Below are 56,080 nucleotides of genomic sequence, written 5' to 3'. Positions count from 1 at the left end.
CGCAAGTGGCCCACGGCCTGTCTGGCCGTCATCGCGGGCGCGTTCGCCGTGCACCAGGCGCTGGGCTTCGCGACAACGTTCGCGAGCATGGGGCTGTATCTGGCCCTGTACTCCGCCGGGGCCCACCAGGTCCGCTTCCGCCACGGCCTGGTCGTCGTGGCGAGTGCGGGTTACGCCGTGCTGGCTGTCGTCCTGAACCGTCTCGGCTCACCGAATTCGCTACCGGACTACCTCGCGTTCTGGCTGGCTCTGGCCGCGGCCTGGCTGGTGGGGAGCACGGTGCGCACGCGGCGGACGGAAGAGGAGAAGCGGCGGCGGCTGGCCGCCGAGGTGGCCACGGCCGCCGAGCGGGCGCGGATCGCCCGCGAACTGCACGACGTGGTCACCCACCACGTGACGGCCATGGTGGTCCAAGCCGACGCGGCGCAGTTCCTGCTCACGTCCGCGCCGGAACGCGCCGGCGAGGGACTGACGGCCGTGAGCGACACCGGCCGTCGGGCGCTGACGGAACTGCGGTACCTGCTCGGTGCCCTGGAGGCGACCGGCGAGGCGGCGTCCGCGGACCCGGCGGGTGCGGGCCGGGCACCCGCCCTGGGGCGGGTGGGGGACCTGGTCGAGCAGGCCCGCAGGTCGGGTCAGCCGGTCGAGTTCGGCGAGCAGGGTGAACGGCGGCCGCAGAGCGTGGACGTGGAGCTGGCCGCGTACCGGGTGGTACAGGAGGCGCTCACCAACGCCTTGAAGTACGCGGCCGGGAAGCCGACACGGATCCTGCTCCGGCACGGCGACGAGCACATCGAGATCGTGGTGACCACCGACGGACCCGCCGCCGCACTGATCGAGCGGAAGCCCGGGTCCGCGGGCGGACGGGGGCTGGCCGGGCTGCGTGCACGGGTGCGGATGCTCAATGGTGAACTGGACGCCGGTCCCCGGCCCGGAGGCGGGTTCGAGGTCCGTGCCACGATTCCGTCCAAGCCCCTTCAGGAGTGACCTCGTGAGCGATACGCCGTCACCGATCCGTGTGCTCGTCTGCGACGACCAGGCACTGGTGCGGACCGGCTACGTCACCATCTTCTCCGCGCAGCCCGACATGCAGGTCGTCGGGGAGGCCGAGAACGGCCACGAGGCGGTCCAGACCGCGCGGCGGCTGCGCCCCGACGTGGTCGTGATGGACATCCGGATGCCCCTGCTCGACGGCATCCAGGCGACGCGACAACTGGCCGGTCCCGATACCGAAGACGCGCCGAGGATACTGGTCGTCACCACGTTCAACGTCGACGCCTACGTCTACGACGCGTTGCGCGCCGGAGCGAGCGGGTTCCTCCTCAAGGACGCGCCCCCGGCGGAGCTGGTCAACGGTATCCGGACCGTCGCCCGGGGCGAGGCCCTGCTGGCGCCCGCCGTCACCCGCCACCTCATCGGCCACTTCGCCCAGCATCTGCGACCGGCCGACACCTCCCGGCCGGCCAGACAGGACGTCGTGCGTGCGCTGACCCCCCGCGAGCTGGAAGTGCTCCAACTGATCGCCGAAGGGCTGTCGAACGCGGAGATCGCCGCGTCGATGTTCATCACGCCCGAGACCGTCAAGACCTACGTGTCGCGCATCCTGGCGAAACTCGGCCTGCGCGACCGCGTCCAGGCCGTCGTCCTCGCCTACCGGGTCGGACTGGTGCCCGGCACACCGTGACCGGCATGCGCGTGTGCCCCGTACAGCGCCGCCTGCCATCGGCTTCGGACGTCGTAGGCGTGGTTAGCCGGACAGTTGCCCAGCGCCCCCGGTACGACCTGCCGGGGTCAGGGCACCGGTGCCGATACCACTGTGCCGTCCTCGAAGGTCAGGAAGAACGCGCCGTCCGACACCAGTGCCGTGATGTCTTCCCGCCCGCCGCGAACCTCTGACCGGCCTGAAGCCGGATCCCCTCAGGAAACGCCCGACGCTCAGGGGTCAGACCCCCGCCCTCTGGATACCTCACCTCATCGGCATACCGCGGGGATCATGAACCGTCACCACCCGACAACAACCCGAAAACCTCAGTAATCGTTCGCTGGACTCAATGCCGTTGCGTGCGATGCGCACGCCGATGCGCTTCCACCGGAGTCATCTACGCAGGTCAGCACGGTCATGCCTTGTCCGCGTGCAGGCGCTTGGGTTTGAAGTACCGGCCGCGGTGGGGGTCGTGTCCCGTTTGGTGAGCCTCCACCACCGGCTTCAGTCCTTCGCTGTCGTGGGTCTTGCCGGCCAAGACGCCGACGAGGAGGGGCAATCCGTTCGCGTCCGACAGGACGTGCATCTTGGAACCCGGCTTGCCCCGGTCCACGGGGCTCGGACCTGTGTGTTCGCCCCCGTTACCGTTCTCGTGGCCCCGCAATGGGGTTCCCGGTCTCCGGGTCCGGTACGACTTGTGCCCCTTGTCGATCATGATCGAAAAGTGGTGTCGCCTGGTCGGGAGGCACCGTCCTCCTGGCTGGCCGGGTATGTCCAGGACGAGCTTGCGGGCCTTGTCGGGGATCATCAGGCCCATGCGTTGAAGAGCACTCCGCCCAACGTGGTGATGCCGTAGGAGCGAACCCGGCGCCATTCGTCCTGTGCGAGAACGGAAGTGTCCACATCGGAGAGGGGGATGGTGAGTTGTTCGTCGCTCAGGACCACGAAGCCCGCTTCAGCGAAGGTGGAGGCCCACGGCGGAGGGGGGAGGAACTCCTCTCTGTACCAATTCCGGCGTTCGCGGGCGAAGGCGATCCAGGGGTGGTGGGCGTGACACAGAATGACGCTCTCGCCAGTGCGGTCGACGACCGACGCAGTGTGGAAGGTCAGGGGGTACTCCTGGCCCTCGAACTCGCCCACCCGGCCTTCGATTACTCGGGCAGCGGCATACAGAGCGGTTCGGAACGCCCGCACATCGGTATCCGGAAGCGGACCGTCCTTCGGCATGAAGAAGCCTGTCGCACCCCGTGGCAGCGTGAAGCGTGTGTTCCCCCCGTTGGTCATGTCGTTCATCTTGCCCGGTGCGAGACCCGCGTGGTTGTCGTGGGCGCCGGCGATCGTGGGTCCATACAGTGCGGCGCGGTTCCGTTCCGCCCCCTGGACGACGGCGCACTGTCCACGGGCGGTCCCCCTCCACCATGACCAACCCGAAGACCATCCCACCCGGACAGCCAACGTGACAGCGCCGTGACGGCCGCCCGCCGTGGCGGCCGGCCTCGGGACCGGCGCCGGTCATACGGGCGGCCCGGTGACGAAGTCACCGTTCTCCTCGTAGGGCCAGGCGTTGGCGACGCAGCCGTGCAGTCCCTTGATCTGCTGCATCATCACGGGGGCCAGTCGCCCGGCGCCCCCGCAGGTCACGTGCGAGTGACCGAGGAAGTGCCCCACCTCGTGGTTGATGATCAGCGCCCGGTAGTCATGGATCGGCCCGTCGAAGTTGGGCGAGCCCTTGACCCAGCGCTTGAGGTTCACCACCACCCCTCCGGGAACCTCGCAGTTGTACTCGCCCCCGGTGTCCTGCTGGATGCCCGCCCAGCACAGGGCGTCCGCCGTCGCCGGTGTCGCGATCTTTACCGCGATGTCGTGCGGCGATCCCGCGCCCACCAGCTGGAACGCGTTGTCCGGGTCGTGGGTCCAGCCCCGCGGGGCGGCGAGTATCTCGGCGATCTCGTTCGCCGCCTGGGACGGCGAGATGCCGAGGCCGGTCTCGACCTCCACGACGTAGCGCACCGGGCGGGAACCGCTGCCCACCCTCTCCCCACTGGCCTGCGCGGTGACGAACGTACCGCTGCCCGTCGGGGGGACGTCGATCTCGGTCCGGCTCGCGGAGGGAGAGGGAGAGGAGGAGGAAGGGGAGGCGGAGGGAGACGGTGCGGGAGTGGGGGTGACGTGCGTGCTCCGTGGTTGCGGCGCACCGCTCGACGCGTCGCCCCGCCCGCCTCCCAGGAGGTACGCCACCGAACTCAGCAGGCCGGCGGCCACCAGCAGGCCGATCAGCAGGCTCCGACCCCGGCGGCGCGGCCGTCCCCGGCGATGGGCGGACCGGCGTCGGCGGCCGGCGCGGTGACCGGCCGCGGTGCTGCCGGTGGCGGGTGCGGACTGCCGCTCTCGTACCGAATACATGGCAGCTCAATCTGGTGATTCCAGATGATCACCATGAGCCGGCGCTGTCACGGAAAGATAACGGCGCCCGCGTTCCCCGGCCCGTGTGATCGTTGTGTAACGGCGGTCGGAGAGGGGTCTTCCTCGGGACGGTCATCTCGTCCGGTCTGCTTACACTGCCGGAATGCCACGGGTCCTGATCGTCGAAGACGACCTAGATGTCCGCAGAGCCGTCCAACTGGGTCTGCGGCATCAGGGGCATGAGGTCTTCGCCGTGGAAACGGGGGAGGAAGGGCTGGAACAGCTCCTCCCCTTCCGGCCGGACGTCGTCGTGCTCGATCTCATGCTGCCCGGCATGTCCGGCCTGGACGTGTGCCGCCGGATCAGGGACCGCGACCAGGTGCCGATCATCATGGTGACGGCTCGGGGAGACGACGTCGACGTGGTCGTGGGACTGGAGACCGGTGCGGACGACTACGTGGTGAAGCCCGTGCAGGCCCGGGTGCTCGACGCACGGATACGGGCCGTACTGCGCAGACAGGACGCGTCACTGCCGGACGGCACCCGTCCCCGGGCGGAGACGCACGGCGAGCTGGTCGTCGACCGCGCCGGGCTCGTGGTGACGCACCGCGGCGAACCCGTCACCCTCGCCCCCTCCGAACTGCGGCTGCTGCTGACCCTGTCGGCCTCGCCCGGCCAGGTGTTCAGCCGCCAGCAGCTGCTGGAAGCGGTCTGGGAACACAGCTACCACGGCGACATACGGCTCGTGGACGCCTGTGTGAAGCGACTGCGCAACAAGCTCGGCGAAGGCAGGAATCCCCGTTACGTGCAGACCGTACGCGGATTCGGTTACCGCTTCGGCACCTCATGAGCGACCGGACGTCCGCGCGGACACGGAAGACCGCCGGGGAGCGGGGGACCGCACCCGAGGTCCCCACGGCTGAAGAGCCCCCCGCCGCCGTACCGGGTGCCGGCCCCCGGCGGTTCCTCCGGGCGGCCCTGGCACGCATCCCCCTCCCCCTGCGCGGTCTGCGCCCCCGCCTGCTGACGTCCTTCGTCCTGGTGGCCATGGCCAGCTCCCTGGGCACCGGGGCCCTCGCCTTCCGCGAGGCGCGCACGGGGGTGCTCCAGCAGAGCCAGGACTCCGTCATCAACCAGTTCCGTACGAGCGTCGACGCCGTCGCGCCCAACATCCCCATTGCCCCGAACCAGGAGGACCTCCAGTCCGCGGTGGACCAGGTGCTGTACGCGAACCGTTCGTCGGGCTGGCGGATCATGGCCACGTACGGTGGCCACCGCGCCTACGCGCCGAGCGCCGGTTTCGTCGAGCTGAGCCCCGAAATGCTCCGGTCCGTCCGGGACCGACGTGTCGCGGTGTTCCAGCGGATGAACGTCGGCGGGCGTCCTCGTCTCGTCGTGGGCATGCCCGTCACGTACACCTGGGGGGAGGGCCTGGAGACCAGGCTCTCCGGGCTCGTGATGTACCTGGAGGTCCCGCAGACCACCGAAGAGGGGTACGTCGAGGCCATGGTCCACGGCATCGAGCGGGCCACCCTGGTGGCCCTGTGCCTCGCCGTCGTCCTGGCGCTGCTCGCCGCGAGCGGCGTACTGCGTCCCGTACGGGCGCTGCGCCGGGCGACGCGCCAGATGGCCGCGGGGCATCTCGACGTCCGGCTGGACGTCACCGGCTCCGACGAACTGGCCGATCTCTCCCAGTCCTTCAACGAGACGGCGGCCGAACTGGAGCGGACCGTACGGGAGCTGCGCCGCCTGGAGGCCCAAGGGCGCCGCTTCGTGGCGGACGTCTCCCACGAGCTGCGCACGCCGCTGGCGGCGATGTCGGCGGTCACCGACGTGCTGGACCTGGAGGGAGAAGGGGAGACCGGTGAGGCGCTGCGGCTCATCAGCGAGGGGACGAACCGGCTGAGCGGATTGGTGAACGACCTGATGGAGATCTCCCGTTTCGACGCGGGGGCGGCCGAACTCAACCGGGACGAGATCGACCTGGCCGAGTCCGTACGGCGCACCGTCGCCTCCCGGTGGCGGCAGGGGCAGGTGGAGACCCGGCTGCCCGGACCGGGCGAGCTCCGCGCGCGCGTCGATCCGCGCAGACTCGACGTGGTGACGGCCAATCTGATCGGCAACGCGCTGCGGCACGGAGAGCCGCCCGTGCGGCTGACCATGGGGGTACGGGTGGACGGGGCGGGCACGGCGTGGGCCGTCATCGAGGTGACCGACAACGGACCGGGGATCGCCGAGGAGGCCATGCCGCACATCTTCGAGCGGTTCTACAAGGCGAGCACCTCACGGGCCAGGAGCGAGAGCAGTGGGCTGGGTCTGGCCATCACGGCGGAGAACGTGCGCCTGCACGGGGGGCGCATCCGGGCGGCGAACCTGCCCCGGGGCGGCGCGGTGTTCACGGTCGAACTCCCGCTGCACCGCGACGACACCGACACCGAGGCCGACGGGGGCACCCGGTGAGGGGCTCGCGGACTGCAGCGCTGCTGTCCGGGCTCACGGCCTTGGCCGCGGTCGCGCTCACGGCGTGCGGAGTCCCCCCGTCCGGTGTCATCGAGACCGGTGCGCCGGCGAGCGGCATGTTCTCTCCCAGTGCGACACCACCCTCGACGCCCGCCACCATCTCCCTCTTCTTCCTGCGCGACGGGGAGTTGATGCCCTATCCCCGCCGGATCGACGACGCCGGGGACCTCGAGGCCGTCGTACGCCTGCTGTTCGAGGGGCCGGCCGCGAACGAGGCCGCGATGGCCACCACGGAGCTGCCCCGCCTGACGGACGCGCCGCGGGCGGCGATCGACAGCGGCATCCTCTTCGTCAAACTCCCCGGTGAGACGGCTCCGCTGAGCCGTCGGGCCATGCTCCAGCTGACGTGCACGGTGAACCACGCGGCTTCGCCGGTCCTCACCGCCGTCCCCCGCGCCGACGCGGAAGCCGACGGCGACACCGCGCGCCGTTTTGCCGCGCCCAGCAGCCTCCATGTGTTCGGGGACGGATGGGCGATGACGCAGTCGGACCACGCGTGCCCCGTCGCGTCCCCTTCGCAGGAGCAGCCGGAAGCACCGACCCCGTGGGAGCCCTCCGGCTGACCACCGGACGGCCCCCGCCCAGGACCGGAACAGCAGTACGTCCGGCAGGTCGACCCTCAGCGGGTCGCGACCGCCACCTTCACCGGGCCTGTGGACCAGGACAAGGCATGGGCCCAGTGGGCCAAGCAGACGGCAGTCGAACGGCAGATCGACGCGGCGCGGCCGAACATCTCACTCTCGCTTCTCGAACAGGAGGGAAGAACCCAAGCCCGTTGGAACCTGCTCAACGCCCAGGCCACCACACGCCCGCCACTGACGGCCCGTGCCGGCCGCACGCACGGCGGCCGGCCACGGACCGGCGGCCGTCGCCTCCCCCGACGCCTGCGGTGCCGGCTTCCGGAACGCTCTTCCGCGAAGGCTCCACCGCCACCCGCTCGGGACGGGGCACGGGAGGCGGCCGTCGGTCAGCGCACGATGCGCCACCGGTTGTCGACCGTGCCGTCGTCGGCGTCCTGGACGGCGAAGGCACCGACCGCGGTGGAGCCGCCGGCGATGGCGAGGAGCTTCCCACTGTGCGCGTTGCGGATCTTGTAGGTGCCGTCGCCCTGGTCGAGCAGGGCCCAGCGATGGTCGGCGGTGCCGTTGTCCGCCCACTGCAGGACGGCGGCGCCGTCGGCCGTGGACATGTTGAGCACGCCGAGCACCTTGCCGCTGTGGACGTTGCGGAAGCGGTAGGCGTCGCCGTCGGGGATCATCTCCCAGTCGTGGTCGGCGGTCCCCGAGTCGGGCCACTGCAGGGCACGGCCGCCGTCGGCGGTGGACATGTCCTGGACGCCCAGCACCAGGCCGCTGGCCGCGTTGGCGAGGCGGACGGAGATGAGGCCGCCGGTGTTCCAGTAGACGGTGTAGTTGTGTCCGTGCGCGTCGTGGAACGGACCCAGGTTCACGGTGGTGCCGTTCGCGGTGGCGGTGAAGGCGAGCGAGGTGGACCCGGTCCGCCGGATCGACGTGGTGTCGAGGGAGGGGAGCGAGGTGAGGGCCGCGTTCCCGTAGTTCCCGGACAGGACGACCGGGCCGTAGGTGACGGCGGAGATGTTCGGGTTGTCGTTGGCCGGCCGTACGACGGTCCGCATGGGCAGGCGGACGGTGACGGTGTCGCCCGAGGTCCAGGCGCGGTTCAGGGTCGCGTAGCTGCCGGCGGTCGTCGCGATGTCCTGCGCGACGCCGTTGACACTGATGACGGCTCCGGTGGTCCAGCCGGGGACGCGGATGCGCATCGCCCACGTCCCGCCGGCGTTGCCGGTGACGCGCAGGGTCGTGGTGTCGCCCGCCGGGTACGTGGTCGTCTGGGTGACGGTGATGCCGCGCTGGGTCCAGGTGAGGACGGAGGGCACGAACAGGTTGACGGTCAGGGTGGTGTCGGAGTGGAAGTAGACGGAGTCCGCCAGCCGGGTGTGCATCTCCAGACCGGTGCCCTGGCAGCACCAGAAGGTGGTGTAGTCGGTGCTCCAGGTGCCGCCGCCCCACGCCGGGCCGACACCGCGCCGGCCTCCGGGCCTCAGCGGGGTGAAGTAGGTGACGTGGCCGTGCGGGTCGGCCGGGTTCTGCTGGCCGATCATGTGGTTCAGCCATGCCTGCTCGTAGTAGTCGAACAGCGCGGCCCGGTCCGGCGTCAGCGCGAACAGCTCCCGCGTCAGACGGAGCATGTTGACGGTGTTGCAGCTCTCGCACGTGTCGTTCATCAGGTACCCGGCGATGGCGTTCGGGGCGCGGAAGTGTTCGGCCTGGCTGTTGCCGCCGATGGCGTAGGTGTGTGCGCCGACGCACATGGTCCAGGCGTTGGTGGCGATGTCCCGGTACCGGGCGGTGCCCGTGGCCTTGTACTCGCGTACGGCGCCGATCCACTTCGGCACCTGTGTGTTGGCGTGCAGCCCGGCCAGGCGGTCCTGGTTCGCGGCCAACGGGTCGAAGACCGCGGTGTGGTCGAAGCGCTGGGCGACGGTGAGCCAGCGCGTGTCCCCGGTCTGCTGGCAGAGGTCGGCCAGTACGGCGTTCATGCCGCCGAACTCGGTGCCCAGCATGGCCTGCATCTGCGCGGGGGTCAGCCGGCCGGTGCGCGTGTCGACCCAGCCGGCCAGCGCGAGCAGCACGTCCCGGGCTTGGATGCTGCCGAGGTGCCGCCATACGTCCAGCAGACCGGCCATGGTCTTGTGGACGGTGTAGTACGGCACATTGCCGTTGCTCAGCGTGCGGGCCTCCAGCGCCGTGAAGTCGGACTCCGGGTACCCGGACAGATAGCCGGAGGTGAAGCCGGCAGCGCGGTTGTTGGCCTGGCACTTGGCCAGCTCCGCGACCATGTACAGGGCCTTGTCGCGGCAGACGGTGTCCCCGGTCACGGCGTACAGCTGCGCCCAGGCGGTGAGGAAGTGGCCCTGGACGTGGCTGCGGAAGGGGAAGTCGGGCGCCTCCCAGCCCCCGGTGGCGGCGGCGCCCTTCGTGGACAGCCCGTGGTTGGCGCGGAAGTTGTACAGCAGCCGGTCGACGTCGACGAACCGCAGGTAGCTCTGGGTCCGGTTCTGGTTGTCCAGCCACCTGCTCGCGGTCAGCCTGACCTGACCGAGGTCGAAGGGGAAGGCCAGGGCTCCGATGTCGGCACGGGCCGGGGAGGCCGCCGCTCGGGCGGGGGACGTGCCGGCCAGCGGACCGACGGCGCTCGCGGCGGCGGTCGCCCCGGCGAGCTGGAGGAGACGGCGTCTGCTGACGGAGGAAGAGGACATGCGGGCACCCTTCTGGGAGACTCGGCGGCTCGGGCGAGAGAGGAAGGGCCGGTCGGGGCGTGCGGTTCACCGGCCTGGTTCATGTCCGGCCAGAGGTGGCGGTGGCGTAGGTGGCGGCCCGGGCGGCTGCAGGCCGCCCGCGAAGGTGAGCGAGGTCGTCCCGTAGCGCGATCGGACCTGGTGGCGGGCGGGGAGCCGCCTGCGCGGGCGTGGCCGTCAGGGGAGTGAGCGGTGCGGCGTCAGCGCGGTCGTGGCGGCCGGGTCGCCCGTGAGTCGTGTTCCGCGACGAGGGCGCGCGGACGCCTCCATGAAGGCGGCTCCGGGACGAGGAGGAGGCGGCACGGCAGCGGTGGGGACGACCGCGTCGAGGCGGCCCCGCCGCCGTGGCGGCCCGAGGGGCAGTCCAGGTCCGCGACCTCCAGGAGGCCGCACCGGTGCCGCGGGTGCGCTGAGCGCCGCGCCGTCGGCCATGGACGCGCCCGCACGGTCAGTTGCGTGCCGCCGTGCCGGCTCTCGACGCAGTACCGGTCACCGCCCGCGTCAGCGAACCGCCGCTCCTGCCGGGCGGCGCCGCTGACGGTGCCCTGACCGACCAGGGTTCGGTCCTCCGTATGCGGCATGCGAATGCCCTCCGTGAACAGCGCTCCACGCGTCGGGGCGCGGGACACCGTGGCGGGCCGGCTGGTGGTCGACCGGCGAACCGCGGGGCCGCCGGGCGGTGTGCGGACACGCATGAAAGCCTCCTCGTGCGGGGGAGGGAAGCCGAGCGCATGGGTGGTGTACCGGAAGCCGTCTTGCGGACGGTTCACTGCCGGCGGTCTGCCGGGGGACACCAGGGGCGGATGGAGACCGTCTGTTCGTCATATCGAACGTTGTTCGTGGAAGTGACGAGACCATAAAGGGGGGAGTGACGGGCCGTCAATGCGGGCGACGTCGGCAAGCGGCACCGGCGATGCGGGCGTGAGCTCCGTGCGCCGAAGCCATTGACGCGTCCGTGGCACGGGCTTACGGTCTGACCGGTCTCCCGAACCTGGTTCCGTATACCGAACACGGGGGAGTCCTGAGCCGCTCCGCGTCCGCGCTTGCCCGCCCGCTCCCGTCCGCCCCCGCACGAGTCCGGAGAGCCGATGAGCCACGCCAAGCCTTCCCTGCCCTGCCCTCACACAGACTCGTCCTCGGTGCCGGCGCGGCCACCTCCCTGGCCCTCGCCACCGGGCTGACCCTGGGCGCCCACTCCGCCCACGCCGTCGACTCCGCCTACGTGATGGGCTACTTCACCGAGTCACCGAACGGCGTCGGCACCGACTACGGCCTGCACCTGGCCGTCAGCACGGACTCCCTGAACTGGACGCCCTTGAACAGAACAACCCCGCCGTCACCCCCACCGAAGGGGCCGGCGGCCTGCGCGACCCGTTCATCATGCGCAAGAGGGACGGCACGTTCGTCGTGCCGGCCACCGACCTCCAACGGCACCGACTGGGGCTACAACGGCCAGACCATCCACGTCTGGGCCTCCACCGGCCTGCGCACTTTCACCAACTACCGCCGCCCCCGGCTCGGCGAGCAGGACCTCGTGCAGACGCGGCCACACGCCCGCTTCGGTCCAGTCCCGCAGGCGGCGCCAGGCGGTGATCCCGCTGCGGCCGGTCTGCTCCGTGGGCACGTCCCGCCAGCTCACGCTCTTGCACAGTACGTACACGATGCCGCGCAATGCGGCACGGTCATCGGCCGGCAACCGACCGGGATGGCGATGCCGTCGCGGCGGACATGGCGGCAACAGCGGAGCCGTCCGCTCCCACAGGTCATCAGGCACAAGATCATCCGACGCGTGCAGCACTCTGCCGCCCGAACACCTCAACTGCCAAGCCCCTGAGGTGAACTCATTTTGAAGTGATCAGTTGCAGTCCGGCGTGTGCAGTACACCGCGGGCCGGGCCCCGCCCCTCGCGGACACCATGACCAACCACGGCCAGGTCGCGGCTGCCGTCGCCTATCGGGTAGTCACGCCTGCGATGCACACCAGAGCTCTTGCCTGCCGTCAGGCAGCGGTGGCTTCGTCCGCAGCTTCCGGATCTCGCTCAACTTTCCTGCTGCCGCCCTCTTGCCAGCAGTTCGGCAAGCCTCGCACCGGGGTCACCCTCCGTCCGGTGCTCGGACCGTCCGGACGGCCAGGTCGAGATCCCGTCGTCCACCCACCGCGGGACGACATGGAAGTGAAGGTGCGGCACCGACTGTTCCGAGCCCGGACCGCTGGCGTTCAAAATGTTCACGCCCGAGGCGTCCAAGGCGGTCCTCATCGCCCCGGCCACGCGCTTCACCAGTGCCATGGTCGCGGAGAGGACGTCGTGCGGAGTGTCGAAGACATCCGCGTAGTGCCGTGTGGGAACCACCAGTGTGTGGCCGGGCGCCAAAGGGTCCAAGGGGGAGAATGCGCACGCCTGGGAAGCATGAGCCACCCACCGCGCAGCGTCTTCTTGGATGAGCCGACAGAAAGTGCAATCCATGCGGCCCGAGCTTGCCACAGACATAGCGGTGCCCGACCGATCTCGCGCTTGAAGCCGGCCTCGGCACGCCGCTGTCGTGGGGCTGCAATCTACCGCCGGCAGAAGACTCGCTATGTCCCCGACCCGCCCCTTCCCTTCTTGGCGCTACGGCTTCGCCAGATGCCGATCCCTCCCGTGATGGCGGTGATCATCACGGCACCGGTGGGCCAGAAGCCGGGTCTCCCCGGGCGGCGAGACGGAGGAGTCCCACGATCTCTTCCTTGATGTCCGCGGGTGATCAGACCTCACCCCAACCGCCGATCGCGGCCCTTCCCACGTATCCGCCGATCCCGTAGCCCAACCGACGGCCACCGCGGCCTCAAGCTCTCCTGGAGTTTCACGGCCGATGAGACGGAAGTCGCGGCCCTCCACGACGTGACGGCCGACTGTCCGGACCAGACCGTGACGTACGAACGAGTCGTTTAACAGGCCGTTGGCCCCATCGCCCGGCCCGGCCCGGCACTCGCTCTGCGCCGCATGCCCCTCGCTCTGGTCGCAGACTGTCGGGCAAACCCTGGGAGCTGAATCGACTGGCTCCCGAGGTGTGGCCGGCACTCCTGTGCGCCGCGTTCTACGCGCCGGTCGGGGCGGGCGGGGTGAGGGGCAGGTGGTAGAGGGCGGTGTCCATGTCCCGCGCGGTCCAGGCACGGGCTGGTTCGGGGGCGTGGGCCAGGAGGTGGTCGATGATCTCGAGGTAGCGGCTGTAGCGGCCTCGGGAGTGGGTGAGTCTGATGCCGAGGGAGTGCAGGGCGGTGTGGGCGCGGCGGTCGTAGACGGCCATGCGGTCGGGCGCGGCGGCGGTCAGGACGGCGGAGGCCAAGGCATCGCCGGAGGTGAAACCGGGCAGCTCGCTCAGGGCGGCTCGGCCGGCCCGGGCTGCCTGGCTGCGGCTGAGGGAGGTGTCGCGCACGGCGAGCGTGGCGGCTCCGGTCGCCTTGCGTACGTCGGCGTCCGCAACGGCCATGAGCGCACCGGCCCAAGGGGTGTCGGCGCGCAGGCGCTTCCACAGCAGCAGCGCCCCGATGTCGGCTTTCCCGAGGCTTCCTTCCGTGCGGGCGCGGTGGGCAACCTGGTGGAGGACCTCGTCGTAGTGCGGGCTGACCGCGAGTGTGTAGGCGTCGCGTGCGGCGATGAGCCGCTGCCAGCCGCGGTGGTCGAGCACCGCGTCCTGGGCCGTCACGGCTTCCTCTTTCCTTCGATCCGCTGGGGCTGCCTGGCATGCGCGGGGGCCGGCCGCCGGTCACATCCCGGTGGCCGGCTCCTCGTCCGGGGCGACGGGTGGTCAGCCGTGGTAGGTGATGTAGCCGTCGCGGTCGTCGGTCTTCTTCGTATAGGAGTGGACGTCGGCGCGGGAGCCACCGGGCTTGTACAGGTAGATGGTGTCCTTGTCGTTGTTCCACAGGAAGTTGCAGTTCTGCCGGTAGGCGACGTTCTTGGCGTCGCTGTCGGTGCCGCGGCCGCCGCGCAGGCGCCGGTGGTGATTGCGGACCGGCGGCACGCCGTCAGGCCTGCGGGTCACGCGGCAGTCGCGGTTGCTGCCGGGGTCTTCGTGAGGTGCCGGGCGAGGAAACTGTTCCAGCTGTGGCGAAAGCTCTCCGCGAGCTGGGACTGCGGGGCGAACAGGTCGAAGGCATGGTATGCGCCGGGGTAGAGGTGCAGCTCGACGGGGACGCCGTGGGCGCGCAGGCGCGCGGCGTAGTCGAGGTTCTCGTCGCGGAAGACGTCGAGTTCACCGACGCCGATGAAGGTCGGGGGCAGGCCGGCGAGGTCGGTCGCCCGGGAGGCGGCGGCGTAGGGCGTGACGTCCTGGGCGCCGGCGCGGTCGCCGAGGATCGCCTGCCAGGCCAGGAGGTTGGTCGCGCGGTCCCAGATGCCGATGTCGGTGATCCCCTGGCTCGAGTCGGTCGTGTTGCGGTCGTCGAGCATCGGGTACTGCAGCATCTGGAACAGGGGGGTCACGGCGCCGCGGTCACGTATCAGAAGGGCGGTGGCGGCGGCGATGCCTCCGCCGCCGCTCTGGCCGGCCAGGCCGATGCGGGTGGGGTCGAGGCCGAGATCGGCAGCGTTGTCGCCGATCCACCGATAGGCGGCGTATCCGTCCTCGGCGGCGCCGGGCGCGGGGGTTTCCGGGGCCAGGCGGTAGTCGACGGCGGCGACGGCGCAGCCGAGTGCCGCAGCCAGCGGCTTGAGCCAGGGTGCGTCCTGGGCGGCGTAGCCGAGCACCTGCCCTCCGCCGTGGAACCAGACGATGACCGGCAGCGGTCCGGGCGCGTTCTGCGGACGCAGCAGGAGGATGGGGACATGGGCAGCGTCGGCGCGCGGCACGTGGATCTCGTCGGCGGCGACGGTGGGCTCGTCGGGGATGGTGGCGGCGATGGTTTCGGCAAGCGCGCGGACGGCCTCGCGGGTGGCGGGGATGTCGGTCAGGTCGAAGACGCCGTTCGGACCGATCGGCATGGCCTGGAGTGCTGCGGCGAGTTCGCTGTCGATCGCGAGACGGGAGCGGGGCATGGTTCTGCTCTTCCTGGGGTGGGGTCTGCGTCGAGACCCGGGAGGGTGATCAGACCGTCGGTGCGGCGAGGCGGTCGCCGCACACCAGGCCTTCGAGAAGGCCCAGGTGGCTGGGCGAACAGCCGAGCAGGGCCTGAACGTGGCACGGGGCCGGGTGGGACGGAGAGGGAGCAGGCTCAGCTTGCGGGCGTCGCCGGGACGTCGAAGTAGTGGCCTTGGCGGAGGTCGTCGAGGAGGCCGGGCTGGACGGGCTTCCATCCCAGGAGATCCCGGGTCAGCGCGCTTGAGGACGGGTTGTCGGCCGTGGCATGACCGCTGAGGAAGCCGAAGTGGGCGTCGGCCTGCGTCGACGGGATGCTGACCACGGGCAGGTTCAGCCCATGGCCGATGACCTCGGCGATCTCCCGAAATGCGACGCCCTCGTCGTCGGCGGCGTGCAGCCGGGAGCCCGCCGGCGCGGACTCCAGCGCCTGCCGGTACAGGCGTGCCGCGTCAAGGGTGTGCACGGCGGGCCAGCGGTTGGCCCCGTCGCCGACGTAGGCGGCGACGCCCTTGGACCGGGCGATGGAGATCAGGGTCGGGATGAAGCCGTTGCGGTCGAGCGTGCTGTGGACGGTCGGAGCGAGCCGGACGACGGACGAGCGGATGCCGCGCTGTGCGAGTGCGACCACCGCGTTCTCGGCGTCGATCCGTGGCCCTGCGTCGAGCGCGTCGGCTTCGGTGGCGACGTGGTCCAGCCCCGCGGAGGCGAGGAGCATGGTTCCCGACGTGGCCACCAGAGGCTTGCCGGTGCCGGCGAGCGCGCTTCCGAGCGTATCGATGGCGCGCAGATCCGCCACGACCGCGCTGTCGAAGTCACCGGCGAACATCGCGTCGTGCTTGAAGGCCAGGTGGATGACGCCGTCGGCCGCGGCGGCGGCTGCGGCGAGGCCGTCGAGATCGTCGAGGTCGCCGCGGTGCACCTCGGCTCCGGCGGCCGTCAACGCGGTGGCGGCCCTGTCGGAGCGGGCCAGGCCGACGACCTGGTGTCCCACTTGAAGGAGTTCGGGAACGACGGCGGAGCCGACGTGTCCGGACGCTCCCGTGACGAATACGCGCATGACGTGCGCCTTCCTTCTGCGGGCTCCCCAACGGGGCGGGGAGCCCTGATGTCAGTTCGTGACATCACCGTAGCACCGATGTCAGGCTCTGCCATGACTCTGATGTCAGATTCTGTCATCGCGTGTAGGATCGGAGCATGAGCCGATGGAAACCCGACGCACGCGGCCGCCTGGAGAAGGCGGCGCTGGAGCTCTTCGACCACCAGGGCTTCGACGCCACCACCGTCGCGGAGATCGCCGGCCGCGCCGGAGTCACCGAACGGACCTTCTATCGGCACTTCGCCGATAAACGGGAAGTTCTCTTCCCCGGCGACAATCCCCTCCCCGCCGTCCTCGCGGACGCCACGGCCACCGCCCCCGTCCCGCTCCCGCCACTCGAGGTGGTCACCCGCGCCCTGACCGAAGCCGCTCCCGTCTTCGAAGAGCGCGCAGACCTGGCACCGCAACGCCAGGCCGTCATCGCCGCCAACCCTGAACTCCAGGAACGGGAACTGGCCAAACTCGCCGCATTCGCCGCCGCGCTCGCCCACGCGCTGCGCGAACGCGGTCTGGAGACCACCACCGCAGCACTCGCCGCGGAAATCGGGATTGCCGCGTTCAAGGTCGCCTACGAACGCTGGGTCAACGACCCCGACCGACGCTCTCTCGTCCAGCACATCCGGGAAACCCTGGACACCGCCGGGCACCTCACCGCGCCCCCCGAACATGTCCCTGCGACCGACGACGTGAGCTCCACAGGCAAGGAGGGTGCGACATAAATGCGGCGGGCACCCCGAGCAAGGGGCCCGCGGGCTGCCGCAGCCGGGTCCACTGCCGCCGGCGGTGCTCGACGCGCCGGGCACGGCCCGAGACCGGGGGCAGTGGGCGGTGTCCATTCGTGCCGGCGCACCGACCGCGGCCGGACTGCTCGATGGGCTGCATGCCGCCACACACTGGTAATACACAGACGACCCCGCACGCCAACTGCCGTGCACGTGGACCGTGACGTGCTCTACGTGGACGAGTGCGACTACGTACCCGAACCCATCGCGGTCGCCGAGGACCGTCACGCCCTCGCAGTGCTGGGCAAGGCCGGAGTCCCGTCAGGCCTTCGCGTCCGCCGTGTTGCCGGGCATCGGCCGGGCCATGGCCACCACCAGCCGGGTCTCGGCGTCCACGACGACCTGCACGTTCGCCGAGAACCGGTGGTTACGAGAAGAGGCGCCGGCCTTGCGGTCGCGGACCGGGATGAGGGTGCTCTCCACGATCCACAGCCGTTCGGCGTCACCGGCGCAGACCCGGGCCGGCTCCAGCGCGAGCAGCGGACCGAGCCCTTGGATCGCCCGGCACACGGTCGCCGGCGAGACACCGAAGAGGGGGGCGAGCTACCGCATGGTGAGGTTCGTGCGGTAGTACACGGCCACCACCAGCACCCGCTCGGCCAAAGGAAGCCGCCACGGACGGCCTCATCCACACCCCTCGCCACCGCGTTCCCGTACCGCCCGCAGCAACCGGCCGGACTGGTCCACCCGCAGGCCGGTGAACGTCTCCACCCACACCCGCTCGGCCCTCAACACCCCAGCCATACAACGGAGATGCCAGTTCACGGCCTTCTGCAACACCCTTTAGGCCGGCTCGGGAACCCCTGTGCCGACGGGTGCATAGGCGAGGTGGCAGGCGGTCTCTTCCGGCCGGGCGAGGTTGCGGCGGGCCAGGACCCACCGGTCGTGCGTGGGCTGATCGCCGTCGAAGTCGCAGATGGCCGGCAATTTCGCCGCGGCCCAGTCTTACCCCGCCAGCCCAACCGCCCTGCCGGCCCAGGGCCTTACGGGCCATCCGCTCCTGGCTCACCCCGGCCATCACCCTCATCCGGTGGTGGCGGGCATGCACGGACACCGGCCCACCCTCTGAGCTCCAGAACCTGGTCGACGCGGTCACCACCGGACACGGCATTGACCTCTGCCTCCAGATTTAACGAACTACCGGTAACACGGCTCAGTCCATCGGGTCCGCAGCGACGCGCCGTCATTACGGGAGTGAGAATGCGTCAGAACATCACCCTGAAAGCCTAATGGTGTGTTAATCCGCTTTTTCAATAGGTCATCTGAGGCACCGTCAGTTTTTGAAGGGAGTCGAAGAATACCCCGTTCGGAGCTGAATCCCTGACTTTCCGAAATGCCTGCCATGTCGGTTCTGGGTAAGTTCATTCACGAGCCGGCCGAACGGTCCGGCGTCTCTGTTCGACAGGAGATGGTGAGATGAAGCTTCGTTCGACCATGGTCACCGCCGGTGTGTCGGCTGCCGCGGCTCTGGCCGCGACCGGCATCACCTACGCATCGGCCGGCACCGCTTCGGCGCCCCAGGAGGTCTCGGCCGCTGTCGCCGCCCCGACCGGCGGCGACAGCGGCAACAGCAAGGGCAACGAAGGCAAGGGCAACGAAGGCAAGGGCAACGAAGGCAGGGGCAACGACCGGGACAACGACTACGAGGGCCGTATCCAGATCAACGAGCGGTCCTACTCCACCCACCCCGGTGACTGCATCACCGTGGTCAGCGGCCTGGGCGCGAAGAGCCTGAACATCCGCAACGAAAGCAGCAAGACCGTCGAGGTCTTCCGCGGGGCCGTCTGCGACAACGGCGCTCCGATCGCCACGGTCGGACGCCACAGCTCCAGCTACGGCGTGCGCCCCGGATGCGTCGAAGGCATCGACGTCGACGAGGGTGTCGTGGCCAGCTTCCGGGTGGTCAAGCGCCACCACGACGAGTACTAGGCCGCGGCAGCCCGCACAGGTGGAGCCCCGGCCCGCTGGAATCGGGCCGGGGTCCCAGTTTGGCCCATGTGCGTGGCGGTCACGTCCCCCACACCCTGCCAGTGTCGGATGCCAGGTGCGCGGCGTCCGGTGTCCAAGCGGCCGCCCCCTGCCTTCACAGGGCCGCCCACCTGCGGATTTATCCGCCTGCGCCGCGCGTTCCCAGTCCGCTGCCCCGGCTGTCCGCCCAGCGCTTTCCGGCCCGCAAACGGGTGAGGAGTGACATGAGCATCCGCCTGGTGGAAGACGTGAGCGACGGCACCTACGTCCTGGACGGCCTCGCCGTCACGCTGACCCCGCCGATGCCCTGGCTGGGGCACCAGGCCCGCTGGGAGCTGAACGGCCACCTCAAAGAGCCCGTCGACCTGACCCGGGTCACCTGCGACGTGATCATGAAATTCGGGCCGGTGAAGATGTTCCAGAGAACCTACAGGCTACCCGACCTGCTCGAGACCCTGGGCGCGAGACTCTCGGGCGATCTCACACCGGCTGCCGGACCGTGGCGGCAGACATGGAACCTCCAGCTCCCTGAAGCGGTGCCGGTGGCCGAGCACCGCATCCTGCTGCACGCCCGCACGGACAGCGGACAGAACTTCCTCGCACTGGACATCGCCCTGAACTTCAGCCACAGATTCCGCCCGACCCCGACGAGCGGCAACGCAGGCTCACGCGTGCTGCACGGCTCACACAGCGCCGGCACTTGACGCGCGCCGCGCCGGCCCGCCGCCAGCACCTTGTCGACGCCTTCCAGCACGCCCCGCCCCGGTGGTCATCCTGTCCGTCAAGGCGGCCGGCACCGGACTGACCCTCACCCGGACCGAGCACGTCATCCACGATGACCGGCCCTGGGACCCCGCTGTCGAGGATCAGGCACCGACCGCGCCCACCACATCGGACAGCACCGCACCGTCCAGGGCCACCAGCTGATCGCCGAGTGTACCGCCGAGGACCACATCAACGAACTCCTCGCCCGCAAGCGGGCCCTGACCGACGCCGTCCTTGCCTCCGGCGAAGGCGCCCTCACCGAACTCGACGACACCGAGCTGACCGCCCTCGTCTTCCCTGGCGGGTTGGCGGGTTGGCGTGTTGAAGGAGCCTGGGGTGCGCATCACACTACTGAGGTTGTGGAGTCGTGGTGTCGTCGGTGTGAGCCATGTTCCGGTGAGGCATCCGTCGATGATGTCACTGCGGTATTGGATCTGGCGGAGGCCGTGTCGGAGCCGGCGTATGAGGCGGCTCGGGTCGGTGAAGGCCGTGTCGGCCTGGGTGGTTCGGCGCAGGACCGGCCAGATCCCTTCCACGGGGTTGAGGCCGGGTGCGTAAGACGGCAGGTGGCAGGCGGTGAGCCAGTCCTGCGTGTCGATGAAGGCTCGCATGCGGCGGTCCTCGTGGACGTTCACGTTGTCCCGGATGAGGACGATGGGTGCGCCAAGCTGCTGGTGGGCGGCGATGAGCAGGTCGCGGTATTCGGTCCACGCGAAGCTCTTTGTCGGCGTACTCTCTTGAGTGCACCACCGGGTGCGGAGTTGTGTGCACCACCGCTCCGAAGCGGCACGCTTCCGGGATGAGCCTCGGTCGACGTCCGCCGGCCCGGCCGCGGGCCCGGGCGGAGGCGAGCCCGTCATTGCTGTTCGCCACGATCGGCTCGCGCTGAAGCTCGGCGAGCACCGACAGCATGCCGGACGTCGCCCGGCCCTCCATGGGGGCAGTGTCGATGCCCTGCTCGATGACGTGCAGCCCGATGCTGCGCTTGCGCAGGTCCGCGCCGAGGGTCTCCAGGTGGAGCACCGAGCAGGAGAGCCCGGTGACCTTCGACGTGTCGCCCTCGTGCAGCAACTACATGACGAGGTCGAGCTTGGGGCGGGACGCCTTGCGCCGCTCGCGGCGTCCACGTGGATGTGGTCGGGGTCGACGCCGGCCCGCACCAGTGCTTCGACCTGATGATCAGGGTTCTGGCCGGCGGACGAGACCCGCACGTAGCCGATGAGCACGTGGCGGAAGCTACCGACTGCACCGTTCACCGACGTTGATCCCCGACGCGAGTAGTCGACACTGCCCACCTGCGGGTTTGCGATCACGGGTCCAAGCGTCGCAAGACGTTCGCTTCTCGTACCCGGGCGAGGTCTGGCGGGCGCCATCCATGCGCGGCTGACTCCCCTCCAGCGCCGGACGGCCGGCGCCTGCAGTGCACGCCTTGCCGAATGCTCGACCCAGAGGGCTATAGTGCTAGGCAACTAGATAAATGGAGGAACTGGTGATTGAGTTCCACCTGAACGCCCGGTCCGGCCTGTCCCCGTACCAACAGCTGGTACAGCAGGTGAGGCACGCACTGCGCCTGGGCCTGCTGAACGAGGGGGACCGGCTGCCGACCGTCAAGGACGTGGCGAGGCAGATGGCGGTCAACCCGAACACGGTGCTCAAGGCGTACCGGGAGCTGGAGCACGACGGTCTGGTGGCTGCCCGTCCCGGCGTCGGGACGTTCGTGACGCGGACGCTGGCCGACGGCACGCTCGCCGCGCACGGGCCGCTCCGCAAGGACCTGCAGCGCTGGCTGACCAAGGCCCGCCTGGCCGGGCTCGACGACGAGAGCATCGAGGCGCTATTCATGAGTACGTTCCGCAACGCCGCCGGGGAGGACGTAGCGTGAGCACTGTCTTGCGGGCCCAGGGCCTGGGCAAGAGGTACAAACAGCGCTGGGCGCTGCAGAACTGCGACCTGGACGTCCCCGCCGGCCGGGTGGTCGGCCTGGTCGGCCCGAACGGCGCCGGCAAGTCGACCTTGTTGAAATTAGCCTGCGGCATGCTGACCCCGACGGTCGGCACCATCGAGGTGTGCGGCGGTCGTCCTGCCGAGGGCGTGGCACAGCTGGCCAAGGTCGGCTTCGTCGCCCAGGACACCCCGACCTACTCCGCGCTGAGCGTCGCCGACCACCTCGCCTTCGGCAAGCGCCTCAACCCGAACTGGGACGACGCCGTGGCGCACGACCGGATCCGGCGCCTCGGTCTGGACCCCAAGCAGCGGGCCGGCAAGCTGTCCGGCGGCCAGCGCGCGCAGCTCGCTCTCACCCTGGGCATCGCCAAGCGCCCGGAACTGCTCATCCTGGACGAGCCGGTCGCGGCCCTGGACCCGCTCGCCCGACGGGAGTTCATGCAGGACCTGATGGAGGCCGTCGCCGAGCACGAGCTGAGCGTCGTGCTCTCCTCCCACCTGGTCTCCGACGTGGAGCGGACCTGCGACTACGTCGTCGTGCTGGTCGACTCCCGGGTGCAGGTGGCCGGCGACATCGACGACCTGGTCGCCTGCCACCACCGGCTCACCGGACCGCGCCGCGACCCGGACACGCTCCCGGCCGGTCAGCACGTCATCACCGCCAGCCACACCGAACGGCAGACCACCCTCCTGGTGCGCACCGACACCGCGGTCCACGATCCGTCCTGGACCGTCAGCCCGCTCGGCCTGGAAGACATCGTCCTGGCCTACATGACTCGGCCCGCCGATGCGGTACGTGACACCCGGCCCGCACTGGAGGTACTCCGATGATCTGGCTGACCTGGCGCCAGTTCCGCACCCAGACCGCCGTGCTGTTCGCCGCGGTGGCCGTCCTCGCCGCCGTCCTCGTGGCCACCGGCCCCCAGCTGGCCGACCTCTACCGGACGGCCGGCAGCGGCCTGGTGGACCAGGTCTCCAGTGCGGACCAGACCCTCTACTACACCGGACTGCTCATCGTCCTCGCCGTGCCGGCAGTCATCGGGATGTTCTGGGGCGCGCCGCTGATCTCCCGGGAACTGGAGACCGGCACCCACTACCTCGCGTGGAACCAGGGCGTCACCCGCACACGCTGGCTGGCGGCCAAACTGGGCCTCGGTGCGGCGGCCTCCATGACGGCTGCCGGACTGACCAGCCTCGCGGTGAGCTGGTGGAGCAGCCCGATCGACCGGGCCGTCAACGGCGGCGGCGCGACGGACACGTACTTCCCGCGGCTCGATCCCGTGGCCTTCGCCGCACGGGGCGTGGTCCCCATGGCCCATGCCGCCTTCGCCTTCGTCCTGGGCGTCGCCCTCGGCCTGGTCATCCGCCGCACCCTGCCCGCGATGGCCACCACGTTCGCCCTCTATGCCGCCGTCCAGATCGCCGTGCCGATGTGGATTCGCGGCCACCTGGCCACCGCGGACCGCACCACCGTGCCGATCGAACCCGACAGCGCCCCCATCAGCATCCAGGACGGTGCCGAGCAGATCGTCGCGCACCTCGAAGAAGTGCCCGGGGCCTGGGTCACCTCCCAGCAGACGCTGAACGCCGCAGGCCGGCCGGCCCCCGTGCCGTCGTCCTTCGCCGACTGCCTGCACACCGAGTCGGGCCCGCCCGCCCTGCAGCAGGTCGAGGGCTGCGTCGCCGACCTCGGAGCCCAGGGCTACAAGCAGCAGGTGACGTACCAGCCCGCCGGCAACTTCTGGGCCCTTCAATGGGCCGAGACCGGCCTCTACCTCGGCCTCGCCCTGGCCCTGACCGGGTTCTGCGCCTGGTGGATCCGCCGCCGAGTGACCTGACAGTCTCGGCGCTCACCATGCGAAGGGCAGCCGGGATCCGGCTGCCCTCGCGGCGTCGGCAGGGCCGCCATTCAAGGTGCCCGGCTGGCGGACGCTCACCCTGGCCGACAGTGTCCGCCACCGACGCGGCCTCCCTGGACTCTCTTCGGGACCACCACTCCAGGGGCGGAAACGTCGCCAGTGTCTGCGCCGGAGCCGAGGCGCTCGGTCGTCCTGGCCACGGTCGTGGGCGTGAGCGAACGCACCTTAGCCCGCCTCTTCACCCGCGCCACCGGCGGCCTCGCCCCACTGCGCTACCAGCAGCCCTTGCGTCTTGAACGCGTCGAGCACCTCATCAGCCACGGATCCACGATCGATACCGTCGCCCGCGCGGTCGGCTTTGAGGACCCCGCATGGTGCGCCGCCTGTGCGCTCGAGAGCACCGAAGCGACTCGCCGACACTGTCTGGTTCGTGCTCTTTGAGGGTTGTGAAGCCGATCTGCCCCCAGTTGGTTGCACCCCCGGGGCGTCGCCCACCTGATCGGTTGCCACTGCGCACGCGGCCGTTTCTGGCCCGGCCCTGACGTCGTCGAGCACGGGTCGCCGACGACAACGGCCCCGGCGCCTGCAGCACCACCCACAGCGCGGCGACCCCCGTCGCCGACGTCGACGACCGGGCCCGGCTTCGTTCATCTCCACTGATCTTGTCGGCGTGATGTCGTCAATGTGCACCTGGACGCCCGGCTGCGGGCCTTCATCGACATCCACGACTGGATCACTGCCTACCAGCTACCGCCTTACGCACCCGATCTGAACCCGGTCGAAGGCATCTGGTCACCGATCCGGCGCACGGGCCAGAACAACACCGCCTTCACCGGCCCCGACCACCTGATGCACGTCCCGCGCCGCACCCTCCGCGAACTCCAATACCGCAGCGAAGCCATCGACGGGTGCCTCGCCGCAACCGGTCTCACTTTGACGACATCACGCCGACAAGTTCAGTAGTTGTCACTGGCGGAGTTGGGTGAGCTGCCAGAAGCGGTCGGTCGAAGCATCCTGGTTGTCATAGGCGAGGCATCCGACCTGTCACACAACCTCATTCAGCGGCCCTGTTGTCACCAGAAGCCGCCCCGGAGGCCTGCACGACGCTAACGTCAGGTGCATGATCGTATGGCTCAACGGCACCCACGGCGCGGGCAAGACGACGGTCAGTGCGCTCGTCCAGCAGCTGATCCCGGACTCCCGGGTGTTCGACGCCGAGAAAGTCGGCGAGACGCTCATGGACATCAAGCCAGGACTGCCCGCGACGGACAACTTTCAGCATTGGCCGCCTTGGCGGCCCCTTGTGGTCGAGACCGCCCGACGTGTCCTCGACTACACCGGCGGCACCCTGGTGATCCCCATGACCGTCCTGGTCGAGCAGTACTGGCGCGAGATCAGCTCGAGCCTCGCCCAGCACGCCATCCCGGTCCGGCACTTCGTCCTCCATGCCGACCAGGACACTCTCCGCTCGCGCATCGCCGGCGACACCGTCCTCGGCCCCAACTCCCCGTTCCGTCTCCGATACCTCGAGCCCTACGCCGAGGCGGCCCGCACGTGGCTGCACGCCGAGGCCGAGGTCGTCGACACCACGCACCTCACCCCTGCCCAGGCCGCCCAACAGATCGCAGAAGCCGTCAAGGGTTGAGGCCTTCCGGCGCCGCACCTCGCAGGTGACAACAAGACTGCCTAACGAGTTCGTGCACGGTAAGTGGTGAGACGTCGAGCCTGGATGATTGATCATGGTCAGGTGGTGGGGAACTCAACGCGTGCGGTGATCATCAGTAATCGGCGGACCACGGGCCTGACTGCGGGAGTGATTGCTGAACTCATCGAAGAGATAGGCCCGTTGTAGCTGGGACGTCACCAGGCGCGGCTTGCCGCCCGACCGCGGAAGCGGGCCCTGGGCGCCGGCGCAAAGCGCCAGCTGGTGTTCGTCGACCGGCTGCCGGCCACGCTCGTCCATCTTCGGCACGGGGTCACCCATGACGTGCCGGCCTGCTGGTTCGGCGTGGACCGCTCCACCATCACCCGGGCCGTCGGTGAGGTGCAGCCCCTGCTCGCCGAGCGAGGCTGCACCGTCAGCCCTGACGTGCGGCTGCGATCTTTGGCCGACGCCGTCGACCACCTCGGCGCGAGCGGGACGACCGGCATCGTCGACGGCACCGAGATCCGGGTCCGTCGGCCCGCCGCCGGGCGCAAGGACCGCGACAAGTCCATCCCCGGCAAGAACAAGCAGAACGCCGCCAAGTCCATGGTGGTCACGGACGGCGAAGGCCGCGTGCTGTGGTGCAGCCCGACCAGGCCCGCCAGTCAGGGCTGGTCGAGCTCTTGGCCGACGGGCCCGCGGTGGAGATTCTCGCCGATGCCGGCTACCAGGGTCTGGGCGCGCGGACCGGCGGCCGGGTGGTGACACCACCGCATCGCAAGTCGACGGAAGGCCCACGCGAAGCTCGTGGAGATCGCACAGCGGTACCCGCTCCCGCTGGCCCCCTCCATCGCCTCCTCCACGGCCTCTTCGCCTGCCAGGCGCGTACCCCCTGGTCAGCCCCGGCAGAACAGGCCCCGAGGTCGGAATGCGGTGGGCCTGGCCACATGGGTGTGCTCCTGGCGGTCCGCTGGAGCGGGCTGCCAGGAGCACTCAGTTCACTGGGAACGATTTACACCTCCACCCACAGGATGTACTGGCCGCCGCCGATCCCATCGCAGTAGGCGTAACCGGCGTACGAATCGCGCAGCGATACGCATGTCGAGTAGGAGAAGGTGCCGTATTTCACCATTTTCGGGACGACAGCGGTCCCAGTCGTGCTGACTTCGGAGGCGGGGGCCGCCTGTGCGGTGGCGACCGACCCGCCGGCCAGTAGAGCGACTCCCGCCGCGAGGCCGGCAACCCATGTACGAGTACGCATGATGCTCCTTCAAGATGATGTGCCGAGGTCCTGGGTTTCACCCTTTCTGCCACGTCTTCGGGATGGGACTTCAGCCGAATCCGGGCAATGCCGAGAATGACCGCGCGGTCACCGGGTTGACAAGGAGATTCAGCGTTCGGGGGCGTTCGGAACGGAGCTCACTGGCGTTCCGACCACCCCCGAACACGGCCGATTTCAGGGGGGCCAGGTCACCGTCTGTGGGGTCATGCTGAAGCAATGAGTCAGAAGGGGGGCGGCCTTGCCGAGCTGCCTGAGGAATCACCACAGCCCGCACAGGCCCGGACCCCGGCCGAGTTCATTGCGGCCCTGCGCACGCTGCGGATCTGGTCCGGGCTGACCTACCGGCAGCTTGAGGGCAAGGCCACCGCGCACGCCGACATACTCCCGGCCAGCACAATCGCGACCACTCTCGGCCGCGTTACTTTGCCCCGAGAAGGATTTGTCGACGCCTATACCCGCGCGTGCGGCCTGGACGCCGAGGAAGTACGTCGATGGCTCGCGACACGCCGCCGCATTGCAGTCGACGAATCCCTAGCAAACGGCGATGCGCGCGACGATAATCCCGATACTCCGACCGTCGGCGCGCCTACTCCGGCGAGCCGCCCGTGGCGGCGCTGGGCGGCCGGCCTGCTCGGTGCCGCAGCTCTCGGGATCGCGGGCACACTCGGTGTCAGCAGTCTGTCGCGCGACGCGTCGACACCAGCCGCCCTGCCCGAGATGCCGGTGACCGGTCTGCGCATGCTGGCTGTGGGCAGCTGGGCACAGATCCACCCCGCTCGCACACCCGAGCTGTGCCTCACCGAGGGCAGGGACCGCACCGGGCGATACCAAACCGCCATCGCCGCCCAACGGTCCTGTACGGATGCCGCCCTGCCTCAGGTGTTCCTCGAACCGCTGGGCAAGGACACCGTGCAGATCCAGTGGCACCACCCGAAGCACGGCATCGGCTGCCTCACCGTCCTGTCGGAGGGACCGGGGCTCCACCTGCTGGAGCCCCGCGACGACTGTGCCGACCACGATCGGGCCCAGCAATTCCACATCGAGCGCTTCGGCCCGCCTGCCACCGCCCACTTCCGCATCCGCCCGGTCATCACCGGCCGGTGCTTGAGCCTGCGCCACCAAGACACCCAGAACGGAGCAGAAGTTGTCCAGGGCCGCTGCTCCGGCGCCACCGACCAGGACTTCCTGATCGAGCTGACCCCGCCCCCGTACCCCGCTGCCGGACGGGCCCCGTCGGCACGGTGACGGATCCCGTCCGGCGAACGGTACGCCCGACGCCTTGCGTACCGTCCGCCAGGTCACGCCGTGCCGGCGGAGGTCGGCCGCTGCCACTGGGCGCCGCGCCGGTACGACTCTCTCTACCCGAAGGCTGTCACCGCGAGGGACTACCGCCAGGCGGTGCCCGTCGTCGTCACCGCCCTGAAGCAGCTCCAGGAGCACGGCGCCGGTGTGGCGACGTGGCGGCCGGGACGGACCGGGGAGCAGACGCTGTCGGCCGCGCTCGACAACCCCGACGGCCACACCCTCTACCGCGCCCAGGAGGCCCGCGCCGACGCGGAGGACGAGCAGCGCCGCGCAACGCAGCGGGAGGCGGAGCGCCCGGTGGGCAAGCGCTGCGAGCGGAAGTTCACGGACGAACGCTGGGAGGAGATCACCGTGCACCGGACCGCCGTACGGGCCGGGGACAAGTCCGTGTACGACCCGTGCCGCGTCGAGGACGTCGCCCGCATCGAGGCCGCCGCCGAAGCCGCCCGCATCGAGGCCGCCGCTCCGCCGGAGCCGCAGGACGGCTCCGAGCTGGTCCGGGGCCGCGGCTGGTCCCGCCGGCAGACCTGACCGCACAAGCCCGCTGCGCGGTCGGCAGCCGCCAGGCCGCACAGCGGGACCGGACCCGAAGTCACCGCGCCCCCGGGCGGGACGGGCTGGCCCATCCGACGGCACCAGCCCACCGCAGGCCCTACACAGGCCGCATGAGACGCAGCCGAGAAGAGACCGCACCCCAGGATCTGCAGGGCGACCTGTGGCACGCCCTGTCCGAGCTCCAGCACACCCGCCCCGCTCCCGTGGGCCGCGTCGGGCCGCTCGCCCGCCCGGTCGGACTGCTGTCCTCCGCCACGGTCACCGACACCGTCCTCGCGGCCCGCGTGCAGTTGTCCGGCACGGAGACGATGCACGAAGTGAACGAGACGCTCCGTGCGATCACCGGGGGCATGCACGCCCATTTCACCGGCCCCGGCGTCGCGCTGGAGGTCACGCTCGCTACCGCCCTTCAGGACTACGGCCTGCAGGGCGTACAGCGGACGTGCCGGGTACAGCCATGCGTTCACCGGCCGGGGGAACAGCAGGGTCAGGCTGACGGCTCGCTGGTGAAAGTGCTCATGTTGGTGCAGTCATCGGGGTCACCGACCCATGCATACAGCCGCAGGTCGTCAAGAAGCGGCAGAAGCGCCTGACCGGGGTCGACGAGATGGTGATCTCGCTGGCCGCGAAGGGCCTGACCACCGGCTAGGTGCAGGCCCACCTGGCCGAGGTCTACGGCGCTGACGTCTCCCGCCGGACCATCTCCACCATCACCGACATAGTGATATCCGGGTCCCCGGTGGTCGTGACCCAATCACTGACTGACGTCCTGCTGGGCTGTCCTTGCTTTGATCTGTCCGACCACCGGGGCCCGGTTCTCAGGGCTCCGGCCGGGCGGAGCATGACCTCATAGGAGCCTGGCCAGAGGCCCCCTGACTGTCCTGCCTGCCCTTTCCGGCCGGAGCTACCTTCGGCAAGGAAGGCATCTCCAGCATGACAGGCACAGAAGCGGCGGACACGAGGGACCAGGTCGTGGTCGGAGGGGTGGACTCGCACGCCGACACCATCCACGTTGCCGTGGTGACCGACCGGGGCGGGCACCTCGCCGACGCCCAATTCCCCACCAACACTGCCGGATACGCCGCCGCGATCGCCTTCCTGCAGGCCCACGGCACCGTCGCCGCCGTCGGCGTGGAGGGCACGTGCTCCTACGGCTCCGGCTTCACACACGCCGCCCGGCAGGTCGACCTGGCCGTCATCGAGGTCAACCGGCCCGACAAGGCCGAACGCCGCAGGATCAGCAAGTCCGACCCGATCGACGCATACGCCGGGGCCCGCGCCGTCGTCGCCGGTCGAGCGACCAGCGCTCCGAAGGACGCAGCCATCGTCGGGATACGCGCCCTGCAGACCGCCGCCCGCTCGGCGATCAAGGCCCGCACCGCAACGCTCAACCAGATCACGCACCTCCTGATCACCGCCCCCGACGCCATCCGCGCCAAGTACACCGCCCTGACCGGTGACAAGCGCGTCACCCCCCCGCCCGCCTCCGGCCGGCCAGCGACTCCGCGCATGCTCCGCTCCTGACAGCCCTGCGCACGCTGGCCAAGCGCGTCCAGAGCCTGACCGAGGAACACACGACCCTGACCGGAGAGCTCGACCAGCTGGTCACCATCCTCAATCCCGGCCTGCGCGCCGCCTACGGGGTGGGCCCGGACACCGCCGCCCAGCTGCTGATCACTGCTGGCGCGAACTCGTCCCGCCTTCGCACGGAGGCTTCCTTCGCTGCCCTGTGCGGCGCGGCGCCAGTCCCCGCGTCGAGCGGGAAGACGAACCGGCACCGGCTCTCCCGGGGCGGCGACCGGGCGGCCAACGCCGCTCTCTACCGCATCGCGCTCGTGAGGATGGCCCGATGCCGGCGCACCCGCGAGTTCGTCGCCCGACAGACCCGCGCCGGACGCACGAAGAAGGAGATCATCCGGCTGCTCAAACGCGCGATAGCCCGCGAGGTCTTCCGGCTCTTGGCCACCCCGGTCCAAGTCCCCGAGATCGCGGACCTCCGTCCGGCCCGGCAGACGAAGAACATCACTCTCACCGCTGCAGCCAATCACTTCGGTGTGTGGCCCGCCGTCATCTCCAACATCGAACGCGGCCTCCGCCGCGACGACGCCTTCGCCGATGCCTACCGTCAGTGGCTCACCGCCGCTTGACGACAATAGAAGCATCAAGGTGCTCGAGGGCATGGCCGAGTGGCAGAGCAGGCCCCTCGACACCGTCTATCCGGTCGTCTTCATCGACGCCATCCACGTGAAGATTCGCGACGACGCGGTCGCCAACCGGCCGATCTATGTGGCCTTGGCCGTCACCGCCGAGGGCCGGCGGGAGATCCTGGGCCTGTGGGCCGGCGACGGTGGCGAGGGCGCCAAGCACTGGCTGCACATCCTCACCGAGATCAAGAACCGCGGCGTGAACGACGTCCTCATGCTGGTCTGCGACGGGCTCAAGGGCCTGCCCGAGGCGGTGGAGACCGTCTGGCCGCGGACCATCGTGCAGAGTTGTGTGGTGCACCTGCTGCGGAACTCCTTCCGCTATGCCGCCCGCCAGGACTGGGACAAGATCGCCAGGCTTCTGAAGCCGGTCTACACGGCGCCGACCGAGGAGGCCGCCCTGGAGCGGTTCGCCGAGTTCGCCGACGCCTGGGGCCGGAAGCATCCGGCGATCGTGAAGCTGTGGGAGAACGCCTGGGAAGAGTTCACCCCGTTCCTGCGGTTCGACACCGAGATCCGCCGCATCGTCTGCACCACCAACGCGATCGAGTCGGTGAATGCCCGCATCCGCCGGGCGGTCAAGGCCCGTGGACACTTCCCCAACGAGCAGGCCGCCCTGAAGTGCGTCTACATGGCGATCATGTCCCTCGACCCCACGGGCAAGGGCCAGGCCCGCTGGACCATGCGCTGGAAGACCGCGTTGAACGCCTTCGGCATCACCTTCGACGGCCACCTGTCGGCAGCCCGCCAGTAGCACCAACTATCCCAGTTACACGGCTCGTTTGACAGACCCGGCAGAGGTTCCGGTCCAGTGAGAAACCGGCGGTGTCAGCGACAACCAGCAGTTTCGTCGCCCGGTCTTCGGCCGGGCAATCTAAAGGATCATGCAGGTGGTGGTGGCGTGGGCCATGAGTTTGCCCTGGCCGTCGAGGACCTTCCCTTCGGCGGTGGCGGTGCGGCGGCCGGCGTGGATGACGGTGCCTTCGGCGGTGAGGGTCTGGCCGTCGGTGCGGGCGGCGCGGATGTAGTTGACCTTTAGTTCGAGGGTGGTGTAGCCGGTTCCCGCGGGGAGTGTGGTGTGGACGGCGCAGCCCATGGCGGAGTCGAGGAGGGTGGCGGCGATGCCGCCGTGGACGGTGCCGAGGGGGTTGGCGAAGTCTGGGCGGGTGTCGAGGGAGATGACGATGCGGCCGTGGTCGACCTCGTCGAAGCGCATGCCGAGCAGGCGGCCGATGGAGGGGATGTCGGTGGGGCGTTCGGTCTGCACCCAGCGCATCAGTTCCAGGCCGGTCATGGCAGCAAAGTCGGTGGTCGTCATGGTCGTTCTCCTTGCATGGTGCTTGTGGTGCCGCCGCCGTAAGAGGCGGTGTTCGTCAGGCGGGAAGAGGCTCGATGCGGGCGGGGACGTGCTTGTGCCAGGGGGTGCCGGCGATGGGGTCGCGCCAGGCGATGTCGGTGAGGGTGTTCAGGGCGACGCCGGTGCGTTCGGTGCCGCCGTCCTCGGTGGGCAGGTCGAGGCCGAAACCGTTGGGCAGGGCCGCGTGGCCGGGTTGCAGGCGGTCGTCGATCTCGACGAGTGCCTGAGCGGTGCCGCGGCTCGTGGTGATCCGGGCCGGGGCGCCGTCGGACAGGCCGAGTTGTTCGGCGTCGTGGGGGCTGATGCGCAGGGTGCCCTGAGGGTCGCGCTTGCGCCAGGCGTTGTCGCGGAAGATCGTGTTCGCTGTGAAGGCCCGGCGCTGGCCGGCGGCCAGGACGATGGGGAAGTCCTCGGTGGTGTGGACGGCCGGGGTGGAGTCCAGGTCGGCGAGGAGGCCGAGGAGTTCGGGGATGGGCAGCGGGATGCGGTGGCCTGGATGGGGGACGTAGTTCCAGGCGTCGGCGTACTCGTCCTCGGTGAACGTGATCCCGGACCGGCCCTCCAGCATCGCGTCGAACAGTGCGTCGGCGCTTCGGTGTCCGGCCCGGCGCATTGCGGCCGGGTACTCCTTGGCGATGCGCTGCGCGAGCGCCCACAGCACCGCGGCGGACCGGGCGCCTGCGGGCAGAGTGGGGCCGAGAGTCTCGTACAGCAGGTACGGGGCCAGGGCGAAGGTGCTCTTGTTGAGGGCGGCCAGGGCGGCGAAAGCAAGCTTGTATGGGGTCTGGCCCAGGCGGGCCGCCGCGCGCAGCACCGTCAGCCTGCTAGCAGGGACGGCGTCCAGTTCGCGGATGAGTCGGGCATAGATCTCGGGTTCGGGCAGGGTGCCGGGCAGCGGGTCGAGGACCGGGGCGCGCAGGTGGAAGGTGTTGTGGGGGAACTCGAAGGTGAAGAATGTCGCTTCCCACTTCTCGAACTGGGAGGCGGCGGGAAGTACGTAGTCGGCCTGGCGGCCGGTCTCGGTCAGGGCGATGTCGATGACGACGACGAGGTCGAGCGCGGCGAGCGCCTGGGCGAAGGCAGCGGAGTCGGCCAGGGAGTGCGCGGGGTTGGACGACTCGATGATCATCACCCGGAAGCGGTCGGGGTGGTCGGTGAGGATTTCCTCGGCGATGACGTTGCAGGGAACCAGGCCGCCGGGCATCCGCGCACCGGTGACGGGGGTGCGGCGCGGGTCGGTGGTGTAGCGGGCCAGCGGGGCGATCCACGAGTGCGGCTGCATGGAGCCGGGCTTGGCGAAGTTTCCGGTGAGCAGCCAAATCAGCTTGTTGAGGTAGGACACCAGCGTGCTGTTGGGGCCCTGCTGGACGCCCAGGTCCTCATACGTCGCGACGCTGGAGGCGGTTCCGATGATGCGTGCCGCCCGGCGCAGGAGGTCCTCGTCCACGCCGCAGGTCCGCGCACAGCCGGCGACATCCACCTCTTTGAGCTGGGCGATGACGGTGTCGGCTCCGGTGGTGCGGGTGGTGAGGAAGGCGTGGTCCAGGATGTCTTCCTGGACCAGGATGCCGAGGAGGCCGGCCAGGCACCAGGCGTCGGTGCCGGGCCTGACCTGGAGGTGGATGTCGGCGAGGTCGGCGGTCTCGGTACGCACCGGGTCGATGACGATCATGGTGCGGTGGGGATCCTTGGCGATGTCCTTGAGTACGGTGCGGGCGCGCGGGACGCCGTGGGACTGCCAGGGGTTCTTGCCGAGGAAGAGGGAGACTTCGGCGTTCTGGAAGTCACCGGTGGTGTGTCCGCCGGTGAGGTGGGCGTCGACGAAGCCTTCGCCGGTCTTCTCCTGGGCGAGGGGGTTGGAGCGGTAGCGGGCGCCGAGGGCGCGTAGCAGGGCGCCGCTGTAGGCGCCGCCGAGGTGGTTGCCTTGTCCGCCGCCGCCGTAGAAGAAGATCGATTCGCCGCCGTGGGTGTCGCGCACGGTCTTCAGGCGGGCGGCGATCTCGCGGATGGCGGTGTCCCAGTCGATGGAGGTGAAGGTGCCGTCCGCCTCCCGGCGCAGCGGGCTCGTCAGCCGAGTGCCGCCGTTTTGGTAGTGGTCCAGCCGCAGGGCCTTGTTGCAGGTGTAGCCGGCGGTGGCGACATGCTCCTTGTCACCGCGGATCTTGGCGAAGCGGCGCCCGTCGGTCTGGATCTGAATGCCGCAGTTGTTCTCGCACAGGATGCACGCGCTCTTGTGCCAGGCGGTGTCGGCTGTCATCGGCCCTGTCTCCTAATGCGGTGGACGGCTGGTGCGGCCCGCGCCCCAGGGGAAGCGCCCGGGGCGCGGCTTGGTGGGGATAGTGAGGCGTCGGCTCAGCCGAGCGGGTTGGTGGTGTCGCGCAGGGTGGCCAGAGCCGGGGCGTACATGCGGGCCTTGATGGTGCCGAGGGTGTCGCCGGCCTTGTTCACCTGTGCCTGGGCGATCTCGATGGCTGTGGAGCGCACGGCGTCCTCGCCGACCGCCTGGTCGACGATGCCGGCGGCCGCGGCGTCGGTGCCGCCGTAGCGGCGGGCGGTGAGCATGGCCTCGTGGGCGGTCTGCGGGGCCAGCCGGGACTGGATGAGGGCGGCCATGCCGGGGGTGAAGGGGATGTTGATGTCCGCTTCGGGCAGGCACCAGTAGCCGCGGTCGGCACGCATGACACGGAAGTCGTGGGCGAGGGAGAACATCGCACCGGCGGCGAAGGTGTGCCCCTGCAGCACGGCCACCGTGACGACCGGCAGCGACAGCATCCGCGCGAACAGTTCATGGACGGAGACGACGTAGTCCTGGTGCTGGTCGGCGTGGGCGAACAGCCAGTCCAGGTCGAGCCCGTTGGAGTAGAACTTGCCAGTGGCTGCGGTGACCAGGGCGCGAGGGCCTTCCGTCTTCTCCACCTCGTCGAGCGCGGCGCTGACGGCGGTGAGCCAGTCGGGGTGGAAGCGGTTCTCACCGTCTCCCAGGTCCAGGACGAAGACGTTGTCGTGACGGTCGAGCGAGGGCATGGCGACTCCTTCGGGGTGTGCAAGTGAAGCGGCTGGGTGGCTGCGGGCTACGGCCGGGGACCGGATTCGACGCCGGGGCGGTCGCGCAGGGCGTGGAGGAGCAGGTCGTGGATTTCGGCGGCGGCAGCCTCGATCGGGGCCGTGCTCTGCTCGGCCCGGCACATGATCACCGCGCCTTCGACCGCGGCGATGATGAAGGCACCGAGTCGGCGGCTGCGTTCCTCGCCCAGGCCGTGCCGCAGGAGGAGGGCCGCGAGGGCCTCCTGCCAGCGGGCGAAGACTGCGGCAGCGGAACGGGCGAGCTGGGGTGCGTCGTCATTGGTCTCCACGGCCACCGCCACGATCGGGCAGCCGGCCCTGAAGCCGCTCTCCACGAGCCGCTCACGCCACAGCAGGAAAAATGCGTCGATCGCCGCCACGGGATCATCCGCCTGCATGGCAGCGTCGATCAGCCCCGCGATGAAGTCCCCCGCCAGCGCCACCGCTTCATCGATGAGCTGCGTCCTTCCACCAGGGAAGTGGTGATACACCGAGCCCCGAGGGGCTCCACTGTGAGCGAGCACCCGGTCGATGCTGGTCGCGCTCGCGCCGTACTCCCGCAGCAGAGCGGCAGCACTGAGGATCATCCGGTCACGGCTGTCACTCCTGCGCGGACTCACCTGCCCAGCACCTCCCCACGACGTGGCCCTCCCTCCACGAACGGATGGGCTACCTGTCGGTAACTTATGGGGTATGGCATAGAACATGCAAGGGGGGCGCGGGCGAACATTGGATCCGCAGTAGTGGCACCGCTTGAGATGCGCGCCAAGGGCGGTGATCCATAAGACGCTCGGCTCAACACGCTGGACTTGACAGAGAGTCCGCAGGGTGGGGCTCCCGCGAGATGCTCGACCACCGGCCGGTGGTGGCCGACGTGGTGGTCGAGTTCGCCGGGGACAGTGCGGTGGACGAGGGCCGCTACCGGCATCCCGTCCGCTACCTGCGCGTGCGCGACGACATCAGCCCAGAGCAGCTGCCGCTCCCAGGTGTGTAGCCTGGCGCCACGCCCGCCCTCCCGGAGCGGACCAGGACGGGTCAGCTGCAGTCGGCCAGGAAGCGGGCTTCGCGGTGGTCGGGGCTGAGGAAGATGAATCCGCTGCCGTAGCCGAAGTTGAGGAAGAAGGGATCGTCGCCCGGTTCTTCGCCCCGGTCGGTGAACTGGCACAGGAACAGCTAGGAATCGTCGCTAAGGCCCCGCACATGGCCGTTGGGCAGCACCGCGGTGCCGCCGAGGAAGTCTCCGGGTCCGTCGCCGGAGGGCAGGCCGGCCTCCGGGCCCTCGTGCCGGATGAAACGCCACCGGGCGGCGTGGTGGTCGGCTGCCGCACCCGTGTCGGGCGGCACGGGCTTCAGTTCGACGAGCCAGTCGACGGGGATCTGCGTCTCGTCACGGCCCCAGCGCCACAGTGACCGGCCTCAGGTCCCGGCAGGCCCGATGACCGCGAACGGGGCACTCTGCCGTCGGGCTGGATGAGCACGACGGCTTCGCCGGACGGTTGGGTCCATGCCCATGCCCCCGTCGTCTTCCGCCAGGAACAGGTACACCAGACGCACCTCGTCCCTGGGCACCCGGAACTGGCCGATGAACACCAGCGGCTCCCCGCTCTGCGCATCCACCGGCCAGACCGCCCGTCGGAGTCGACGAAGCAGTCTCTGTGCTCTGCCCCGTCCTCACTCCAGTGCAGACTCGTGAAGTGCATAGGCCTCACCAGCCAAAATTCCTCACCCAACGCCGTATCGGACTCAGTAGCGCTGCCGGCTGGATACCGGCCCGTGATCGCGGCTGCCACCGGAGTACCGCTCCGCGGCAGTCTCTCGCGTACGTCAACCCAGGTCACCACGGTGTTCAGATTCGTCCCCTCCACCCTCGCTCAGGCACTCGGCAAGTCGTCCTCTGCCCATATGCCAGCGCGTCGGCAAGGGCACTGCACTGCCCCAACCTCGGCAACTGGTAGGACTGCCCGCCGCCCGCGAAGGTTGCCTGAACCGGAACGAGCATGGCACCAACCGCCACAACCACCGACCCGGCGAACCCATGCGGTCACAGCACTACCCCCAGAGCATCGAGGGCGCCGTGGCAATGATGGCGGACTCCAGCACGGTCGACATCAACCCCAGCCGCAGCGCGGTCGACGAGCAACTGCGCATCCACCACTCGTATTGCGCCAGGGATGATCAGAGCGAGGAGGCCGCCGAGAAGATCGAGCAGCACGCGGTCGAGACCGACGAGATCTTGCCTGGGTGGACCTGTTCGCCGGACTGGACGGTCGCCGGTTCCGCAAGCTCGTCGGGGTCGTGCGGCGCCGGGGTGGCGGCAAGCCCACCGGCGGCCGGCCGTGGGCCCTGCGCTTGGAGAGCCGCGTACTGCTGGTGGCCGCGTACTGGTGGACGAACCTCACGATGCGGCAGCCCGGGCCTCCGTTCGGGATCTCGACGTCGGCCGCGGACCGGGCCATCGACCACGTTGCTCGCTTCAGGCCCTGGCCCCGGTGCGGCGCCGGCATCCGGCCGACACGGTGCTGATCGTGGACGGCGCCCTGGTTCCCACCCGTGACCGCAGTGGAGCCGCCGCCAGCAAGAACTACCAGGTCGTCATCACACGCTGGCCGTCTTCCTCGACTTGACCGCGTGCGCAGTGGCGGACCGAAAGCGCACCCCACGCTATGGCGACTTGGCACAACCTCGCGGTCGGTGGCCCGCGACTGAACGGCGCGAAGAACATCGTCTCCAGCCGTCGCCGCAATGCGCGTGACGCCCGCCGACCCCTCACACTCCTCGGCCTCGCCTGAGCACGAAGTGGACGTCACTCGACTACGCCGAAGCCCTGAGGGCTGTCGCTGAACAACTTCAAGCTTTGATCTTGGTCAGGCGGGCTGTCTCGCGAGGTCGTCGAGTGGAACGGCACTTCGGCGGTCGCGAGCCGTTTCTCGACCGCTCCCTGGCCGCTCAGCTGTCGACCGGGCCCGACGTCTGCGTTCTCGGCGTTCTCTCAGGCTGAGACCGAGAGGTGACGGCGCCTCAGATGGTCGGGGTGTCGTCAACAATCGGCTTGTGAATCTCAACGACCGGCTTCCACCCCGCGGAGAATTCGATGAAGTCCGCCCGGGTGGGGTAGGTGTCGATCGCGCGACGGTCACGCTTGGGGCTGTCGCTCCCCTTGCGGCCCCGGGGAATCTGCTCCTCGAAGATGTCGACCTTCACGTCGGGAACCTCCTTGAGGCCCTGGCGCCAGATCTGCACGATGTCGGGGCCGAACGCCTGCCGGGCCGCAGCGTAAAGGGCCGTGAGGGACCCCTTGTCCCCACCAGGAACGAAAAGCGCCAGGTCCATCACGACACCGGCGGACTGGAGGACCTCGATGGTCGCCGAGCCGTTCTCGTCGGCCAAGTAGATTCCGGCCCCGTTCTCGTCGTCGGGAAGGCAGGAGACCTCTTCCTGGAATACGGTTCTCGCCGTGATCGAGCCGCCCTCGAAATCCTCACCGGACTTGGTCAGAAAAGCAGGGACATAGCAGTCGGGAAGCTTGAGTTCTGCCGTGTCGGCGGAAACGAGGATCCTGTCCTTCACGCCGAGCTTCGTCACCTCTTCCAGCGAGAGGCGGCGAGCGACGATCTTCTCCGTGTTCACGATTTCCCTTTCAGGTAGCACTGTCCCTCCGAGCGAGGACGCTACCACGAAAACCCGAGGTCAACTGCCCATTAGTCCTTGGCTAGATGGCCCCAGACGACCTGCACGGGTGGACTCCGAAGCGAGTGTCACTCGGTCGGGACCACACATGCGCCAGGCAGTGTCCCTCGTCATGGCGTCGGGGATCAACTGGCGGTTGCATTTCGGTGCGTTGGGTAGCACAGAGGAGCTAAAAGAGAGTTACTGTGGATATCACCCATATCGCCTTCAAGGAGGTGGCTGCAAGGTAAGGCGATCCATTCGTCGTGCATCTCGAAGAGTGCAGCGGGAACAAACCGGATGGTCCGATACCACAACGGCGCAGACCCCACCGGCAACATCTGCATGGAGCGCGAACCGAAAGTCGCGCGCACTACCGCGCCCTCTTCGGTCAGGGCTTCGACGTAGTCGGCTGACACCCGGTTGCTGCCGTCTCGTTGTGTTGGGGGGCGTACACAGCAGGAACGGACGTCCGCGATCATGGAGTTCTCTATGCTCTGTGACCTTGGACTGCCCGTGCCTGCCGACGCATCGCCTCTGATCTCCCCTGCCCTCAAACAGCTCAGACCGCATCCGGAAGTGTCCGGGAGCGATCTTCCGGACAGGCTGGAACGCCTCGCGCAGCTCCTGGACCCGCGGGATCCGCGGGGAATACGGCACCCTCTCGTGACGCTCCTGGCACTGACGCTTGCACGGTCCTCACCGGAGCGCGATCCCTGATCGCAGTGAGTGAACGTGCGGCCGACGCACTGCCGGCCCTACTCGAACGGCTCGGCACGGCCGTCGACCCGCTGGTCCCGAAACGCTCCTGTTCCGCGGAATCCACGATCCGGCGACCGCTCGCCAGAATCGACGCGGATGCCCCGGACCGGGTGGTCGGAGCCTGGCACGCGGACCGGCAGACCAGGGGACAAGGGTTGCCAGGGCTCGCGGTCGGCGGGAAGGCGCTGCGGGGTGCGGCCCGCGCGAGTCGGCCAGGAGCTTGACCAGCCCCAACTGGCAGGTGTGGGTGATGTCCGTGCAGCTTCCGGGCCTGGTCGGGCTGCAGAAGAGCACCCGGCCGTCCGTGACAGCCATGGTCTTTACAGCCTTCTGCTTGATCTTGCCGGAGATGAACTTGTGCCGGCCCTTGCGCCCTGCGGCCGGCCGCCGGACTTGGATCTCGGTTTCGTCGGTGATCCCAGCGTTTCCACTGGTGCCGAGGTGGTCGAAGCCCTCGGTGAGGGTCCGCAGTCGCGCGCCGGTACTGACATTGAGGGCGCGTTCGGACCTCTATTTGCATCGGTTCTGGCCCGACAGACTGTAGTTGACCAAGAGGCCGAGCGTAGAAGAAGCGAAGCCCGCCGCGCCCGGTAGGGCTCGTCGAGGAGCGGGCCGTCGACAGTTCGAGGACGTCGAACACGATCAGGTGTGCCGGGGCCGTCCGGGCTGCCTGCCGGGCACCGGCGCCACGGCGGCGAGCCCGAGTCTGAAGTCCACTGAAGTCGAGACGGCCCTCCGTAGCGACAACCAGCTCCCCGTCCAGGAGCAAGGGTTGTCGCAGGGTGCCGCCTGCGGCTGCGATCTCGGGGAAGGCACCGCTGCAGATACGCGCGGCCGGGGTGGGCGAAGAGCGGCGCGCGGTAGCCGTCGGGTTTCTGCTCGTAGGTCGCCAGTCCGCTCGGCAGCGCCTGCTCGGGCGGCAGCACAGGGCGGGCCTCGGCGAGCATCGGCTGAACCGGTGGAGACAGCACACTTCCAGGTGTATGCCCAGGCGCCGCCGGTCGCACCCGAGGGCTGCTGTCAGTGCCACCAGCAATGATGCCGGTATGACGACCACGATGCAGAGCTACGGCTTCACCTGGACCGATGCGGACGGCACCCCGCGCGCCTCTGCCGTCGCCTACGACGAGGTCTCCGCCGACCGGCGTCGGAAGGAACTAGGCCTGTGTGATGTTGTGATCACCGTGAGGTCATGCCGTCGGTGGAGCACCGCTCGCACAAGGGCCTGAACAACCGGGCCGAGAACAGCCACCAGCCCACGCGGCAGCGCGAACACGCGATGAAAGGCTTCCGCTCCGTCGGCGCAGCGCAGCGGTTCCCGTCCAGCGGCATCTCACCGCACTCCCGCCCCCACCGCCACCTGATGACAGCTTCCGGCCACCGAGCCGAGACGGCCATCCGCTTCGCGATCTGGGACCAGATCACCGGCGCTGCCAACCCGCCCACCACGGCCTGACCCCAGGCCCGGGCCGCAGGCCCACCACGCCCCGCAGCACCATCAGACAGCCACGCACCCGATAACGTGACAACGCCCGCTTGAGTGACCGGGCTCGCCGACCGCGACGCCACCTGTTCCGGTCCCAGCGGTGGGACGCCCCGTCGGCCGGTCCCGGACGGCGCGGCGGCCGGCCGGGCCCCCGCCGGGACGTGCCCCTCCTACTCCCCGGTGTCGCGGGAGAGCAGGTGCAGGGCCCGCAGCGACGCCTCCAGGGCGAACCGGTGGTCGGGGTGGGCAAGACGGTCGCCCAGCAGGGCGTCCAGGTTCCGCAGACGGTAACGGACGGTCTGGGCGTGCACGCCCAGCAGCGCGCCGACCTGCTCCGCCGACGCCCGGGTGGAGACGTGCACCCGCAGGGTCTCCACGAGGCGGTCGCGGCGGCCGGCCGGCAGATGGTCGATCGGGGCCAGCTCTCCGGCCGCGAGATGCGCCACGAGAGCCGGGTCCGAGAGCAGCCACAGCGTCACCAGGTGGTCCTCGCAGCGGACCACGGGAGCGTCGGCGACCACACCTTCGTCGATGAGCTGGAGCACCCGGCGCGCCCAGCGGACGGAGTCGGCCGCCTGGGCCAGGGGCACGGTCAGCCCGACCACGGCGTGCGAGCCCGCCAGGGCCGCGTCGAGCATCGCCAGGCGCTCCGGGGTGAGGGCCCCGGGCACCAGCAGGTGCGGCTGGGGGACGCCCAGGTCGAAGAGGACGTCGTCGGCCAGCCCCGCCTCCAGGTGCTCGGGCACCGGTGAGCGCAGGGCGACCATGGTGACGTCGGTGGGCAGGCGCCAGGCGGCGGCCTCGCAGAGCCCGGGGAGCGCCTGGGGCAGCGGGGGAGCGGCCAGGATGAGGTGGAGCAGCCGTCTGCGTCGCGCCGGGACCTCGGAGAAGGCTCGCGACTGCACCTCGGCGTAGCCCTCGCGGGAGATCTGCTCCAGTTCGTCGACGTAGGCGAACAGGGCGTCGGCGAAGGCGAGGATCAGGGTGGGGGAGAGGCGGTGCTGCCGGCCGAGGGCCTTGGCTCGGCGCAGCGCGATGCGGGCGCCGAGCCGGTACGCCCCCTGGAGGGTGTCCAGTTCGCGGCCCTCGTAGGCTTCGACGCGGCCGAACCTGCGGAGCAGTTCGTCGCGGAGCACCACGTTCTTGCCGGGGTCGGCGACGCGGTCCACGAAGGCGTACAGGGCCTGCTCCACGCCCTGCCGGACGGCGTCGGCGTTGGGGCCGTTGAGCAGTGGCCCGTAGACGGGATAGGCCCGGGTGACCTCGGCGCCGATCTCCTTCATGAGGCCGGGTAACTCCGGCCGCATGAAGGCGGCGAACTCCTTGGGCAGTGGTTCGAGCGGTTCACCGACCTCCGGCGGCCGCGTGGTTGAAGGCATGAGTACCGTCCCTTGCTCTCCGGTGCCCACGGTGTGCCGGTCGTGTGCCCGGGTCCTTCACAGGGAGGCGCACGACCGGACATGAGGCGATGCGTGTCTGGGCTGCTGAAGCTAAATCAAGTTCGATGGGACGTACACAGTCCGTGCACATTTCGGTGCTGTGGGACGGGACAGGACTGCCGAGACGGCTGAGAATCGCCGTCGCGCGGCCATTAGTTGACGGCCGAGTGCCAGTTCTGCGAGAGGCGCTTGCCCGCGTCGGGAGCGACGGTGCCGGGGGCGTTCAGACCGGCGAGGTGGGTCTGGCTGTTGCCGAGCGTCACGCTGTTCTTCCCGGCGGCGGAGGGCAGTCCGGTCTTGGCGTTGACCGCCGCGTCGATCAGCCCCAGCAGGCCCAGCCCGCAGCCGCTGGCGCCGGGCACGGCGAAGGTGCTGTCGTTCTGCGTCGCACCGGTGAGGTTGATGCGGCTCATCTCGCCGTCGTCGGCGACCGTTCCGTCACCCTGGAAGAACGACATGCCGAACTCGGGGAACTCCAGGTTCCTCGGGCGCAGCACGATGGGGTTGGCGGCGGTGCCGATGTAGCACTTGCTGCCGAGGAACGGGTTCTCCAGGTGGATGCGGACCGGTATGGCGACGATCGGCAGGTCGGTGAGGATGCCGGCGGTCTGGTCGAAGTCGTAGGGCGCGCCGACGGACTCCACCGTCGCCGTGATCTTGTTGAGGGAGCTGTTGTTGAGCTGCTCGCAGATCGCCGTGATGCTGGGGATGCTGCTCGGGCACATCAGCCCCAGCAGTCCGCCCGGGACGGTCGCGGAGTCGGCGACGAGGGCGCCGCCGGCCGGGGCCACCACGGAGCTGCTCCCGTCGGAGTTCTGGATGACCCCGATCTGCAGGTTGGTCCGGCCCGTGGTCACGGTGGTGTTGCCGAGCTTGATGGAGCCGCTCGCCGAGGTGGAGACCACGCACTGCGGGGTGCGGGTCAGGCCGTCGGCGGCCAGCATCGCCGGGGCGTCCACGGGACAGCGGGTGAAGGGCGCCCACTCGCCGTTCGGTACGGCGGTCGCCGCGGTCGCGGTGCCCATGGAGGCGAAGGCGCCCAGCGCGGTGCCGAGAGCGGTGGCGGTGGTGGCGACTCTGGCGCCGAGGGAGAACCGCATCATGTGGCCTTCCGGTCAGGGGTGGGAGAGGAACGGACGGAGAGGGATCAGCGTTCGGCTACGGGGATCTTGAGGGGTTGCAGGTCGGGGGTGCACTCGTCCGGGTTGGGCACCTCGGCCGAGACGAAGCAGGCCTGGCCCTGGATCTGCTTGACGTAGTTGCCGGGGCCGGAGACCGAGGCCGTGAGCAGGCGGTCGAGGTTCTCGCCGGCCGCGGTGCCGCAGCCCGTGAAGGCGGGGATGCTCACCTCGCCGGTCAGCGGGCCGCCGGACAGCAGCAGGTAGCCGGTGGCGGGCTCGCCGGTGGCCTGTTCGCCCCGGCCGTGCAGGACCAGGTGGTCGCCGGGATACTTCGCCGGCTCGGGGTCCGGGGAGGCGAGGGACGTCTTCGTCCGGCACGTCGTCCCCACGTCCAGCGGGGTGCCGTTGACCTTCAGGGAGGTCACCCGGAGTACGACCGGTGCCCGGACGTAGGTGTCCGTGCTGGTGAACACGAAGTCGGTGGTGCCGTGCGAGTCGATGGTCATCGGCCCCGTCTGCTCCAGCACCATCGTGGCCGTCGTCGGGGTGAAGTCGAAGGTCAGGAAGGTCGCCTGGAAGGGCGGGGTCTGCTTGCGCTGCTGGTAGTACAGGTCCGCGGTGGAGTGCTGGGTGATGGTGGCGCCGCTGAAGTCCGGGAAGAACTCGAACTGGGGCTCGCCCTGGGTGATCAGCGTGCAGAACGGGGGCACCAGCGCGGCGCCGTCGAGCTTGTTCACGTTGGCGTAGCCGGTGAGGTACGCGTTCAGCGACATCGGTCCGGCCGGGTACTTCTCGTCGTACTTGCAGGTCGGCGCGTTCCGGCCGGCGGCGGCACCGCCCGGCACGGGATCCGCGACCTTCGGGGCCCGCTCGTCCTGCCGGTTCGCCGGTTCCTCCTCGGGCTGCCGCGGCGTGCCGGAGGCGGAGGGCGTTCCGGGCGGCGATTCGCTCGGCGTGTCCGTGCCGCTTCCCCCGCCCGGCTCGTCCGTTCCGACCAGGACGCCGGCCAGCCGGCCCCCGTCCGGGGCGCCTTCGGCGAGGGTGCAGTCGACGGTCACCGCGGCGGGGTCGGTGGCGCCGCCCTCCGCGGTGGTCGGACTCAGGTCCAGGGCGAAGTCCCCGGCGGTCATGGTCAGTCGACCCCCGCTCTGCCCGATCACCGAGGGGACGTCGCCCGTGGCGGTCAGTGTCAGCGGTCCGGTCGCGGGCAGGGCCGTGGGTTCCGTGCCGCCGCGCCAGGTCGCTTCGGCGGTGGCCTCGCCCTGGGTGACGCCGACCGAGAGCCGGGTCGCCGCCCGGACGCCGGACGCACCCAGTGCCGCCAGGTCCGCCACCGCCGGCTCCGGCAGCTCGACGGTCGTGGTCACGTCCGCCGGCTCGATCGGTTCACCGATGGCCACGCGTTCCGGGAGGGCAGCCTCGACCCTCACCGTCGCGGCCTGTTCGCCGGAGGGGAACAGGCACACGTAGGGCAGCGCGGCGACGACCTCGTGCGTACCGGCCGCCCCGGCCGCCGCGGGCACGGTGGCGCCCAGCACGACGAACGCGGCGATCGCCGCGCTGCGGGCGCGGTTGCGGGCCGTCCGCCGGACGGCGGTACGGGGGGCTGTCATCTCTCACTCCGCTCGGGTCGGTCCACGGTCCGGACGGCCGACGGCGGCCGCCGCGTGCGGGCGGCCCGCCACGCCCGGCCGGGATCACCGGCCGGGCGGCGGCGAGCCGCGCTGTTACGGGTTGGAGCCGACGATCTTCGGGATGGTGGTGGTGCCCGTGACCTTGACCGCGTAGTTGCCCTTGAAGGTGGGCTTGGTGGCGGTGGTGACCACGGTGCCGCAGCCGGAGGCCGAGGTGACGCTCAGGTCACCGCTGACGCTGGCGACCGCGAGGATGCCGGTCGAGTTGGTGTAGGTGGCGGTTGCCTTGCCCTGCACGTTGAACACGCAGGCGCCCGCGGTCACCTTCGCCTTGACGTTGCCGACGTAGCCCTTGGTCACACCGGTGGAGGCGGTGTAGTCCTGGGCGACGACGGTCCAGGGCGTGGTCGCGATGGTGGTGACGTTGCCCAGGACGCTGGTGCACGGCGACGTGCTGGTACCGAAGTTGATGGCGTTGATGCTGGCCACCGTCGCCGGGTTGCCGGTGGCGCTGGCCATCGTGCCCGACGCGCTGGACGTCGTGCACGTCATCGGGATGTTGGCGGTCAGCACGATGTTCCCGCTGTTGGTCGCCGAGAAGTTGGCCGGCGACGGGGTGACGGTCCAGACCGTGGAGGGGACGGCCGAGGCGGGGGCGACGGCCATGGCGAAGGCGGCGGCGCCCGCGCCCGCCACGACGGCAATTCTTGTCAGAGGATTCTTCATGACTTGGGGACTCCCTTGTGGATTGACCGGCAGAGGGGGATCGCGTCCGTACCTGTGGAGTGGGTGAACGGACGGTCCGCGGCTCGGAAATCCTCGACCGCGAGCCACGACGTTACTCGCGGGAAACTTAGGCGAACAATGGAGCCGACCATGATTCTTTGGAGAAGTGGAAATACCTGTTCGCCAGGTGAGCAGTCCGCTGTCCGGCTTAGTCATCCGCTGCTAAGGACGCATCCGTGCCGGGGCCGGCGCCGGACCGCTCCGGGCAGGTGAGAGGCATTCCCCCGGCTCCGTTCGGGCGGGGTATTGCTCACTTGATGACAAGAGCGAGGCGGGTACTTGTCGCCGCGCTGACAAAGTCGGGATGGCCGAACCGAATCCCTCGGGAAAGTCGGATCCTTCTCTTGCCCCCTCAGGTTACTCAGCCGTAGCGTGCCGGACACGGCGCTGATCTCGTGGTGGGCCCCCTGCCGCGGAGGCGCGACGGATGACTTCCGGCCTTGCCCTCCTTCAGGTGCGGGCATCCGTCGGCAGGACCGTGCGGAGCCCGTCCCCCCGGGAGCCGCGCGGACCTGCCCCGCACCCGGCAGACAAAGGCGACGGCGTGATTTGTCTCCGCGGTGACAAAGAACGGAGAGGCCGGCCGAGTCCGGCGCACCAGTTGTTGTCAGCGAACCGTGCACCGGCTTAACGTGCGCTCCCCGGTGCGCACCGGCCTCACCCACTTTGGAGGTGATATGGGGATCGAAGTGGTGGTCGAGGGTCTCACCAAGTCCTTCGGCGGGCAGAAGATCTGGCAGGACGTGAGCCTCACGCTCCCTGCGGGAGAGGTCAGTGTCATGCTCGGTCCGTCCGGAACCGGAAAGACCGTTTTCCTCAAGTCGCTCATCGGACTGCTGAAGCCGGAGCGCGGCCGCGTCCTCATCGACGGCGTCGACATGGTGAACAGCCCCGAACGGGATATATACGAGACCCGTAAAAAATTCGGCCTCATGTTCCAGGACGGCGCCCTATTCGGTTCCATGTCGCTCTTCGACAACATCGCTTTTCCGTTGCGCGAACACACCCGGAAGAAGGAGTCGGAGATCCGCCGCATCGTCATGGAGCGGATCGATGTCGTCGGACTGCTGGGCGCCGAGGGCAAGCTGCCGGGGGAGATCAGCGGCGGCATGCGCAAGCGGGCCGGACTCGCCCGCGCGCTCGTGCTCGACCCGCAGATCATCCTGTGCGACGAACCCGACTCGGGTCTCGACCCCGTCCGCACCGCCTACCTCTCCCAACTGCTGATCGACCTGAACGCGCAGATCGACGCGACGATGCTGATCGTCACCCACAACCTCGACATCGCCGCCACGGTCCCCGACAACATGGGCATGCTCTTCCGGCGCGAACTGGTCACCTTCGGTCCGCGCGAGGTGCTTCTCACCAGCGAGGAGCCGGTCGTGGCGCAGTTCCTGGCCGGCCGCCGCGAGGGACCGATCGGGATGTCGGAGGAGAAGGACGCCGCCACCCTCGCCGCCGAGGCCGCAAAAGCGCGGGGCGCGGACGGTCCGCGCGAAATCATCCCCCAACTGGAACCGTCCCCCGGCCTGCCGCCGCGCCGCGCCGTCATCCGGCGCCGTGAGCGGGTCCTGGGCATGCTCGACCGGCTGCCGCCCGCCGCCCGCGCGGCCATCGAGCGCACCTACGCCGCCGACCCCGCCGGGGGCGCCGCCGAAGCTCCGGGCGCTCACGGCACCACGGCCACGACGCTGCCGATGCCGGCCGCCGGGAGCGGCACATGATCACCGGTGCCCTGCGGCAGACCGGCCGGCTCTTCGCGCTCGCCGCCGAGGTGGCCCGCGCGATCTTCCGACGGCCCTTCCAGTTCCGGGAGTTCGTGGAGCAGTTCTGGTTCATCGCCAGCGTCACGATCCTGCCCGCGGCCCTCGTCTCCATCCCGTTCGGCGCCGTGATCGCCCTCCAGGTCGGCTCGCTCACCCAGCAGCTCGGCGCCCAGTCCTTCACCGGCGGCGCCAGCGTGCTGGCCGTCGTGCAGCAGGCCAGCCCGCTGATCGTCGCCCTGCTGATCGCGGGCGCGGCCGGCTCCGCGATCTGCGCCGACCTCGGCTCGCGCACCATCCGCGAGGAGCTGGACGCCATGGAGGTCATGGGCGTCTCGCCCGTGCAGCGCCTGGTGGTGCCCCGCGTCCTGGCCACCATGGGCGTCGCGGTCCTGCTCAACGGCCTGGTCTCCGCGGTCGGCATCCTCGGCGGCTACGTCTTCAACGTCTTCCTCCAGGACGGCACCCCCGGCGCCTACCTCTCCAGCTTCTCCGCGCTCGCCCAGCTGCCCGACCTCTACATCAGCGAACTCAAGGCCCTGGTCTTCGGGTTCATCGCGGGCATCGTCGCCGCCTACCGCGGCCTGAACCCGCGCGGCGGCCCCAAGGGCGTCGGCGACGCCGTCAACCAGTCCGTCGTCATCACCTTCCTGCTGCTCTTCTTCGTCAACATGGTGATGACGGGCGTCTACCTCCAACTCGTTCCGCCGAAGGGAGGCTGAGGTCCGTGGCCTCCCCGCTCGTCTGGCTCGACCGCTCCGGCGACCAACTCCTTTTCTACGTGCGCTCCCTGCTCTGGATCCCGCGCACCCTGCACCGCTACCTCAGAGAGGTGCAGCGGCTGCTCGCCGAGGTCGCCTTCGGCACCGGCGGCCTCGGGGTCGTCGGGGGCACCATCGGCGTGATGATCGCGATGACCCTGTTCACGGGGACGGTCGTGGGCCTCCAGGGATACGCGGCCCTCGACCAGATCGGCACCGCCGCCTTCACCGGCTTCGTCTCCGCCTACTTCAACACCCGCGAGATCGCCCCGCTCGTCGCCGGCCTCGCCCTCTCCGCGACCGTCGGCGCCGGCTTCACCGCCCAGCTCGGCGCCATGCGCATCAACGAGGAGGTCGACGCCCTCGAAGGCATGGGCATCCGCTCCCTGCCCTACCTGGTCACCACCCGCATCATCGCCGGCGTCGTCGCCATCATCCCTCTCTACGCGATCGGGCTGCTCTCCTCCTACCTGGCCTCCCGCTACGTCACGGTCCTCTTCAACGGCCAGTCGCGGGGCACGTACGACCACTACTTCAACCTGTTCCTCTCACCCACCGACGTGCTGCTCTCCGTCCTGAAGGTGCTGATCTTCAGCGTGATGGTGATCGTCGCCCACTGCTACTACGGCTACCGCGCCTCCGGCGGCCCGGCGGGGGTCGGCGTGGCCGTCGGCCGGTCGGTGCGCAACGCCATCGTGCTGATCAGCGTCACCGACTTCTTCCTGTCCCTGGCCCTGTGGGGCGCCACCACGACAGTGAAGGTGGCGGGCTGACATGAACGGTGCACGAGGCGCGACGGTGCGCCGCCGGCTCGCCGGAGTGGCCTTCCTGGTGGTCCCGGTCCTGCTGGTGTGGCTCGCGGTCGCCGTCTACGACAAGCAGTTCACCGACTCCGCCCCCGTGGTCGTGGAGACCGGCAGCGTCGGCAACGAGATGCACCTGGGCGCCGAGGTGAAGCTGCGCGGCGTCGTCGTCGGCGAGGTGCGCGAGATCGACACCACCGCCGACGGCGCCCGGCTCACCCTCGCCCTGCGGCCCGGCGCCCTCGACCGCATACCGGCCGACGTGCGCGCCCAGATGCTGCCCACCACCCTGTTCGGCGAACGCTTCGTCGCCCTGGTCCCGCCCGCGTCGGCCTCCGCCCGGCCGCTGGCCGCCGGTGCCGTCATCCCGCAGGACCGCTCCGCGAGCGCCGTCGAACTCCAGCAGGTACTGGACAACGTGCTGCCCATGCTCACCGCCGTCCAGCCGCAGAAGCTCTCCGCCACGCTCTCCGCCGTCTCCCAGGCCCTGGAGGGACGCGGTGACCGGCTCGGCGAGACCCTCACGCTCCTCGACTCCCACCTGCGCGAGTTCAACCCCCAACTGCCCACTCTCAACCGCGACCTGAAAGAGCTCGTGAAGGTGAGCCACGTCTACGCCGACGCCGCCCCCGACATCCTCACGGCCCTCACCGACTTCACCACCACCAGCGGCACCCTGGCCGAGAAGGAGAGCGAGCTGGCCGGCACCCTCGGCGCCACCACCGCGACGGCCGAGGACGTGACCGCCTTCCTGAGGCAGAACAAGGACAACATCATCCGCCTCTCCGCCTCCTCCAGGCCCACCCTGGAACTGCTCGCCGAGTACTCCTCGGCCTTCCCCTGCACCCTGCGGACCCTCGCCGACTTCGTCCCGGCCATGGACAGGGCCCTGGGCAAGGGCACCGACCGGCCCGGCCTGCGCGTCGACGTCACCACCGTGCCCTCCCGCGGCGCCTACCGCCCCGGCAGCGACACCCCCTCCTACGGCGCCGGCGGCGGCCCCCGCTGCTACCCCGTGCCCTACCTCGGCGTCTTGGCGAAACCGGCCGTACAGGTACCTGCGGCGGCCGGTCAGGACCTCGGCCCGGCCAACTCCCCGCAGGAGAACGACCTCGTCAACGAACTCCTCGCGCCCGCCACCGGCAAGGCCCCCGCCGACCTCCCCGAGTGGAGCAGCCTCCTCGCGGGACCGGCACTGCGCGGCACGGAGGTGACCCTGCGATGACCCCCCGGAGCACCAGCCACACCCGGCGCCGTCCGCTGACCGGCCCGGTGCTGAAGTCCCTCGCCTTCCTGGTGGTCACCGTGCTGGCCACCACCGTCCTCGGGCTGAGCGTCTCCGGCACCGGCATCGGCGACCACAGCCTCTCCTACAAGGCACTGTTCACCGACGCCACCGGAGTCACCGACGGCGACAGCGTACGGATCTCCGGGGTCGAGGTCGGCGAGGTCACCGACGTCCGCGTCGTCGACCGGCGCACCGCCCAGGTCACCTTCAGCGTCCGCGGCGACCGCACCCTGCCCGCGTCGACCACCGCCGCCGTGAAGTACCTCAACATGGTCGGGCAGCGCTACATCGCCCTGGACCGGGGCAGCGGCGACCTCACCGGCACCCTCGACGCCGGCGAGACCATCCCGCTCGAACGCACCTCTCCCGCACTCGACCTGACCCTGCTCTTCAACGGCTTCAAGCCGCTCTTCGAGGGCCTCTCCCCGAAGGACGTCAACGAACTCGCCGGCTCCATCGTGCAGGTCCTCCAGGGCGAGGGCGGCACCGTCGACAGCCTCGTCCGGCACATCGGCTCCGTCAGCACGACGGTCGCCGCCAAGGACAAGGTCATCGGCGAGGTGGTGAAGAACCTCAACACGGTCCTGACCACCCTCAACGACCGCGAGGCCGACTTCGACGACCTCGTGGACACCCTCCAGGAACTCGTCACCGGCTTCAACGGCGACCGCAAGCCCCTGGGCAAGGCCGTCGCCGCCATGGGCGACCTGACCACCGTGACCGCCGACCTCCTCGAAGAGGGCCGCGCGCCCCTGAAGCAGGACGTCCGCGAACTGGGCCGGCTCTCCGGGAACCTCGGCGACGCCACCCCGCAGATCGAGGACTTCCTCGACCGCACCCCCGCCAAGCTGACCGCCCTGGGCCGCCTGTCCTCCTACGGCTCCTGGTTCAACCTCTACCTCTGCGAGGCCCGCGTGGGCGGCGTGACGACCTCCACCGGCGCGAAGCCGCCGACCGGTATCGCGGTCACCGAAGCGAGGTGCGGCGCATGACCCTGCTGCTGCGGCCCGAGCACCGCGACACCCCCGCTCCCGCGCGCCGCCGCCTCCGACCGCCGCGCCTGAAGCCGGTCAAGGACCGCAACCCGGTCGCCGTGGCCCTGGTCGGCCTGCTCCTGCTGGCCCTGCTCACCGTCCTCGCCTACAACGCCGACCGCATCTCCCTCACCGGCGGCGGCACCACCTACAGCGCCGACTTCACCGAGGCGGCGGGACTGGACGAGGGCGACGAGGTGCGCGTGGCCGGCGTCAAGGTCGGCGAGGTCACCGCGGTCCGGCTCGACGGCGACCGGGTGAAGGTCACCTTCGAGGTCGAGGACGTCTGGATCGGCGACCGGACCACCGCCGCCATCGCCATCAAGACCCTGCTCGGCGACAAGTACCTGGCCCTCGACCCGCTCGGCGCCGCGGAACAGGACCCCGGCGACCGCATCCCGCGGACCCGGACCACCTCGCCGTACGACGTCACCCAGGCGTTCCAGGACCTCGGTTCCACCGTCGACGCCATCGACACCCGGCAGCTCGCCGAGAGCTTCGAGACGATCTCGGAGACCTTCGAGAACTCGCCGCCGCACGTCCGCAAGGCCGCCACCGGACTGACCGACCTGTCGCGCTCCGTCTCCAAGCGCGACCGTGAACTGTCCGAACTCCTCGGCGGCAGCGCCCGGTTCACCAAGACGCTGAAGGACAAGAAGTCCAGCTTCGAGACCCTCATCGAGGACGCCGGGCCGCTGCTCGGCGAACTCCAGGACCGGCGGGACGCCATCACCGCCCTGCTGAAGGGCAGCCGCGACCTCGGCACCGAACTGACCGGCCTGGTGGACGACAACGAGAAGCAGCTCGGCCCCACGCTGAAGGCGCTCGGCCGGGTCACCACCGTCCTGGAGGAGAACAGCACCCAGCTGGACCGGACGCTCGCCCTGGTCGGCCCCTACTACCGGCTCGTCGGCAACACCCTCGGCAACGGCCGCTGGTTCGACAGCTATCTGTGCGGGGTGGTGCCTCGCGACTACCTGCCCGCCCAGTCCCAGCCCAAGACGTCGTGCATGCCGCCCAAGCAGCCGGCGGCGGCCGAGGGGAACGGTGAGTGATGAGCAGACGCAGAAGACTCCTCGCGGCCGCGATCGCGCTCGCCGTGGTCGCCGCCGGACTCGCCACGGTGCGCGCCCTGGGCTCCGACGGCACCCGCATCACGGCCTACTTCGACCGCGCCGTCGGCATCTACGCCGGCTCCGACCTGCGCATCCTCGGCGTCCGGGTCGGCGAGGTGGAGTCGGTCCACCCCCAGGGCACCCGGGTGCGGGTGGAACTGGCGCTGGACGAGGGCGTACGCGTGCCCGCTTCGGCACGGGCCCTGGTGGTCGCGCCCAGCATCGTCGCCGACCGCTACGTCCAGCTCACCCCGGCCTACACCTCCGGGGCCGCCCTCGCCGACGGCGCCGAGCTGCCCGCCTCCCGCAACCGCACCCCGGTCGAGATCGACCAGCTCTACGCCTCGATCACCGACCTCGGCGAGGCACTGGGGCCGGACGGGGCCAACGCGGACGGGGCCCTGTCCGACCTGCTGAGGACCGGCGCCGCCAACCTCGACGGCAACGGCGAGGCCATCGGCGAGGGCATCGAGGAGTTCGGCAAGGCCACCAAGACCCTCGACGGGTCGAGCGACGACCTGTTCGCCACCCTAAGCAGCCTCCAGACCTTCACCACGATGCTCAAGGACAAGGACACCGGCGTACGCACCGCCCAGGAGCGACTGGACACGGTCGTCGGCTACTTCGCCGACAACAAGGACGACCTCGCGGGCGCGCTGGAGGAACTCGGCACCGCGCTCGGCCAGGTGAAGACCTTCATCAAGGACAACCGGGGCGAATTGAAGAAGAACGTCGAACGGCTCGTCCCGATCACCCAGACCCTCGTCCGCCAGCGCACCTCGCTGGCCGAGGCCCTGGACGTCGCACCGCTCGCCGCGGACAACCTCGTCGGCGCCTACGACCCCGGCACCGGCATGATCGACGGCCGCGCGAACCTCAACGAGATCAGCACGGGCGGCCCGCTGCTGCCCCTGCCGGCGACCGGCGGCTTCGCGTCGTCGGCCTCGGCCCCGGGGAAGGGGGAACGGTGAAGCGCGTCGTACGACGCCGGGGAAGGGCGTCCGACCCGGTGGACGCCACGGCCCCGGACCAGGTGGAGACCGCCGAGGCCCCCCGCGTCGAGGTCCCGCACGGCACGGTACGACGGCGGGTGCTCGCCACCGGCGCCGTCACCGGCGTCGGGATCGGCGGACTCCTCGCCCTCGGCCTCGGCTTCGCGCTGGCCCTCGGCGCGTTCTCCGTCACCGCCCCGCGCTTCGACGGCATCGAGGACCTGCCCCTGCCGGGCGGCGCCGACCTCGGCTCCCACCCCTACACCGTGACCGCCGAACTGGACGACGCCCTCAGCCTGGTGCCGCAGGCCGCGGTCAAGGTGAACGACGTCGCCGTCGGCCGGGTCACCGACATCCGCCTGGACGGCGACGCGTGGTCCGCCCGTGTCACCATGAAGATCAACGGAGACGTCCGGCTGCCCCGTGACGCCGGCGCCCGCCTGGAGCAGTCCGGCCTGCTCGGCGAGAAGTACGTCCAGCTCGTCGCGCCCGCCGAGTCCGCCGGCACGGAACGGCTCGGTGACGGCGGTGTCATCCCGCTTGCCCGCACCGGCCGCAACACCGAGGTCGAGGAGGTGTTCGGCGCCCTGTCCCTGCTGCTCAACGGCGGCGGCGTCAACCAGCTCAAGACCATCACCCAGGAACTCAACAAGGCCCTCGGCGGACGCGAACCCGAGGTCCGCTCCATGCTGACACGGGTCGAGGAACTCGTGACGAACCTCGACGACCACCGCGGCGACATCACCGACGCCCTCGACGGCGTCAACCGGCTCGCCGCGACCCTCGCCGGCCGCAAGGACGACGTCCGCACCGTCCTGACCGACCTCTCGCCCGGCCTGAAGACCCTGCACGAACAGCGCGGCTCACTGCTGACCATGCTGCGCTCCCTGGACACGCTGTCCGGGGTCGCCGTCTCCACCGTCGAAGCGAGCAAGGACGACATGGTCGCCGACCTCAAGGCCATCGCCCCCACCCTCAAGGCCCTCGCCGACGCGGGGACCGACCTGCCCGACTCCCTCCAGGTCCTGCTCACCTACCCGTTCACCGACGAGGTGCTCAACGGCGTCAAGGGCGACTACCTCAACGTGTACCTGAACATGACCGCCACCCCCGGCACCCGGGTCATCCCGCCCCTGGTGCCCCAGAGCACCACCCCCTCGCCCACCGCCACGGCGCAGAGCGAGCGGGGCGTCGCACCCGGGAAGCGGGCGGGCATCCGGCCGGGCGGCACCGGCGCCGCGCCCTCCCCGTCGGCACCGCTGCCCCTGCCCTCGGTATCGGCACCCACCGGCAACCCCGGGGACGGAGGCACGCAGGGATGATCACCCTCGCCGTACGCCTGAAGAACCTCGCATTCCTCGTCATCGCCGTACTCGTCCTCGCCTTCCTCGGCATCCGATACGCCGACCTCGGCCGGTACGTCGGCATCGCCGACTACTACACCGTGAAGGTGGAACTCCCACGCACCGGAGGTCTGTTCACCCACTCCGACGTCACCTACCGGGGCGTGTCGGTGGGCCGGGTCGGCCCGATCGGGCTCACCACGGACGGAGTCGTGGCGGAGCTGCGCATCAAGAAGTCCGCCCCCCGCATCCCCGCCGACACGCGAGCCGTGGTGGCCGGACTCTCCGCGGTCGGCGAGCAGTACATCGATCTGCGGCCCGAGAGCGACGACGGTCCCTACCTCGCCGAGGGCGCCCGGATCGAAGAGCCCGACACCGAAGTGCCCGCGCCCGTCACCGACGTCCTCACCAGCGTCGACAACCTCACCCGGTCCGTGCCGCTGCAGGACCTGCGCACGGTCGTCGACGAGTTCGGCAAGGCCTTCGAGGGGCACGGCGACGACCTCGAGGCGCTGCTGGACAACGGCAGCGCCTTCATCGAGGCCGCCGACCGCAACCTGCCCTCCACCACCCGCCTGCTCACCGACGGAGAGACCGTGCTGCGCACCCAGGCCGAGGAGGGGGAGGCCATCCGCGGCTTCGCCGACGGCGCCACGGAACTCGCCCGCTCCCTCAAGGGCTCCGACGCCGACCTGCGTCGGCTCCTCGCCGTCACGCCGGACGCCGCCACCCAGGTCAGCGGGCTGCTGAGAGACCTCGACCCCAGCCTGGGCGTGGTCCTCGCCAACCTGCTCACCACCTCCGAGGTCGCCGTCACCCGGCAGCGCGGCATCGAGGAACTGCTCGTGAGGTACCCGGCGGCCGTCTCGGCCGGTGCCACCGCCGTCGACGGTGGAACGATGAAACTCGGCCTGGCCGTCACCTTCTTCCAGCCCCTGCCCTGCACCGACGGCTACGGCGGCACCCGGTACCGCACCGGCCTGGACCTCGGTACCGCCCCCGCCCTCAACACCGGCGCCTCCTGCACGGCACCGGCCGCGAGCGGCGTCAACGTACGGGGGTCCGCCCACGCGCCCCGGGGCGGCGCGGTGCCCGACCCGGCCAGGCCCGGCTCCCTGCCCTCGGGCAGCACGGGCGCCGCCGGGCCGGCCCCGTCGAAGTCCGCCGCCCCCCTGCCGGGCGCGCTGGCCCTGCCGGACACGGGCGGCACCGCGGTGAACGGCCTGCCGGGACTGCTCGGCGCGGACCCGGAGACGGGCCG

Annotated in this window: 47 protein-coding genes and 15 pseudogenes (2 of these 62 cut by a window edge); 37 read left to right on the top strand and 25 right to left on the bottom strand. The window is 70.0% G+C overall.

The annotated features are described in order from the left end of the window. On the top strand, positions 1-987 hold the 3' portion of the coding sequence (locus ACZ4V6_RS29370) for a sensor histidine kinase (protein ID WP_467833356.1). 231 nt of this gene lie to the left of the window's left edge; the window shows 987 of its 1,218 coding nt (coding positions 232-1,218); its start codon lies beyond the left edge, outside the window; its stop codon occupies positions 985-987. A gap of 4 nt (positions 988-991) precedes the next feature. Next, entirely contained in the window at positions 992-1,684 is a 693-nt protein-coding gene (locus ACZ4V6_RS29365; RefSeq protein WP_467833354.1) for a response regulator, read from the top strand. A 342-nt stretch (positions 1,685-2,026) separates the two neighbouring features. Here ACZ4V6_RS29365 and ACZ4V6_RS29360 read toward each other — a convergent pair. The 3 genes and pseudogenes from ACZ4V6_RS29360 to ACZ4V6_RS29350 form a co-directional block, all read right to left on the bottom strand. After that, positions 2,027-2,342, bottom strand: a pseudogene (locus ACZ4V6_RS29360) (transposase); the annotation flags it as partial. A 167-nt stretch (positions 2,343-2,509) separates the two neighbouring features. Continuing rightward, positions 2,510-2,986, bottom strand: coding sequence for a hypothetical protein (locus ACZ4V6_RS29355; protein WP_467833352.1), 477 nt, complete (start codon positions 2,984-2,986; stop codon positions 2,510-2,512). Between the two features lie 228 nt (positions 2,987-3,214). Beyond that, positions 3,215-4,105, bottom strand: coding sequence for a DUF3152 domain-containing protein (locus ACZ4V6_RS29350; protein WP_467833351.1), 891 nt, complete (start codon positions 4,103-4,105; stop codon positions 3,215-3,217). Positions 4,106-4,268: 163 nt separating this feature from the next. Between ACZ4V6_RS29350 and ACZ4V6_RS29345 the strand changes: the two genes are divergently transcribed. From ACZ4V6_RS29345 to ACZ4V6_RS29335, 3 genes are all read left to right on the top strand, one after another. After that, entirely contained in the window at positions 4,269-4,955 is a 687-nt protein-coding gene (locus ACZ4V6_RS29345; RefSeq protein WP_081235485.1) for a response regulator transcription factor, read from the top strand. Next, positions 4,952-6,565 (top strand): ATP-binding protein, encoded by a 1,614-nt coding sequence (locus tag ACZ4V6_RS29340; RefSeq protein WP_467833349.1) that lies wholly within the window; start codon positions 4,952-4,954, stop codon positions 6,563-6,565. The genes ACZ4V6_RS29345 and ACZ4V6_RS29340 overlap by 4 nt, the downstream gene beginning before the upstream one ends. Before the next feature lie 116 nt (positions 6,566-6,681). Then, positions 6,682-7,188: a hypothetical protein gene (locus tag ACZ4V6_RS29335; protein WP_467833347.1), complete on the top strand. Its 507-nt coding sequence runs from the start codon at positions 6,682-6,684 to the stop codon at positions 7,186-7,188. 404 nt (positions 7,189-7,592) lie between these two features. Here ACZ4V6_RS29335 and ACZ4V6_RS29330 read toward each other — a convergent pair whose 3' ends face one another. Next, positions 7,593-9,905: a beta-L-arabinofuranosidase domain-containing protein gene (locus ACZ4V6_RS29330; protein ID WP_467833345.1), complete on the bottom strand. Its 2,313-nt coding sequence runs from the start codon at positions 9,903-9,905 to the stop codon at positions 7,593-7,595. Positions 9,906-11,058: 1,153 nt separating this feature from the next. Here ACZ4V6_RS29330 and ACZ4V6_RS29325 point away from each other — a divergent pair. After that, positions 11,059-11,499: pseudogene (locus tag ACZ4V6_RS29325) on the top strand (alpha-L-arabinofuranosidase); the annotation flags it as partial. On the opposite strand, the pseudogene ACZ4V6_RS29320 reads toward ACZ4V6_RS29325, so the two are convergent. From ACZ4V6_RS29320 to ACZ4V6_RS29295, 6 genes and pseudogenes are all read right to left on the bottom strand, one after another. Next, positions 11,449-11,739: pseudogene (locus ACZ4V6_RS29320) on the bottom strand (transposase); the annotation flags it as partial. The pseudogenes ACZ4V6_RS29325 and ACZ4V6_RS29320 overlap by 51 nt on opposite strands. 243 nt (positions 11,740-11,982) lie before the next feature. Then, positions 11,983-12,408: an HIT family protein gene (locus ACZ4V6_RS29315; RefSeq protein ID WP_467833343.1), complete on the bottom strand. Its 426-nt coding sequence runs from the start codon at positions 12,406-12,408 to the stop codon at positions 11,983-11,985. Positions 12,409-13,018: 610 nt separating this feature from the next. Beyond that, entirely contained in the window at positions 13,019-13,627 is a 609-nt protein-coding gene (locus tag ACZ4V6_RS29310; RefSeq protein ID WP_467833342.1) for a hypothetical protein, read from the bottom strand. 102 nt (positions 13,628-13,729) lie between these two features. Then, positions 13,730-13,915: pseudogene (locus ACZ4V6_RS29305) on the bottom strand (lamin tail domain-containing protein); the annotation flags it as partial. A 47-nt stretch (positions 13,916-13,962) separates the two neighbouring features. Then, complete coding sequence (locus tag ACZ4V6_RS29300; protein ID WP_467833341.1) at positions 13,963-14,958, bottom strand: alpha/beta hydrolase; 996 nt, start codon at positions 14,956-14,958, stop codon at positions 13,963-13,965. A gap of 176 nt (positions 14,959-15,134) precedes the next feature. Continuing rightward, a complete protein-coding gene (locus ACZ4V6_RS29295) occupies positions 15,135-16,058 on the bottom strand; it encodes an SDR family oxidoreductase (RefSeq protein ID WP_467833339.1) in 924 nt (307 codons plus the stop codon). Between the two features lie 137 nt (positions 16,059-16,195). On the opposite strand from ACZ4V6_RS29295, the gene ACZ4V6_RS29290 reads away from it, so the two are divergent. Further along, a complete protein-coding gene (locus ACZ4V6_RS29290) occupies positions 16,196-16,816 on the top strand; it encodes a TetR family transcriptional regulator (RefSeq protein WP_467833338.1) in 621 nt (206 codons plus the stop codon). Positions 16,817-17,143: 327 nt separating this feature from the next. On the opposite strand, the pseudogene ACZ4V6_RS29285 reads toward ACZ4V6_RS29290, so the two are convergent. Both ACZ4V6_RS29285 and ACZ4V6_RS29280 read right to left on the bottom strand, forming a co-directional pair. Further along, positions 17,144-17,623: pseudogene (locus ACZ4V6_RS29285) on the bottom strand (helix-turn-helix domain-containing protein); the annotation flags it as partial. A gap of 48 nt (positions 17,624-17,671) precedes the next feature. After that, positions 17,672-17,824: pseudogene (locus ACZ4V6_RS29280) on the bottom strand (IS701 family transposase); the annotation flags it as partial. A gap of 471 nt (positions 17,825-18,295) precedes the next feature. Here ACZ4V6_RS29280 and ACZ4V6_RS29275 point away from each other — a divergent pair. Next, a complete protein-coding gene (locus ACZ4V6_RS29275; RefSeq protein WP_467833336.1) occupies positions 18,296-18,808 on the top strand; it encodes a hypothetical protein in 513 nt (170 codons plus the stop codon). 263 nt (positions 18,809-19,071) lie between these two features. Next, entirely contained in the window at positions 19,072-19,551 is a 480-nt protein-coding gene (locus ACZ4V6_RS29270) for a hypothetical protein (protein WP_467833334.1), read from the top strand. A gap of 426 nt (positions 19,552-19,977) precedes the next feature. On the opposite strand, the pseudogene ACZ4V6_RS29265 reads toward ACZ4V6_RS29270, so the two are convergent. Together ACZ4V6_RS29265 and ACZ4V6_RS29260 are read right to left on the bottom strand one after the other, a co-directional pair. Further along, positions 19,978-20,334 (bottom strand): annotated as a pseudogene (locus tag ACZ4V6_RS29265) (transposase); the annotation flags it as partial. 163 nt (positions 20,335-20,497) lie between these two features. Beyond that, a pseudogene (locus ACZ4V6_RS29260) lies at positions 20,498-20,635 on the bottom strand (recombinase family protein); the annotation flags it as partial. A 454-nt stretch (positions 20,636-21,089) separates the two neighbouring features. On the opposite strand from ACZ4V6_RS29260, the gene ACZ4V6_RS29255 reads away from it, so the two are divergent. From ACZ4V6_RS29255 to ACZ4V6_RS29225, 7 genes and pseudogenes are all read left to right on the top strand, one after another. Beyond that, positions 21,090-21,494, top strand: a complete 405-nt coding sequence (locus ACZ4V6_RS29255; RefSeq protein WP_467833333.1) for a GntR family transcriptional regulator — start codon at positions 21,090-21,092, stop codon at positions 21,492-21,494. After that, a complete protein-coding gene (locus ACZ4V6_RS29250) occupies positions 21,491-22,387 on the top strand; it encodes an ABC transporter ATP-binding protein (protein ID WP_467833332.1) in 897 nt (298 codons plus the stop codon). The genes ACZ4V6_RS29255 and ACZ4V6_RS29250 overlap by 4 nt, the downstream gene beginning before the upstream one ends. Next, positions 22,384-23,394: a transporter gene (locus tag ACZ4V6_RS29245; protein WP_467833331.1), complete on the top strand. Its 1,011-nt coding sequence runs from the start codon at positions 22,384-22,386 to the stop codon at positions 23,392-23,394. Before ACZ4V6_RS29250 ends, ACZ4V6_RS29245 begins: the two co-directional genes overlap by 4 nt. Positions 23,395-23,607: 213 nt before the next feature. After that, a pseudogene (locus ACZ4V6_RS29240) lies at positions 23,608-23,810 on the top strand (helix-turn-helix domain-containing protein); the annotation flags it as partial. Positions 23,811-24,087: 277 nt separating this feature from the next. Then, positions 24,088-24,378, top strand: a pseudogene (locus ACZ4V6_RS29235) (transposase); the annotation flags it as partial. A gap of 157 nt (positions 24,379-24,535) precedes the next feature. Beyond that, positions 24,536-25,060, top strand: a complete 525-nt coding sequence (locus ACZ4V6_RS29230) for an AAA family ATPase (RefSeq protein ID WP_467833329.1) — start codon at positions 24,536-24,538, stop codon at positions 25,058-25,060. Between the two features lie 282 nt (positions 25,061-25,342). Beyond that, complete coding sequence (locus ACZ4V6_RS29225; protein WP_467833327.1) at positions 25,343-25,825, top strand: helix-turn-helix domain-containing protein; 483 nt, start codon at positions 25,343-25,345, stop codon at positions 25,823-25,825. Positions 25,826-26,072: 247 nt separating this feature from the next. On the opposite strand, the gene ACZ4V6_RS29220 is transcribed toward ACZ4V6_RS29225, so the two are convergent. Further along, a complete protein-coding gene (locus tag ACZ4V6_RS29220; RefSeq protein ID WP_467833326.1) occupies positions 26,073-26,321 on the bottom strand; it encodes a hypothetical protein in 249 nt (82 codons plus the stop codon). Between the two features lie 237 nt (positions 26,322-26,558). Here ACZ4V6_RS29220 and ACZ4V6_RS29215 point away from each other — a divergent pair, with 237 nt between their 5' ends. The 8 genes and pseudogenes from ACZ4V6_RS29215 to ACZ4V6_RS29180 all read left to right on the top strand — a co-directional run. Next, a complete protein-coding gene (locus ACZ4V6_RS29215; RefSeq protein WP_467833324.1) occupies positions 26,559-27,587 on the top strand; it encodes a helix-turn-helix domain-containing protein in 1,029 nt (342 codons plus the stop codon). A gap of 60 nt (positions 27,588-27,647) precedes the next feature. After that, on the top strand, positions 27,648-28,178 hold the full coding sequence (locus ACZ4V6_RS29210; protein ID WP_467833322.1) for a hypothetical protein: 531 nt from the start codon (positions 27,648-27,650) through the stop codon (positions 28,176-28,178). Positions 28,179-28,312: 134 nt separating this feature from the next. Beyond that, a complete protein-coding gene (locus ACZ4V6_RS29205) occupies positions 28,313-28,795 on the top strand; it encodes a hypothetical protein (protein WP_467833320.1) in 483 nt (160 codons plus the stop codon). Beyond that, positions 28,759-28,929 (top strand): annotated as a pseudogene (locus tag ACZ4V6_RS29200) (transposase); the annotation flags it as partial. The gene ACZ4V6_RS29205 and the pseudogene ACZ4V6_RS29200, both read left to right, overlap by 37 nt. 206 nt (positions 28,930-29,135) lie before the next feature. Beyond that, positions 29,136-29,726: an IS110 family transposase gene (locus ACZ4V6_RS29195; protein ID WP_467833319.1), complete on the top strand. Its 591-nt coding sequence runs from the start codon at positions 29,136-29,138 to the stop codon at positions 29,724-29,726. 119 nt (positions 29,727-29,845) lie between these two features. Beyond that, a pseudogene (locus ACZ4V6_RS29190) lies at positions 29,846-30,013 on the top strand (transposase); the annotation flags it as partial. 24 nt (positions 30,014-30,037) lie between these two features. After that, a complete protein-coding gene (locus tag ACZ4V6_RS29185; RefSeq protein WP_467833412.1) occupies positions 30,038-30,349 on the top strand; it encodes a hypothetical protein in 312 nt (103 codons plus the stop codon). 16 nt (positions 30,350-30,365) lie between these two features. Next, positions 30,366-31,160 (top strand): annotated as a pseudogene (locus ACZ4V6_RS29180) (IS256 family transposase); the annotation flags it as partial. A gap of 120 nt (positions 31,161-31,280) precedes the next feature. Here the strand turns inward: ACZ4V6_RS29180 and ACZ4V6_RS29175 are convergent. From ACZ4V6_RS29175 to ACZ4V6_RS29160, 4 genes are all read right to left on the bottom strand, one after another. Further along, on the bottom strand, positions 31,281-31,724 hold the full coding sequence (locus ACZ4V6_RS29175; RefSeq protein WP_467833317.1) for a PaaI family thioesterase: 444 nt from the start codon (positions 31,722-31,724) through the stop codon (positions 31,281-31,283). A gap of 55 nt (positions 31,725-31,779) precedes the next feature. Beyond that, a complete protein-coding gene (locus ACZ4V6_RS29170; protein ID WP_467833315.1) occupies positions 31,780-34,020 on the bottom strand; it encodes a molybdopterin-dependent oxidoreductase in 2,241 nt (746 codons plus the stop codon). Between the two features lie 95 nt (positions 34,021-34,115). After that, a complete protein-coding gene (locus ACZ4V6_RS29165; RefSeq protein WP_467833313.1) occupies positions 34,116-34,787 on the bottom strand; it encodes an enoyl-CoA hydratase-related protein in 672 nt (223 codons plus the stop codon). A 47-nt stretch (positions 34,788-34,834) separates the two neighbouring features. Next, positions 34,835-35,446, bottom strand: coding sequence for a TetR/AcrR family transcriptional regulator (locus tag ACZ4V6_RS29160; protein WP_467833310.1), 612 nt, complete (start codon positions 35,444-35,446; stop codon positions 34,835-34,837). A 224-nt stretch (positions 35,447-35,670) separates the two neighbouring features. Between ACZ4V6_RS29160 and ACZ4V6_RS29155 the strand changes: the two genes are divergently transcribed. Further along, entirely contained in the window at positions 35,671-35,820 is a 150-nt protein-coding gene (locus tag ACZ4V6_RS29155; RefSeq protein WP_467833307.1) for a hypothetical protein, read from the top strand. A gap of 74 nt (positions 35,821-35,894) precedes the next feature. Then, entirely contained in the window at positions 35,895-36,236 is a 342-nt protein-coding gene (locus tag ACZ4V6_RS29150) for a hypothetical protein (protein WP_467833410.1), read from the top strand. Here the strand turns inward: ACZ4V6_RS29150 and ACZ4V6_RS29145 are convergent. Further along, entirely contained in the window at positions 36,176-36,664 is a 489-nt protein-coding gene (locus ACZ4V6_RS29145; protein ID WP_467833402.1) for an AQJ64_40280 family protein, read from the bottom strand. The genes ACZ4V6_RS29150 and ACZ4V6_RS29145 overlap by 61 nt on opposite strands. Positions 36,665-37,067: 403 nt before the next feature. On the opposite strand from ACZ4V6_RS29145, the pseudogene ACZ4V6_RS29140 reads away from it, so the two are divergent. Beyond that, a pseudogene (locus ACZ4V6_RS29140) lies at positions 37,068-37,414 on the top strand (transposase family protein); the annotation flags it as partial. Positions 37,415-37,844: 430 nt separating this feature from the next. On the opposite strand, the gene ACZ4V6_RS29135 reads toward ACZ4V6_RS29140, so the two are convergent. Then, a complete protein-coding gene (locus ACZ4V6_RS29135) occupies positions 37,845-38,453 on the bottom strand; it encodes a hypothetical protein (protein WP_467833306.1) in 609 nt (202 codons plus the stop codon). Positions 38,454-40,437: 1,984 nt separating this feature from the next. On the opposite strand from ACZ4V6_RS29135, the pseudogene ACZ4V6_RS29130 reads away from it, so the two are divergent. Beyond that, a pseudogene (locus ACZ4V6_RS29130) lies at positions 40,438-40,710 on the top strand (DDE-type integrase/transposase/recombinase); the annotation flags it as partial. Between the two features lie 200 nt (positions 40,711-40,910). Here ACZ4V6_RS29130 and ACZ4V6_RS29125 read toward each other — a convergent pair. From ACZ4V6_RS29125 to ACZ4V6_RS29110, 4 genes are all read right to left on the bottom strand, one after another. Further along, positions 40,911-42,119: a PucR-like N-terminal domain-containing protein gene (locus ACZ4V6_RS29125; RefSeq protein WP_467833305.1), complete on the bottom strand. Its 1,209-nt coding sequence runs from the start codon at positions 42,117-42,119 to the stop codon at positions 40,911-40,913. Positions 42,120-42,331: 212 nt separating this feature from the next. Then, a complete protein-coding gene (locus ACZ4V6_RS29120; RefSeq protein WP_467833302.1) occupies positions 42,332-43,282 on the bottom strand; it encodes a hypothetical protein in 951 nt (316 codons plus the stop codon). Between the two features lie 44 nt (positions 43,283-43,326). Continuing rightward, complete coding sequence (locus ACZ4V6_RS29115) at positions 43,327-44,913, bottom strand: DUF6801 domain-containing protein (protein ID WP_467833299.1); 1,587 nt, start codon at positions 44,911-44,913, stop codon at positions 43,327-43,329. Between the two features lie 114 nt (positions 44,914-45,027). Beyond that, positions 45,028-45,660, bottom strand: a complete 633-nt coding sequence (locus tag ACZ4V6_RS29110) for a hypothetical protein (protein ID WP_467833297.1) — start codon at positions 45,658-45,660, stop codon at positions 45,028-45,030. Positions 45,661-46,397: 737 nt separating this feature from the next. On the opposite strand from ACZ4V6_RS29110, the gene ACZ4V6_RS29105 reads away from it, so the two are divergent. The 9 genes from ACZ4V6_RS29105 to ACZ4V6_RS29065 form a co-directional block, all read left to right on the top strand. Next, positions 46,398-47,444, top strand: a complete 1,047-nt coding sequence (locus tag ACZ4V6_RS29105; protein ID WP_467833294.1) for an ABC transporter ATP-binding protein — start codon at positions 46,398-46,400, stop codon at positions 47,442-47,444. Then, entirely contained in the window at positions 47,441-48,205 is a 765-nt protein-coding gene (locus tag ACZ4V6_RS29100) for an MlaE family ABC transporter permease (protein ID WP_467833291.1), read from the top strand. Before ACZ4V6_RS29105 ends, ACZ4V6_RS29100 begins: the two co-directional genes overlap by 4 nt. Before the next feature lie 5 nt (positions 48,206-48,210). Next, positions 48,211-49,017, top strand: a complete 807-nt coding sequence (locus ACZ4V6_RS29095; RefSeq protein WP_386921641.1) for an MlaE family ABC transporter permease — start codon at positions 48,211-48,213, stop codon at positions 49,015-49,017. A 1-nt stretch (position 49,018) separates the two neighbouring features. Further along, the gene (locus ACZ4V6_RS29090) at positions 49,019-50,272 is read left to right on the top strand and encodes an MCE family protein (RefSeq protein ID WP_467833288.1); all 1,254 of its coding nucleotides are present in this window, start codon (positions 49,019-49,021) and stop codon (positions 50,270-50,272) included. Then, on the top strand, positions 50,269-51,327 hold the full coding sequence (locus ACZ4V6_RS29085; RefSeq protein WP_467833285.1) for an MCE family protein: 1,059 nt from the start codon (positions 50,269-50,271) through the stop codon (positions 51,325-51,327). The genes ACZ4V6_RS29090 and ACZ4V6_RS29085 overlap by 4 nt, the downstream gene beginning before the upstream one ends. Then, on the top strand, positions 51,324-52,424 hold the full coding sequence (locus ACZ4V6_RS29080) for an MCE family protein (RefSeq protein WP_467833283.1): 1,101 nt from the start codon (positions 51,324-51,326) through the stop codon (positions 52,422-52,424). The genes ACZ4V6_RS29085 and ACZ4V6_RS29080 overlap by 4 nt, the downstream gene beginning before the upstream one ends. Next, on the top strand, positions 52,424-53,455 hold the full coding sequence (locus ACZ4V6_RS29075) for an MCE family protein (protein WP_467833281.1): 1,032 nt from the start codon (positions 52,424-52,426) through the stop codon (positions 53,453-53,455). The genes ACZ4V6_RS29080 and ACZ4V6_RS29075 overlap by 1 nt, the downstream gene beginning before the upstream one ends. Positions 53,456-53,574: 119 nt before the next feature. Continuing rightward, on the top strand, positions 53,575-54,798 hold the full coding sequence (locus ACZ4V6_RS29070) for an MCE family protein (RefSeq protein ID WP_467833401.1): 1,224 nt from the start codon (positions 53,575-53,577) through the stop codon (positions 54,796-54,798). Beyond that, positions 54,795-56,080, top strand: the 5' portion of a protein-coding gene (locus tag ACZ4V6_RS29065; RefSeq protein ID WP_467833279.1) for an MlaD family protein. The gene runs 4 nt beyond the window's last position; only the first 1,286 of its 1,290 coding nucleotides appear in the window; the start codon lies at positions 54,795-54,797; its stop codon lies beyond the right edge, outside the window. The genes ACZ4V6_RS29070 and ACZ4V6_RS29065 overlap by 4 nt, the downstream gene beginning before the upstream one ends.

Source organism: Streptomyces sp. NPDC029152 (assembly GCF_055564355.1).
Note: the sequence above shows the minus strand (reverse complement) of the source record. Positions and strands in the feature narration are given on the sequence as shown.

Excerpts from the sequence above, each read along its gene's own strand:
- ACZ4V6_RS29120 (WP_467833302.1), bottom strand. The coding sequence starts at position 43,282 with ATGATGCGGTTCTCCCTCGGCGCCAGAGTCGCCACCACCGCCACCGCT.
- ACZ4V6_RS29350 (WP_467833351.1), bottom strand. The coding sequence starts at position 4,105 with ATGTATTCGGTACGAGAGCGGCAGTCCGCACCCGCCACCGGCAGCACC.
- ACZ4V6_RS29290 (WP_467833338.1), top strand. The coding sequence starts at position 16,196 with ATGAGCCGATGGAAACCCGACGCACGCGGCCGCCTGGAGAAGGCGGCG.
- ACZ4V6_RS29340 (WP_467833349.1), top strand. The coding sequence starts at position 4,952 with ATGAGCGACCGGACGTCCGCGCGGACACGGAAGACCGCCGGGGAGCGG.
- ACZ4V6_RS29105 (WP_467833294.1), top strand. The coding sequence starts at position 46,398 with ATGGGGATCGAAGTGGTGGTCGAGGGTCTCACCAAGTCCTTCGGCGGG.
- ACZ4V6_RS29345 (WP_081235485.1), top strand. The coding sequence starts at position 4,269 with ATGCCACGGGTCCTGATCGTCGAAGACGACCTAGATGTCCGCAGAGCC.
- ACZ4V6_RS29155 (WP_467833307.1), top strand. The coding sequence starts at position 35,671 with ATGCTCGACCACCGGCCGGTGGTGGCCGACGTGGTGGTCGAGTTCGCC.
- ACZ4V6_RS29170 (WP_467833315.1), bottom strand. The coding sequence starts at position 34,020 with ATGACAGCCGACACCGCCTGGCACAAGAGCGCGTGCATCCTGTGCGAG.
- ACZ4V6_RS29295 (WP_467833339.1), bottom strand. The coding sequence starts at position 16,058 with ATGCGCGTATTCGTCACGGGAGCGTCCGGACACGTCGGCTCCGCCGTC.
- ACZ4V6_RS29230 (WP_467833329.1), top strand. The coding sequence starts at position 24,536 with ATGATCGTATGGCTCAACGGCACCCACGGCGCGGGCAAGACGACGGTC.
- ACZ4V6_RS29255 (WP_467833333.1), top strand. The coding sequence starts at position 21,090 with ATGGAGGAACTGGTGATTGAGTTCCACCTGAACGCCCGGTCCGGCCTG.
- ACZ4V6_RS29355 (WP_467833352.1), bottom strand. The coding sequence starts at position 2,986 with ATGACCAACGGGGGGAACACACGCTTCACGCTGCCACGGGGTGCGACA.
- ACZ4V6_RS29335 (WP_467833347.1), top strand. The coding sequence starts at position 6,682 with ATGTTCTCTCCCAGTGCGACACCACCCTCGACGCCCGCCACCATCTCC.
- ACZ4V6_RS29090 (WP_467833288.1), top strand. The coding sequence starts at position 49,019 with ATGAACGGTGCACGAGGCGCGACGGTGCGCCGCCGGCTCGCCGGAGTG.
- ACZ4V6_RS29115 (WP_467833299.1), bottom strand. The coding sequence starts at position 44,913 with ATGACAGCCCCCCGTACCGCCGTCCGGCGGACGGCCCGCAACCGCGCC.
- ACZ4V6_RS29300 (WP_467833341.1), bottom strand. The coding sequence starts at position 14,958 with ATGCCCCGCTCCCGTCTCGCGATCGACAGCGAACTCGCCGCAGCACTC.
- ACZ4V6_RS29165 (WP_467833313.1), bottom strand. The coding sequence starts at position 34,787 with ATGCCCTCGCTCGACCGTCACGACAACGTCTTCGTCCTGGACCTGGGA.
- ACZ4V6_RS29215 (WP_467833324.1), top strand. The coding sequence starts at position 26,559 with ATGAGTCAGAAGGGGGGCGGCCTTGCCGAGCTGCCTGAGGAATCACCA.
- ACZ4V6_RS29330 (WP_467833345.1), bottom strand. The coding sequence starts at position 9,905 with ATGTCCTCTTCCTCCGTCAGCAGACGCCGTCTCCTCCAGCTCGCCGGG.
- ACZ4V6_RS29085 (WP_467833285.1), top strand. The coding sequence starts at position 50,269 with ATGACCCCCCGGAGCACCAGCCACACCCGGCGCCGTCCGCTGACCGGC.
- ACZ4V6_RS29075 (WP_467833281.1), top strand. The coding sequence starts at position 52,424 with ATGAGCAGACGCAGAAGACTCCTCGCGGCCGCGATCGCGCTCGCCGTG.
- ACZ4V6_RS29110 (WP_467833297.1), bottom strand. The coding sequence starts at position 45,660 with ATGAAGAATCCTCTGACAAGAATTGCCGTCGTGGCGGGCGCGGGCGCC.
- ACZ4V6_RS29195 (WP_467833319.1), top strand. The coding sequence starts at position 29,136 with ATGACAGGCACAGAAGCGGCGGACACGAGGGACCAGGTCGTGGTCGGA.
- ACZ4V6_RS29220 (WP_467833326.1), bottom strand. The coding sequence starts at position 26,321 with ATGCGTACTCGTACATGGGTTGCCGGCCTCGCGGCGGGAGTCGCTCTA.
- ACZ4V6_RS29080 (WP_467833283.1), top strand. The coding sequence starts at position 51,324 with ATGACCCTGCTGCTGCGGCCCGAGCACCGCGACACCCCCGCTCCCGCG.
- ACZ4V6_RS29175 (WP_467833317.1), bottom strand. The coding sequence starts at position 31,724 with ATGACGACCACCGACTTTGCTGCCATGACCGGCCTGGAACTGATGCGC.
- ACZ4V6_RS29275 (WP_467833336.1), top strand. The coding sequence starts at position 18,296 with ATGAAGCTTCGTTCGACCATGGTCACCGCCGGTGTGTCGGCTGCCGCG.
- ACZ4V6_RS29245 (WP_467833331.1), top strand. The coding sequence starts at position 22,384 with ATGATCTGGCTGACCTGGCGCCAGTTCCGCACCCAGACCGCCGTGCTG.
- ACZ4V6_RS29125 (WP_467833305.1), bottom strand. The coding sequence starts at position 42,119 with ATGCCTTCAACCACGCGGCCGCCGGAGGTCGGTGAACCGCTCGAACCA.
- ACZ4V6_RS29270 (WP_467833334.1), top strand. The coding sequence starts at position 19,072 with ATGAGCATCCGCCTGGTGGAAGACGTGAGCGACGGCACCTACGTCCTG.
- ACZ4V6_RS29315 (WP_467833343.1), bottom strand. The coding sequence starts at position 12,408 with ATGGATTGCACTTTCTGTCGGCTCATCCAAGAAGACGCTGCGCGGTGG.
- ACZ4V6_RS29205 (WP_467833320.1), top strand. The coding sequence starts at position 28,313 with ATGAGACGCAGCCGAGAAGAGACCGCACCCCAGGATCTGCAGGGCGAC.
- ACZ4V6_RS29100 (WP_467833291.1), top strand. The coding sequence starts at position 47,441 with ATGATCACCGGTGCCCTGCGGCAGACCGGCCGGCTCTTCGCGCTCGCC.